The sequence below is a fragment of the Chryseobacterium sp. OSA05B genome (genome assembly GCF_019970065.1).
Classification (GTDB): domain Bacteria; phylum Bacteroidota; class Bacteroidia; order Flavobacteriales; family Weeksellaceae; genus Chryseobacterium.
In genome coordinates, this window is record NZ_JAHXYH010000001.1 from 1382894 (window position 1) to 1440564 (window position 57671).

36 protein-coding genes, 8 tRNA genes and 1 other RNA gene (1 of these 45 cut by a window edge) are annotated in these 57671 nt (G+C 39.4%); 12 read left to right on the forward strand and 33 right to left on the reverse strand.

What is annotated here, in order from left to right:
• Positions 1 to 275: 275 nt before the first annotated feature.
• The 4 genes from nusG to tuf all read right to left on the reverse strand — a co-directional run bounded on the left by nusG (position 276) and on the right by tuf (position 2391).
• Positions 276 to 818 (reverse strand): transcription termination/antitermination protein NusG, encoded by a 543-nt coding sequence (gene nusG / locus LC419_RS06310; RefSeq protein ID WP_034749670.1) that lies wholly within the window; start codon positions 816 to 818, stop codon positions 276 to 278.
• A 17-nt stretch (positions 819 to 835) separates the two neighbouring features.
• Entirely contained in the window at positions 836 to 1042 is a 207-nt protein-coding gene (secE, locus tag LC419_RS06315) for a preprotein translocase subunit SecE (RefSeq protein ID WP_034702507.1), read from the reverse strand.
• A gap of 12 nt (positions 1043 to 1054) precedes the next feature.
• Positions 1055 to 1125, reverse strand: a tRNA-Trp gene (locus LC419_RS06320).
• 54 nt (positions 1126 to 1179) lie between these two features.
• On the reverse strand, positions 1180 to 2391 hold the full coding sequence (gene tuf / locus LC419_RS06325) for an elongation factor Tu (protein WP_034723377.1): 1212 nt from the start codon (positions 2389 to 2391) through the stop codon (positions 1180 to 1182).
• 332 nt (positions 2392 to 2723) lie between these two features.
• Here tuf and LC419_RS06330 point away from each other — a divergent pair, with 332 nt between their 5' ends.
• Positions 2724 to 4226, forward strand: a complete 1503-nt coding sequence (locus tag LC419_RS06330; protein ID WP_223606554.1) for a DUF4394 domain-containing protein — start codon at positions 2724 to 2726, stop codon at positions 4224 to 4226.
• An 83-nt stretch (positions 4227 to 4309) separates the two neighbouring features.
• Here LC419_RS06330 and LC419_RS06335 read toward each other — a convergent pair whose 3' ends face one another.
• The 15 genes from LC419_RS06335 to rpsU all read right to left on the reverse strand — a co-directional run bounded on the left by LC419_RS06335 (position 4310) and on the right by rpsU (position 15040).
• Positions 4310 to 7408: an efflux RND transporter permease subunit gene (locus tag LC419_RS06335; RefSeq protein ID WP_223606555.1), complete on the reverse strand. Its 3099-nt coding sequence runs from the start codon at positions 7406 to 7408 to the stop codon at positions 4310 to 4312.
• 244 nt (positions 7409 to 7652) lie between these two features.
• Positions 7653 to 8738: an efflux RND transporter periplasmic adaptor subunit gene (locus LC419_RS06340; protein ID WP_223606556.1), complete on the reverse strand. Its 1086-nt coding sequence runs from the start codon at positions 8736 to 8738 to the stop codon at positions 7653 to 7655.
• Between the two features lie 3 nt (positions 8739 to 8741).
• Positions 8742 to 9983 carry a TolC family protein gene (locus tag LC419_RS06345; protein ID WP_223606557.1) on the reverse strand — a complete coding sequence of 414 codons (1242 nt, stop codon included), beginning with the start codon at positions 9981 to 9983 and terminating at the stop codon, positions 8742 to 8744.
• A 190-nt stretch (positions 9984 to 10173) separates the two neighbouring features.
• On the reverse strand, positions 10174 to 11544 hold the full coding sequence (locus LC419_RS06350; RefSeq protein ID WP_223606558.1) for an ATP-binding protein: 1371 nt from the start codon (positions 11542 to 11544) through the stop codon (positions 10174 to 10176).
• Positions 11545 to 12225: a response regulator transcription factor gene (locus LC419_RS06355; protein ID WP_223606559.1), complete on the reverse strand. Its 681-nt coding sequence runs from the start codon at positions 12223 to 12225 to the stop codon at positions 11545 to 11547.
• Positions 12226 to 12599: 374 nt separating this feature from the next.
• Positions 12600 to 12671: transfer RNA gene (locus LC419_RS06360), tRNA-Thr, on the reverse strand.
• Between the two features lie 42 nt (positions 12672 to 12713).
• Positions 12714 to 12786: transfer RNA gene (locus LC419_RS06365), tRNA-Gly, on the reverse strand.
• Positions 12787 to 12873: 87 nt separating this feature from the next.
• Positions 12874 to 12954 (reverse strand) — tRNA-Tyr (locus tag LC419_RS06370).
• A gap of 20 nt (positions 12955 to 12974) precedes the next feature.
• Positions 12975 to 13048 (reverse strand) — tRNA-Thr (locus tag LC419_RS06375).
• A gap of 98 nt (positions 13049 to 13146) precedes the next feature.
• Positions 13147 to 13219: transfer RNA gene (locus tag LC419_RS06380), tRNA-Gly, on the reverse strand.
• Between the two features lie 86 nt (positions 13220 to 13305).
• Positions 13306 to 13386, reverse strand: a tRNA-Tyr gene (locus LC419_RS06385).
• An 18-nt stretch (positions 13387 to 13404) separates the two neighbouring features.
• Positions 13405 to 13478: transfer RNA gene (locus LC419_RS06390), tRNA-Thr, on the reverse strand.
• A gap of 108 nt (positions 13479 to 13586) precedes the next feature.
• Complete coding sequence (locus LC419_RS06395; protein ID WP_223606560.1) at positions 13587 to 13877, reverse strand: HPF/RaiA family ribosome-associated protein; 291 nt, start codon at positions 13875 to 13877, stop codon at positions 13587 to 13589.
• A complete protein-coding gene (locus LC419_RS06400) occupies positions 13874 to 14761 on the reverse strand; it encodes a tyrosine-type recombinase/integrase (RefSeq protein ID WP_223606737.1) in 888 nt (295 codons plus the stop codon). Before LC419_RS06400 ends, LC419_RS06395 begins: the two co-directional genes overlap by 4 nt.
• An 81-nt stretch (positions 14762 to 14842) precedes the next feature.
• Positions 14843 to 15040: a 30S ribosomal protein S21 gene (rpsU, locus tag LC419_RS06405; RefSeq protein ID WP_034723363.1), complete on the reverse strand. Its 198-nt coding sequence runs from the start codon at positions 15038 to 15040 to the stop codon at positions 14843 to 14845.
• Positions 15041 to 15437: 397 nt separating this feature from the next.
• On the opposite strand from rpsU, the gene LC419_RS06410 reads away from it, so the two are divergent.
• Both LC419_RS06410 and ssrA read left to right on the forward strand, forming a co-directional pair.
• A complete protein-coding gene (locus tag LC419_RS06410) occupies positions 15438 to 19271 on the forward strand; it encodes a T9SS type B sorting domain-containing protein (protein WP_223606561.1) in 3834 nt (1277 codons plus the stop codon).
• Positions 19272 to 19414: 143 nt separating this feature from the next.
• Positions 19415 to 19813: a transfer-messenger RNA gene (gene ssrA / locus LC419_RS06415) on the forward strand.
• A 475-nt stretch (positions 19814 to 20288) separates the two neighbouring features.
• Here ssrA and LC419_RS06420 read toward each other — a convergent pair.
• The 4 genes from LC419_RS06420 to LC419_RS06435 form a co-directional block, all read right to left on the reverse strand.
• Positions 20289 to 21251, reverse strand: a complete 963-nt coding sequence (locus LC419_RS06420; protein ID WP_223606562.1) for a hypothetical protein — start codon at positions 21249 to 21251, stop codon at positions 20289 to 20291.
• Positions 21252 to 21912: 661 nt separating this feature from the next.
• Entirely contained in the window at positions 21913 to 22872 is a 960-nt protein-coding gene (locus LC419_RS06425) for a hypothetical protein (RefSeq protein ID WP_223606564.1), read from the reverse strand.
• A 126-nt stretch (positions 22873 to 22998) separates the two neighbouring features.
• Entirely contained in the window at positions 22999 to 23793 is a 795-nt protein-coding gene (locus LC419_RS06430; RefSeq protein WP_223606565.1) for an AraC family transcriptional regulator, read from the reverse strand.
• 287 nt (positions 23794 to 24080) lie between these two features.
• Positions 24081 to 25496, reverse strand: a complete 1416-nt coding sequence (locus LC419_RS06435; protein WP_223606566.1) for an aldehyde dehydrogenase family protein — start codon at positions 25494 to 25496, stop codon at positions 24081 to 24083.
• Between the two features lie 445 nt (positions 25497 to 25941).
• Between LC419_RS06435 and LC419_RS06440 the strand changes: the two genes are divergently transcribed.
• From LC419_RS06440 to pyk, 5 genes are read left to right on the forward strand one after another with little or no spacing between them, the layout of a single operon-like run.
• Positions 25942 to 26181: an acyl carrier protein gene (locus LC419_RS06440; RefSeq protein WP_002976354.1), complete on the forward strand. Its 240-nt coding sequence runs from the start codon at positions 25942 to 25944 to the stop codon at positions 26179 to 26181.
• 34 nt (positions 26182 to 26215) lie between these two features.
• A complete protein-coding gene (gene fabF / locus LC419_RS06445; RefSeq protein WP_223606567.1) occupies positions 26216 to 27460 on the forward strand; it encodes a beta-ketoacyl-ACP synthase II in 1245 nt (414 codons plus the stop codon).
• 9 nt (positions 27461 to 27469) lie between these two features.
• Positions 27470 to 28231, forward strand: a complete 762-nt coding sequence (gene rnc / locus LC419_RS06450; RefSeq protein ID WP_223606568.1) for a ribonuclease III — start codon at positions 27470 to 27472, stop codon at positions 28229 to 28231.
• Positions 28209 to 28682 carry an IPExxxVDY family protein gene (locus tag LC419_RS06455; protein ID WP_034723356.1) on the forward strand — a complete coding sequence of 158 codons (474 nt, stop codon included), beginning with the start codon at positions 28209 to 28211 and terminating at the stop codon, positions 28680 to 28682. The genes rnc and LC419_RS06455 overlap by 23 nt, the downstream gene beginning before the upstream one ends.
• Entirely contained in the window at positions 28675 to 30120 is a 1446-nt protein-coding gene (gene pyk / locus LC419_RS06460) for a pyruvate kinase (RefSeq protein WP_223606569.1), read from the forward strand. The genes LC419_RS06455 and pyk overlap by 8 nt, the downstream gene beginning before the upstream one ends.
• Positions 30121 to 30313: 193 nt before the next feature.
• Here the strand turns inward: pyk and LC419_RS06465 are convergent, their stop codons facing one another.
• The 5 genes from LC419_RS06465 to hutI form a co-directional block, all read right to left on the reverse strand.
• Positions 30314 to 31606: an aldehyde dehydrogenase family protein gene (locus tag LC419_RS06465; protein ID WP_223606570.1), complete on the reverse strand. Its 1293-nt coding sequence runs from the start codon at positions 31604 to 31606 to the stop codon at positions 30314 to 30316.
• Positions 31607 to 31745: 139 nt separating this feature from the next.
• Positions 31746 to 32669 (reverse strand): formimidoylglutamase, encoded by a 924-nt coding sequence (hutG, locus tag LC419_RS06470; RefSeq protein WP_223606571.1) that lies wholly within the window; start codon positions 32667 to 32669, stop codon positions 31746 to 31748.
• A gap of 140 nt (positions 32670 to 32809) precedes the next feature.
• Complete coding sequence (locus LC419_RS06475) at positions 32810 to 34822, reverse strand: BCCT family transporter (RefSeq protein ID WP_223606572.1); 2013 nt, start codon at positions 34820 to 34822, stop codon at positions 32810 to 32812.
• 248 nt (positions 34823 to 35070) lie between these two features.
• Positions 35071 to 36165 (reverse strand): DUF695 domain-containing protein, encoded by a 1095-nt coding sequence (locus LC419_RS06480; RefSeq protein WP_223606574.1) that lies wholly within the window; start codon positions 36163 to 36165, stop codon positions 35071 to 35073.
• A gap of 3 nt (positions 36166 to 36168) precedes the next feature.
• A complete protein-coding gene (hutI, locus tag LC419_RS06485) occupies positions 36169 to 37395 on the reverse strand; it encodes an imidazolonepropionase (RefSeq protein WP_223606575.1) in 1227 nt (408 codons plus the stop codon).
• 199 nt (positions 37396 to 37594) lie between these two features.
• Between hutI and ruvB the strand changes: the two genes are divergently transcribed.
• From ruvB to coaE, 4 genes are read left to right on the forward strand one after another with little or no spacing between them, the layout of a single operon-like run.
• On the forward strand, positions 37595 to 38617 hold the full coding sequence (ruvB, locus tag LC419_RS06490) for a Holliday junction branch migration DNA helicase RuvB (protein WP_223606576.1): 1023 nt from the start codon (positions 37595 to 37597) through the stop codon (positions 38615 to 38617).
• A 6-nt stretch (positions 38618 to 38623) separates the two neighbouring features.
• Positions 38624 to 39235 (forward strand): FMN-binding negative transcriptional regulator, encoded by a 612-nt coding sequence (locus LC419_RS06495; protein ID WP_223606577.1) that lies wholly within the window; start codon positions 38624 to 38626, stop codon positions 39233 to 39235.
• Between the two features lie 15 nt (positions 39236 to 39250).
• Entirely contained in the window at positions 39251 to 40117 is an 867-nt protein-coding gene (locus tag LC419_RS06500) for an MBL fold metallo-hydrolase (protein WP_223606578.1), read from the forward strand.
• 9 nt (positions 40118 to 40126) lie between these two features.
• Positions 40127 to 40756, forward strand: a complete 630-nt coding sequence (gene coaE / locus LC419_RS06505) for a dephospho-CoA kinase (RefSeq protein WP_223606579.1) — start codon at positions 40127 to 40129, stop codon at positions 40754 to 40756.
• Positions 40757 to 40916: 160 nt separating this feature from the next.
• Here the strand turns inward: coaE and LC419_RS06510 are convergent, their stop codons facing one another.
• The 5 genes from LC419_RS06510 to LC419_RS06530 all read right to left on the reverse strand — a co-directional run.
• Entirely contained in the window at positions 40917 to 43337 is a 2421-nt protein-coding gene (locus LC419_RS06510; RefSeq protein ID WP_223606580.1) for a fibronectin type III domain-containing protein, read from the reverse strand.
• Between the two features lie 412 nt (positions 43338 to 43749).
• A complete protein-coding gene (locus LC419_RS06515) occupies positions 43750 to 48726 on the reverse strand; it encodes a GEVED domain-containing protein (RefSeq protein ID WP_223606581.1) in 4977 nt (1658 codons plus the stop codon).
• 258 nt (positions 48727 to 48984) lie between these two features.
• Positions 48985 to 53661, reverse strand: a complete 4677-nt coding sequence (locus LC419_RS06520; protein ID WP_223606582.1) for a fibronectin type III domain-containing protein — start codon at positions 53659 to 53661, stop codon at positions 48985 to 48987.
• Between the two features lie 295 nt (positions 53662 to 53956).
• Positions 53957 to 56887: a reprolysin-like metallopeptidase gene (locus LC419_RS06525; protein WP_223606583.1), complete on the reverse strand. Its 2931-nt coding sequence runs from the start codon at positions 56885 to 56887 to the stop codon at positions 53957 to 53959.
• A gap of 234 nt (positions 56888 to 57121) precedes the next feature.
• On the reverse strand, positions 57122 to 57671 hold the 3' portion of the coding sequence (locus LC419_RS06530) for a DUF6048 family protein (protein ID WP_223606584.1). The gene runs 119 nt beyond the window's last position; 550 of the gene's 669 nt are visible here — the last part of the coding sequence; its start codon lies beyond the right edge, outside the window — the gene reads right to left on this strand; it ends in the stop codon at positions 57122 to 57124.

Here is a 57671-nt window from a genome sequence, read left to right on the forward strand (position 1 = left end):
TTTAAAAGGATAAAACTTTATGGATTAACTTGATACTACTTTACAAGAAGCATGCCACATGAAAATAAATCAAAAAATAAATCTTTATCTCGATAAAAATCTATCAATTTATCACAAATCAGTGAAAATTAAATAAAAACAAACCCTCTTTTATACGAAGTTTACAATGAAAATTTATTAAAGTATACCACTTTAATAAATTGAGATCAATTTTAAAGTTAAAGCACAAAAAAAGACCGCTGAAAAGCGGTCTTCCTATATTTTGAAAGTATGAATTATACTTTTTCTACCTGCATATAGCTCAACTCCATTGGAGTTTTTCTACCGAAGATCAATACAGATACTTCGATTTTCTTCTTGTCTTCAAGAATCTTCTCAACAGTTCCGTTGAATCCATTGAAAGGTCCGTCAATTACTTTAACGTTTTCACCTACAATGTATGGGATCTCAACATCGCTTGCAAACTCTGAAAGCTCATCCATTCTTCCCAACATTCTGTTTACTTCAGACTTTCTCATGGGAACAGGATCACCTCCTTTCGTTAAGCTAAGGAAAGATATTACTCCCGGAATATTCTTAATCGCGTGAGGAATTTCACCCATCAGATCAGCTTCGATCATCAGGTATCCAGGATAGTAAGGCTTCTCTTTAGGAACTTTTTTACCGTTTCTAATCTGTATAACCTTTTCCATAGGAATAACCACTTGAGTAACGTACTGCTCAAACCCTAGACGTTTGATTTCTGTCTCAATATAGTTTTTCACTTTATTTTCCTGTCCGCTGATTGCTTTCAGCACATACCATTTCAATTCGCTCATTATGGGAAAATACTTTTTTAGTTGAACACGTTAATTAGCATTCCAATTATGTTGCTGATTGCTTTTGAAAACAATTCATCAACTCCAAAGGTAAACAATGCCAAAATCACCGTAGCTATAGTTACTACAATAGTGGAAGACTGAAGATCAGCCCACTTTGGCCATTCAACTTTATGTCTGAATTCGTTATAAGAACCTTTTAAAAAATCAACAAATGAACTCATAATTAATATTTGCACGGGCACAAGGATTCGAACCCTGATCAACGGTTTTGGAGACCGGTATCCTACCATTGGACGATGCCCGTAGATAAAAAGCTTCCGAGAGTTTCCCTTCGGAAGCTTTATTTATTTTAAGATGATTAGTCTAAGATTTCAGTTACCTGACCTGAACCAACTGTTCTACCTCCTTCTCTGATCGCAAATCTAAGACCTACGTTAAGAGCGATTGGCTGTAACAATTCTACAGTGATCTCTAAGTTATCACCAGGCATTACCATTTCTACACCTTCTGGTAAGAAGATCTCACCTGTAACGTCAGTAGTTCTTACGTAGAACTGAGGACGGTACTTGTTGTGGAATGGAGTGTGACGTCCACCTTCTTCCTTAGAAAGGATATAAACAGAAGCTTTGAATTTTTTGTGTGGCTTAACAGAATCTTTCTTAGCGATTACCATACCTCTCTTGATGTCAGTTTTTTCAATACCTCTCAACAATAGACCTACGTTATCTCCAGCTTCACCTCTGTCAAGGATTTTTCTGAACATCTCAACTCCTGTAATAGTAGAAGTTAATTTTTCTTCACCCATACCGATGATATCAACAGGATCACCTGTATTGATAATACCAGCCTCGATTCTACCAGTTGCAACAGTACCTCTACCTGTAATAGAGAATACGTCTTCGATTGGCATCAAGAAAGGCTTATCAGTATCTCTTGGTGGTTGCTCGATCCAAGTATCAACAGCATCCATTAATTCTTCAACGCTCTTGAACCACTTGTCTTCAGTATCAGGAGTAGCTGCTGTAGCTGCTGTAAGAGCACCTAGTGCAGAACCTTGAATTACTGGAGAGTTATCACCGTCGAATTCGTAAGTAGACAATAAGTCTCTAAGTTCCATTTCAACAAGCTCTAATAACTCAGCATCATCTACCATGTCAACTTTGTTCATGAAAACAACGATTCTAGGTACGTTTACCTGACGACAAAGTAGGATATGTTCTCTAGTCTGAGGCATAGGACCGTCAGTTGCAGCACATACTACGATAGCTCCGTCCATTTGAGCAGCACCAGTTACCATGTTCTTTACATAATCCGCGTGACCTGGACAGTCAACGTGAGCATAGTGTCTTTTTTCAGTTTCGTATTCGATGTGAGCAGTATTGATAGTAATACCTCTTTCTTTTTCTTCTGGAGCAGAGTCAATTGCAGAGAAGTCTTTTTTCTCAGCAAGACCTTTGCTAGCTAATACAGCAGAAATTGCAGCTGTAAGAGTAGTTTTACCATGGTCAACGTGACCAATAGTACCAATGTTCAAGTGTGGTTTGTTACGATTAAACGTTTCCTTTGCCATGATTTAAAATTATTTATTTTATTATTTTTCAATTTTTCGGTGTGCAAATATAATGATTTTTTTAAATACCAAAACCTTTTTCATTAAAAAAGTTTTAATATTCAAATCAAAGAAGCACAAACCTTATATTTCAATGTATTGAGACTGCAAATTTACACAAATTTCCGGATTGAAAAAAATCATCTCTACCCTTTTTACTCCAAATGATAAAGTATCTGATTCGTTCTGAATAGTATAGAACCCAAAAATATTTTTTTATCAACAAAATTTACCCTAAAAAAACCGCTTTTAATGTTTTCTCGTACATACTATAAACCATTAAAAATAATATTATGAGAACAGTATTACACTTCTTTCTGGTCCTGATGACCGTGACGACTTTTTTTTCGTGCGACAACTCCGATGATCCGATGATGATGCCGGACAGCAATGTGACCGGACCAGATCTTATGGCTTACGGACTTACAGGAATGAATGAACTAGTTTCTTTCAATGCCAATAATCCCAAAACATTTGCTGCTAAAACAGCCATTACAGGAATTACAGCAGGAGAAAAATTAATGAGTATAGATTTCAGACCGGCTACCGGAGAATTATATGCTCTTTCTAATGCCAGCAAATTATACATTATTAATACAGCCAGCGCCTCTGCAAGAATCGTAAGCAGTACGGCTTTCACACCTGCAGTTTCCGGAACGATAGCTTCTATCGACTTCAATCCTACGGTAGACAGAATCCGGTTAGTGAGTAATACAGGACAAAATTTAAGACTTCACCCTGAAACCGGAGCTGTGGCAGCAACGGATACCAATATCTCCGGTACCGGAACGCCAAGTATTAACGGAGTAGCCTACACGAACAGCAAAGCAGGTGCTTCATCCACTATCCTCTACGATATTGATCCCGTAGCCGGAAAGTTATTTAAGCAGGATCCTCCGAATAACGGAACTTTGGTAGAAGTAGGAAGTCTTGGGGCTACCTTCTCGGGACAGGCTGCTTTTGATATTAAATTTGATAACAGTACGTCTTTACTTGCCTTAAACGAAAAATTACATGTCCTGGATCTGAATAGTGGTAAAGCTACTTTTATAGGATCATTTCCACAAGCTGTTATAGATCTTGCGATTCCTACTGAAGCAGTAGCTTATGCCATCGACAATTCAAATAATCTGCAGATATTTAACCCTAACAGCCCGATGCCGGTTTCAAAAACAGTGGCCGGACTTCAGACCGGAGAAAATATTTTAGGAATCGATTTCCGCCCTTTGAACGGGCAATTGTATGCTTTAGGAAGTTCAAGCAGAATTTATACGATTAATTTAGGAACCGGGGCTGCTACGGCTGTAGGGAGCTCTCCTTTCGCCACTTTACTGGCAGGAACGGATTTCGGATTTGATTTCAATCCAATGGTTGATAAAATACGCGTAGTAAGCAATACCGGACAAAATCTTCGTTTGGATCCTGTTACCGGAGGGATCACAGCAGTAGACACAGCCATCACTCCAGTTACGGCAATGATCGGAGCTGCCGCTTATACCAATAATTTTGCAGGAGCTACGTCTACTACTCTATTCGTGATCGATCATAATACAGATAAATTATACCAACAAACGCCTCCCAATAACGGAACTCTGGTAGAAACCGGTTCTTTAGGCATCAATATTACGAATGCTAACGGTTTTGATATCGGCAGTGTAAGCCAGAAAGCCTATCTGATGGCTACGGTGGGAACCTCAACAAAATTATATACCGTCAATACGACATCGGGAGCTGCTACAGCCGTTTCTGATTACCCTAATACAGTAAAAGCTTTTGCCGTAGGATTAGGATTTTAAAAGACTCATAATAATTATTTCGATACCAAGAAGCGCGGAAAACTATGTTTTCCGCGCTTCACTTAATATAGATAGAAGAAATATTAAATCTGTTGGGACTTCTTCGTCCTGTTGAAGATCCAGAAGATAATCGGGAAGATCAACAGGGTTAATACGGTTGCTGTAATCAGTCCTCCGATAATGACAATAGCTAAGGGTTTTTGGGATTCCGAACCGATGCCTGTGGATAATGCAGCCGGCATCAATCCTATCGAAGCCATCAGGGCAGTCATGATAACAGGGCGGGTTCTTGATTTTACCCCGTTTAATATGGCATTATCTAAAGTCAGTCCGTTCTTGACATTCTGATGGAACTCTGTGATCAGGATGACTCCATTCTGGATACAGATTCCGAGCAAAGCAATCATTCCTACCCCTGCGGAAATTCCGAAATTCATTCTGGTCAGATGAAGGGCAATAATTCCCCCGATCAGTGCGAAAGGCACATTCGCCAATACAAGTAACGAGTCTTTCATATTTCCAAACAGGATAAACAACAAGAAAAATATTCCCAGAATACTGATTGGAACCACCTGTGCCAGTCTGTGTGAAGCTCTCTGCTGGTTTTCAAACTGACCTGTCCATCCGATGGAATAACCATCCGGAAGATCAATATTTGCTACTTTTTTCTGTGCATCGGCAATCGTACTTCCTAAGTCACGGTCACGGATCGAGAATTTAACTCCGATGTATCGCTTAATATCATCTCTGTAAATAAATGCGGCTCCGTTATCTTTTACAATGGTACTGATCTCTTTCAGCGGAATTTTTGCACCGCCCTGTGTAGGGACCATTAATGAAGCAATATCATTCTCATCTTTTCTGTATTCCTGGGAGTAGCGGAGACGGATTGGGAATTTTCTTTCACCGTCAAACATTTCTGAAGCGGTTTTCCCACCAAAAGCCATTTCCAGTACAGACTGTGCATCATCTGGCATCACGCCGTAAGCCGCCATTTTATCTCTGTCCAGCACCACACTTACTTCCGGTTGTCCAATATTTTTAATGATTCCCGGATCTTTTACTCCGTCTACATCTTTGATCTGTTTCAACACCTGATCTGCCAGTTTATCTAAAGTTTCCAGATTGTCTCCATAGATTTTGATCCCGTTTTCCGCTTTGAAACCGGCTACGGCTTCTGCTACGTTATCTGAGATCGGCTGGGAATAATTAAAGGTAATTCCCTGGTAACTTCTGAGTTTTTTATCAATCTCTTCGATCAGTTCTTCATAGCTGATCTTGCGCTTCCATTCATCTTTAGGCTTAAGGTTAACCGCAAACTGTACAAATCCAAATCCGTTCGGGTCCGTTCCGTCATTACTACGTCCTGTCTGAGCCAAAACATCGGTGACTTCGGAAAAGCTCATAATATCTTTTTTCAGAAGGTCTGCCGTTTTCAAAGATTCCTTTAATGATGAACTCATCGGCATTTCTGCGGTGATCCAGAGTGAACCTTCATTCAGCTGCGGCAGGAATTCAGTTCCTAAGAATTTCCCTGAGAATAATGTAACCACCATGAAGGATATGGCAACAATTAAACTCATTCTTTTATGTTTAAAAGTATAGTTGAATCCTTTCAGAACAATTCTGTCCCAGAAATTCACAAACGGGTTGTTTTTTTCTTTTACATTCTTATTTAATAAAATGTGGGAAAGAACCGGAACCAGCGTAAGCGTGAATATCAGTGCTCCTATCAGCGCAAATCCTAATGTAAATGCAAGCGGCGAGAACATTTTCCCTTCTACTTTCTGGAAGGAGAAAATAGGAATCAGAGAGGTGATGATAATTAATTTAGAAAAGAAGATCGCCTTTCCTAAACCTGTTCCTGTCTGTTTGATCCAGCCTCCCTTTGAGAGTTTATTAAATTTTTCTGTTCCGTATTTGAGAGCTTTGTGGTCGAGCATCACAAAGAGCCCTTCCACCATGACGACGGCTCCGTCAATAATGATCCCAAAGTCTACCGCTCCCAATGAAAGCAGGTTCGCACTCATTCCCGCCAGCTTTAAGCATAAAAATGCAAATAACAGGGACAGTGGGATAATAATGGAAACAATAAAAGTCGTTCTCCAGTCGGCCATAAAGATCAGGACGATCACGGTAACCAGGATGATTCCCTCGATCAGGTTGTGCATCACAGTGTGGGTAGTGAAGTCCATCAGATTGTCACGGTCGTAGAACGTTACCATTTTGACATCTTTCGGAAGGACCTTTTCATTAAGTTCTTTGATTTTCGCTTTTACTCCAACCAGAACTTCTCTCGGGTTCTCTCCTTTTCTCATCACCACGATTCCTTCTACCGTGTCTTCATGTTTATTAAGACCGGCCTGCCCTACTCTCGGCATAGAGCTTTCGTGAACATCTGCCACATATCTTACCAGTACAGGGTTCCCGCTGTCATTCTGGATGGTAATATTTCCAATGTCCGCGACTGATTTTACAAGACCTATTCCTCGTACCACATAGGCCTGCCCGTTTTTCTCGATCACATCACCTCCGACATTTAAATTACTTTTGGTAACGGCATCATACACCTGAAGTGGTGTCAGATTGTATTTATCCAAAGCTCTCGGATCAATACTTAATTCGAAAACTTTATCCTGACCTCCGAAAACATTGATATCTGCAACACCCGGAACTCCTCTCAGTGCACGGTCTATCACCCAGTTTTGCAGAGTAAGCAACTCTCTGGAGTCTTTTGTTTTACTTTCCAGGGTATATCTGAAAATCTCCCCGGTAGGCCCGTAGGGTGGCTGAACTTCCGGATCCACCTCATCAGGAAGGCTTACGGTTCTTAATTGGTTATTCACCTGATTTCTGGCGAAAGTATCATCCACCCCATCGTCGAAAAGAATTTTAACGATAGAGAGACCAAACATTGTGGTACTTCTCACACTCGTTTTCTTCTGAACCGGGCTCATGGCCAATTCGATGGGCGTAGTGACAAAACGTTCCACTTCTTCTGCGCTACGTCCATTCCATTGGGTTATAATGACAATCTGGGTATTGGTAACATCGGGGAAAGCTTCAATGGGCATATTTTTGAAACTTATAAAACCCGCAATGGCCAAAATAGCTACCCAGATAAAGGTAAATGCTTTGTTTTTTAACGAGAAAGCAATTATATTTTTAATGAATTTATTCATGATAGATTAAATTGGTGACCTAAAAAAGCCGTTGAAAAAATTGTTGATTCTTCCTGTTTTTTCAGTATGTTTTCTGAACCGTTAAGGAAATGAAGAGGTGAAGAATAGTTAAGCAATTCGCAAGCGAATTTTGGTAAGCAGAATGCTTAAAAATATCTCCAGATGTTTTTCTTAATTCAGCTTAACTTCTTACTTCAACATTTCAATAATTCTTAATGTTTCAAATTACATTCAAAATAAAAATTTAACTGTTCAGAGAACGGTAGATCAGCAGCTGGTTATTGGTGATCACTTCTTCTCCTTCAGACAGGCCTCCGGCTACATAGGTAATATCTCCCACCTGCTTTAATATTTTTATTTCTTTCACTTTTATATCGGTTCTGGATTTAAAAACGACCACAAAACTTCTGTTGTCATCGAAGATCACGGCTTTTGAAGGAACTGTCAATGCTGTACTGTTCTCTGAACTTGACACTTTAATAGTTGCTTTACTTTCTGGGATCAGCAGGCCGTTGGCGTTATCCAGTACAACTCTTGCCTGCATGGAATTAGTTTCAGGATCAATGATTTTGAATATCTTATCAATTCTTCCGTCAAAAACTTTATCCGGATAGGAAAGTGTGGAAACCTGCGCTTTCATTCCCAGGCTTATTTTTTCAATATCAGCTTCATTGACGTTCATAATGGCCCAAACATTGGTCGTATTGGCAACATCAAAAATATTTTCACTTCTATCGCTTCTCAGCTGCATGTCTTTATTGATGTTCTTCTGAACGATGTATCCGCTGATAGGCGCAAGAACGCTGTAGATATTTCCCTTTTTCACATTGTAAACCGTACTTACGGCGGTAGCTCTCTGCATCTGGTCCTGGGCTTTCTGCACGACACTTCGGGCTTCAAGAACTTCTCTTTCCGTATTCAGCTTTCCTTCATACATTTCTTTGGCGACACGCAGGTTGTTTTGAGCAACTACAAGATCTGTTTTCGCATCACTCACATCTTTCTGAACTTCGGCCAGCTCTGTACTTCTGATGGTAGCCAGTACCTGCCCCTTTCTGACGTAATCTCCAAGCTCTGCATTTACACTCAAGACATTTCCGCCTACTAAAGGATACACATCGATGTAGCTGTTTTTATCGGCAGATATCTTTCCGTAAAAGCTATATTGGTCTTCTATGTTTTTCGCTTCCACTTTGGCCAGAGCGATGGAATTAAGCATGGTATTGCTCAGTTCAAACCCTTTCTTGGCCTGTGGTGCTTTTTCTTCCTCTTTTTTAGTACATGATAATAATGATAGGGCTATCAGTAAAGGGATTATATATTTTTTCATTGCTTAATAGAAGATTTTCGTTTGTATGAGTTGATTAAGTTGTTCTGCCGACTGCATGATTTCATTCTTCATATCATAGATCTGGAGCGCCGTTTGTCTGTAGCTGTCCATGAAATCTGTAAATTCTATAAGGTTGACGTTTCCTTTTCTGAAATTTTTCAGCATTCCGTCATACACCAGTTCCATATTGCTCAGATCTGTGGATTTGATCTCAACAAGCTGATCATATTGGCTTTTCCAGGTTTTATAAGCAGACTGAACTTTGGTTTCCAGATTCAGTTTCTGATAATCTGCATTTTTCTGGTTCTGCTGAATGGCGAAATTGGCCTTTACCACATTTCCCTGATTGGATTTCCATAAGGGTAACGGAATACCGACCATCAGGTTGACCTCGTTTTTAAAGGTTCCACCATTCTGGTCCCATCCGGCTCCCACGTTAAGATCCGGAACATTCAGAGATTTCTGCCATTGTGCGTATAATTTACTGTTGTCTATTAATTTTAAGAAATACTGGTAATCGGAATTATTTTCCAGGGCTTTCTTCTTTAATTCATCTTCATCTCCGAAAGGTTGAGCCGCAAGAATTTCTTTGGCATCCACCTCAGAAAGCTGGGGTTCTATATCATCTGAGATTCCCGTCAGGACTTTTAAACTCTGCTCAAATTCAAGGATGTTTTTATTGATGCCCAGTTTATCATTGTTAAGCTGAATCACGAGACTTTGCAGTCTTACTTCATCTTTAAGGGAAACGTTTCCTTTGGCAGATTGCGCACGGTAAGCACTTAAAAGGTCATTCATGTACCCCAACTGCTTATTGGTATTATCCAGTTTCAGTTTTTCGTAGTACAGATTGAAATATGCTGCATGAAGCTGGGTTCTGAGATCTACCAGCAGCTGCGAAAACTGAAGCTGTGCCAGTTCTTTGTTTGATTTTGCAAAAGCAATTTCGTTTTTCTTTTTTCCGCCCATGTAAATCAGCTGGGTGATCTCTGCTCCTTTGGCATGCCCTATATCAAAGGCTTTCTTACCTTCAGGATTATAGGCATTGATCTGTCCGCTCAGCTGTGGAAGTTCCCATATCTTAGCCTGCAGGATATCTGCATCGGCCATGTTGATGTTGTATTGTTCTGCGAGAAGCTGAAGATTGTTTTTCTGAAAAGCCTCTTCACAGTCCAAAAGTGACATCTGCTGCTGCCCTGCCATGAATGAGGAAATGGCAATAAACAGCCCTGCAATTTTGTTCATTCTATCTTTATTTATGGTACAAAATTGCCGCTATACGATTAAAACGACCTTAAAGGAGCCTTAAAAAAAAATTAAATTTGGATTATGAACATCGATCAATGCTGTATTTGTCGGAAAAATGACAGGTTGGAAGCCGGAAGATAGAATGCAAGGCGCCCATATTTTATAGAAGTACAGCGTGAGAGCTTTATTATATTTGTTTATTAAAGATGATACTGAACGTATTGGTCTGTTCGGCAGGAGAAGAATATATGATCTCTGCGCCGTGGTATTCAAGGATTCTTTTGACAATTCGAAGTCCGAGACCGGAGCCGGAAATGTTTTGGGAATTATTTCCGCGCATAAAAGCTTCAAATAATTTGGACTGCTCTTCTTCAGGAATTGTATTGCCGCGAGAGATCACATCTACCGTAAGCTGATCGTTTGTCTCCGTGATCAGAACATCCACTTCCTCATCATCAGAGTAGACCGCTGCATTTTTAAAGAGGTTGATAAAGACAATCACCAGCAGGGACTGAATACCACTTATGGTCAGAAGACCGTTTTCAGAAGTATCTTCAGAGATCAGGAAGTCCAGTTTCAGCGACGGATAGCTTTTTTCTACGGCTTCGAAAGCTTCAAAAATAACTTCGTCAATTCTTACCTCTTCGTAAATGCTCTGGATATTTTCTTTATCAAATTTGGTAAGGAGTAAAAGAGAATTGGTAAGATCCGACAGCTGATAAACGTCTTTCTGAATTTGTTTTAAGGAAATTAAAGTTTCAGGAGAATGTTCCTCAAACTTAATCAAATTTTCCAGCTGAAATGCCATCCTGGTAATAGGAGTCCTGATTTCATGGGAAGCACTTGCTGTAAAGTCTTTCTGCGACTGAAAAACATCGTCCAGCCTTGCAATCATAGTATTAAATGATTTGGCCAGAACATTGATCTCATCATTCGACTCCTGAACAGGAATCTGCGTGGTGAGTTTATGGGCTGTGACTTCTGAAATTTCAGTATTCAGATCTTCCAAAGGGCGGAGAAACTGTCCCATAAAGTAATAGCTGAAAAACCCGATCAGAAGGGTACTCATTACATACGCTGTGATCAGAAGGTATTTCAGGTATTCCAGTTTTGATTTTCCATTGGTATCAAACGCGCTGGTGAGGATATAATAGTTTTCGCCATTGATATTCCGGAGCGCCGCATAGATTTCGGGAACTGTTTTTTCTGTGTATATGATTTTCTTTTCGTCAAGCTCTTTGAGAAGGGCGTTATCCCAGGTGACATTACGGTCTTTGATCGTACTGTAGATAAGCTCTTTTTCGCTGTTGAAAATCAAGATGGTCTCATTGAGAAGGATATTATCCGAGTTTTCGTTAAAAAAGATCGGAGCTTCTTCTTCGAAATCTTTAGACTTTGAAATGAAGTGGGAGGTAAATTCAAGACGCTGTCTGAATCTTTCTTTAAACTCATCTCTTCTGAAATCATTAAAAGACAGATAGATAACCGCCATTACCATTGCAAAAAGCAGGGAAAAGGCGATACTGATCGTTAATGCTATCTTTCTTTTTAAAGACATCTACAATGGGCTTAGGTAATATCCGAAACCGGAACGGGTGTGTATCAGTTTCAGTTTAAAATCTTTATCGATCTTCTTTCTCAGAAAATTGATGTAGACTTCTACGGTATTGGTATTCGTATTGAAGTTATGCTCCCATACGTGTTCGGTGATCTGCTGTTTGGAGACGGTTCTTCCCTGTGCTTCGGCAAGATAAACCAGCAGCTGAAATTCTTTTAGCGTAAGCGCGATCTCATTGCCGGCTCTGTACACCTTCTGCTCTGTTTTATTAATGATAAGGTCATCCACTCTGATGATATCCTGATCTGCCGTGTCGGATGGCGCTTTTCTCCTCAACAGCGAGTTGATTCTTAACAGCAGTTCTTCAAACTGAAAAGGTTTTACCAGATAATCGTCGGCCAGTCTTGTGAAGGCATCTTTTTTATCGGAAATATCTCCGTAGGCCGAAATAATGATGATGGGTGTATTTTTATCGAAAGAACGGATGGTCTGGCATACATCCAGCCCGTTTATTTTGGGTACATTAATATCCAGCAGATACAGGTCGTAGGTATTGTTTTTGATCTGGCGGAGAAAGGTTTCACCGTCATATATTTTGTCACAGGTAAAGCTGTTTGATTCCAAAAACCTGCAGAGTTCTGCCGAGAGAATAAGGTCATCTTCCAATAAAAGAATATTCATCAAAAATTTATTTGATACGAATTTAACGAAAATTTTATGATTTCTGTCTACGGGTTATGATGATAAAGGAATTGAGACAGCATTTTTAAAACTCCTTTTCATCTAAATTTACAAATACAGTCTACGATTAGTTCAGATAATTCAGAATAAAAAAGTCTCAGCAATTATTTTTAAAGTAGTATTTAATTTTTTTAACACAAAGTTTGATTTTAATACCACATACTATAAGGTTGTAAAGAGAGAATCAATTGCATTGATTCGACTAAGTGGGCGTATGATCTATAGGCCTATCATTCGGCGTCGTTAAATTTTAATTTTAAATTAGGAAAATTTTGGGCAAAAAAAATCCCGAAAGAAATTCGGGAAATCTGGAGAGCCAACTACGGGACTTGAACCCGTGACCTCTTCCTTACCAAGGAAGCACTCTACCGCTGAGCTAAGTCGGCACTAACTAAAAAAAATCACACTAATCAGCGTGATTTTCTTTGAGCGGAAGACGAGGGTCGAACTCGCGACATTCAGCTTGGAAGGCTGACGCTCTACCAACTGAGCTACTTCCGCAATTTTGTTTCCAAAACTATTGGTAAACGCTTTGCAAATCTAGGAAAATCCTTTTAAATCTGCAAGACTTTTTTTAATATAAAATAGTGGGAAGAGCAGGATTCGAACCTGCGAAGCCGAAGCAACTGAGTTACAGTCAGTCCCATTTAGCCACTCTGGAATCTTCCCAAAATATTATATTAAAATTGAGCCTCCAGAGGGATTCGAACCCACGACCCCGAGATTACAAATCACGTGCTCTGGCCAGCTGAGCTATGGAGGCAATTTTAAAATGTAGTCTGAATGCTTTAGAGAAAATCTACTCTATGCTTTTTCAGCTGTTAAAAAAAAATCACCCACATGGAGAGTGATTATATTTTGAGCGGAAGACGAGGGTCGAACTCGCGACATTCAGCTTGGAAGGCTGACGCTCTACCAACTGAGCTACTTCCGCAATTTTGTTTCCAAAATCATTGGTAACGGTCTGCAAATCTAAGAAAACTTCTTGAAACCTGCAAGACTTTTTTTAATATAAAATAGTGGGAAGAGCAGGATTCGAACCTGCGAAGCCGAAGCAACTGAGTTACAGTCAGTCCCATTTAGCCACTCTGGAATCTTCCCAAAAGTTTATATTAAATGAGCCTCCAGAGGGATTCGAACCCACGACCCCGAGATTACAAATCACGTGCTCTGGCCAGCTGAGCTATGGAGGCATAAATAAAAAGAATTCAAAAGAACGCTGTTCCCTTTTTGCGAGTGCAAATATAGAACGGTTTTTTTGAATTCTCAAACTTTTTTATGACTTTTTTTATCTTTTTTTCTTACGCCATCTCTTTTTTCTTGATTAGTAGCTTTTTAGCAGTATCAACACAAAGGTCCAAACTTTCTTCAAAAGTTTCAGATGTCTTTTTTACAACGATATCATCACCCGGAACGGCCAGGATAAGTTCGGTAGTTTTATTGTTTCTGTCCGAAGCGTTTTCAACTTTTAGGAATACCTTACACTCATGAATTTTATCATAGAAGGTTTCCAACTTGCTTACTTTTTTGTCAATGTGTGATTCTAATGGTTCGTGTGGAGTTAAACCAATTGAGTGAACTGTAATCTTCATAATTCTTCTTTTTTAGATGCTCGAGGGTGAGCCTGATTAAACACTTTTTTCAATTGTTCAATATTGGCATTCGTATAGACTTGAGTACTTGCAAGACTGGAATGCCCTAATATTTTTTTTACTTTGGAGATCTCCGCCCCATTATCCAAAACATGCGTAGCAAAGCTATGCCGAAGGATGTGAGGACTTCTTTTTTCTTTCGTTGTTACAAGACTAAGGTACTTATTAACTACCACATAAACAAATTTTTCTGAGAGTTTTTTACCCTTTTTATTGACAAAAAAATATGATTTATACGGGTCTTCCGGTTTCCTTATTTCCAAGTAACTTTCCAACAGATGAGACAGATCTTCGGAGATGGGAATAAAGCGTTCCTTATTTCCCTTTCCTATTACCCTTAGCTCGTTTCCGCCTATATTTACATACTCAAACATCAGGCCACAAAGCTCGGCTTTACGCATTCCGGTCTGATATAGCACCTCAATAATACATTGATCAAGGAGATCATGATGCTCCGGGAGAACACGATCACTCAGGGTCTGCATTTCTTCCTGTGAGATAGGGATCTGTTTTTCAGCATAAAACTTAAGGGAGGAGATGCTTTCTGCGGGAGAAACTTTGATTTCACCGATTTTTAAAAGAAATAAATAAAAACTTCGAAGAGTGGATAATTTTCTGTTGATACTTCTTTTTGAAATATTATTTTCACTTAGTTCAACAATAAAATTCCTGATGACTTTTTTGTCGGCTTTGGAAATATCGTCGGAACCTTCTGTTTTGAGGTAGAAATGGGAAAAATCCTCAAGGTCTTTTTTGTAGCTTGTAACGGTATGAGGTGAATACCTCTTCTCGAACTGTACGTATTCTATATATTTATCCAACATCATGAAAGGTGTAAAAACAAAAATTCACCTCTCAAATATACGAATATTTAAGAAGTGAATTATATGTGGTTAAGAAAAATCTTAAGCCTGTTCTTCCTTACTAAGGCCTCTTTGTTTGTAAGCGGCTTTCAGTCTAGATTGTCTTAAAGTTACAGAAGGCTTAATAAACGCTTGTCTAGATCTCAATTGACGAACTGTACCCGTTTTATCAAATTTTCTTTTATATTTTTTTAATGCTCTGTCGATGGATTCCCCATCTTTTACTGGAATTATTAACATATTTTACATCTCATTTTGGATTGCAAAGTTAACATTTTTTCATTAATTCACAAATTATATTATTTAAAAATAATTTCACCGATATTATTTTAACCTAATCGATTATTTAAACGGTATTATTTAATTGTTTTTAGTGTAAAATGTTTACAATTTTAACTTAATCATCAAATTAATTTAAAATATAACCGAAATCTATTAAAATAAATTTATTTCAATAGATTTGTAATTATTAAAACTCTAAAAACCAGACTGCTATGAAACCTCAGGAAAAGAACAATCCTTTCATTCTTCCTCTTCTTTTACGTATAAGCCCCTATACTTTCTGTACTCAAACCATTCATTCATAAGGAAATAACAATTTGTTAAAAACTTTCTTTCCATAAATACTTCTTTCATTATGACAAGAAAACTACTCCTCTTCTTTTTATTCATTTTTTGTATATCCCTTTCTGCACAGGAAGACTGCAGCTCAGCTATAACAGTATGCGGAAACTCTAATATCAATTATACACCTTCCGGAATTGGAAATATTAACGAAGATGTGGGAGGTTGCTTATCCGGTGAACATCATTCCGTGTGGTACAAATTTACCATTGCAACAAGCGGTACGCTTACTTTTAATCTTGTTCCTACAGGACCTGTGGATTATGATTGGGCCATTTACGGACCCAATGCAACCTGCAACAACCTGGGGTCACCCATCCGTTGTAACGCATCCGGCGCCCTTACCAGCACGGGAATGAATATGACCAACAACAATACGACATCAGCCGGTGGAAACACTGATCCTTACTGCCGGTATATGGATGTTGTGGCAGGGCAGACTTATTACCTCTATCTGGATAACTGGTCTACGACGGTGTATACTTTTAACCTGACATGGGGAGGAACTGCAACATTTGTTTCTCCATTCAACAATTCTACAGCAGCTCCGAATCCGTTTATTCCACCGGGAACACCCGGCCCAAATGCCAACTCACCACGGGAAATCGGAATTTGCGGAACCACTGCTCTTTTCAACTTCACCACCTTATCCGCGGGCATATTAAATGGAAATCCTAATTTTACGGTAACCTATTTTAATAGCGCCAATAATGCAGCCACTGGAACCAACCCTATCACAGCACCGGTTACCGTCAATACGACGACTACCTATTATTATAATATTAATTATCACGACCCGAACAGCACAAACAGCACTATCAATGCCTGTAAACAAACCAACGCTATCGTTTTTAGAAATAAAAGTTTAACAGCAGCTATCACGTCTTCATCTACCGTTTTATGTCCGGGAGGAAATATAACCTTAACCTCAAATAATACAACCGGAAATACATGGTCTACAGGTGCCACCACACCAACGATCACTGTAACAGCTCCCGGAACCTATACTTTAACGAGTACGAACGGGATCTGTACAAGCAACCCAGCCTCCGTTACCATTACCCAGGACACAGATCCCAGCGCAGACATAACCGGAAATCTTGTACTCTGCGAATCCACAGCCACACAGCTTACGGCTTCTTCAAACGGAACCGGAAATACTTATAGCTGGTCTACGGGTGCAACAGGGAATACCATTTCAGTTTCGGCACCGGGAATCTATACGGTGACGGTAAAAACACCGGCCAACTGCCAGTATACAAAATCTGTAACGGTGACTCAAGGGGTCGTTCCGGTTGTTCAAAATTCAAGTTTAAGCCAATGCTCCAATTCAACGACTGCCGTTTTTGATCTTACCTCATCGCAGGCCAACATCAGCACCACTGCCAATGTCAGTTTTGATTATTATGTCAATCAGGCGGATGCTCTTGCCGGAAATACCAATACCATTACCACTCCGGCAGCTTACAGTTCGGGAAATGCAACTCTATATGTACGTGTAAAATCAGGAACCTGTTTTAAAGTCGCTCAATTAGAATTAAACATCACTCAATCTATCACTCCAGCCATTACGCCGTCTTCCACAACGATATGCCATGGCGGAAATGTCACTTTAACGTCAAGTATTACAACGGGAAATACATGGTCAACCGGTGCAACAACACAATCGATCACCATTACTTCTCCCGGAACGTATAGTTTAACCAATACAAGCGGAACCTGTACAAGCAATCCTGCTTCCGTTACAATCACCCAGGAAAGCAATCCAAATGTAGAAGTTACCGGAAATTTATTACTTTGCGAATCTACGAGTACACAACTTACCGCTTCTTCAAACGGAACAGGAAATATATATACATGGTCTACAGGTACAACAGGAAATACCATTTCTGTTACGGCACCGGGAATATATACTGTCACAGTAAAAACACCGGCCAATTGCGAATACACAAAATCTGTAACGGTAACCCAGGGCGTTGTTCCGACTGTTCAGAATTCTAGCTTAAGTCAATGCTCCAATTCAGCAACGGTTATTTTTGATCTTACCTCCGCACAACAGAACATCAGCACCACAGCATCTGTAAGTTTTGCTTATTATATCAATCAGGCGGATGCTCTCGCCGGAAATACAAACACCATTGCAAATCCCACAACTTACGCATCAGGAAACGCTACTATTTATGTCCGTGTACAATCTTCAACATGTTTTAAAGTCGCCCAATTACAGCTTTCCATCACACAATTTCCTGTACCGACCATTACGGCATCATCTACAGCAATCTGCTATGGAGGAAGCGTTACTTTAACATCAAGTAATGCCACAGGAAATACCTGGTCGACAGGAGCAACGACGCCATCCATCACAATTACCAGTCCGGGAACTTATACTTTAACCGGATCGAACGGAATATGCGCCAGTACACCAGCATCTGTGATCATTTCATCGGAAAACAATCCCAACGCAACCATCACGGGAAATCTGACTTTCTGCCAGGGATCTTCAACAGCACTCACTGCATCGGCTCAGGGAACTGGGAATACATTTGTTTGGTCAAATGGCGTAAACGGGGCTACAAATACCATAAATACACCAGGAACTTATACCGTTACGGTCACCACACCCGCCGGCTGCGTTTATCAAAAATCTGCGACCGTCACTATGGATGCTGCTATTATTGTTAATATCGCTTCTCCTACACAGATCACTTGTCCCAATCCACAGGTTACATTAAATGCTACCGCTTCGGTTTACCCACCAGGCTCTACATTTGCATGGACCGTCAGCAACGGAGGTGTTATTGTTTCGGGAGCGAATACTTTAACACCAATAGTCAACAACGGCGGAACCTATACCCTTACGATCACCAGCGCGACACCTTCAGGCTGTACCAATCAGGCTGCTGTAACGGTCATAAAAAACACCACTCAGCCTGCCATAAGTGTTTCTGCACCTAAACTTACAATCTGTCTCGGAGAATCAGTAATGTTAACAGCGACAGGTGCTGCTACCTACACATGGACAGGGCTTTCCGGCAACGGAAATACACAAACTGTATCACCCACTGCTACCACAACTTATACTGTAACGGGAACCGGGGCTAATGGATGTACAACACAAACACCTGCTACCATAACGATTAAAGTGGTCCCTGAAATCGTTTCTACATTACATGATATTGAAATCTGTAAAGGCGATAAATCCATACTGGACGCCGGAGCAGGCCTCAACTACACTTATCTCTGGAGTACCGGTGCGACAACACGCGCCATCAATGCAGAACTTGCAGGAACTTATTCTGTAACCATCAGCAACGGATTCTGTTCTAAAGTATTTACAGCTACCGTAAAATACATTGTTACTCCGGAAATCCTGAGTATTGTCTATAAAGACCCTACTTTAACGATTAACATCAAAAACAGCGGGAGTCTTCCTGCGGAATATTCCATTGACGGAGGAGTGATCTGGCAGTCTTCCAATATATTCACCCATGTTCTGAGGAATACTCAATATTCTATCAAAGTAAGGAACAGAGGTGCATTATGTGAAACGAGCGCCACTTACTACACTTTCTTTATGTCAAATGTAATCACTCCCAACAGCGACGGTAAAAATGATGTGATCAATTTTACTGAAATCAGCAAATATGGAAATTTTGAGGGAAGCATATTTGACAAGTATGGAAAGGCGGTTTTCAAAATCAGCACAAAAACTCCAATCTGGAATGGAAGATACCTCGACAGCCCTCTCCCTTCCGACACGTATTGGTATAGATTATTCTGGGAAGACAAGATCACTAAAAAGCCGGTCGAAATATCGGGTTGGATCCTGTTAAAAAACAGAGATTAATCAATCTTCACCTGCCGGCAGTAATTATTGCCGGCAGGTTTTATGTATAATTTGTTTAAAAACTGAGTTTATTTTTCAAAAGCAATGCGTGACATTAACCGTATGTAAACAAAAATCTCTATCTTTGCATTCACTTTATTCATGGGGTTGACTGGTTTCGACAGCAAGATCAATGGGTAAGTAAGCATGCAGAGAACCGTAGCGCGATCTCTTAAATCCCTTGCTACACAACTTTAACTGGCAACGAAGAGTTCGCTCTTGCAGCTTAATCCGAATAAAGTAAGATTCAAGCGCTTTCCCGAAGATAGTAAGGAAGCAAGATATCTCACAAATGCTCCGTTCTACGGCGTTTGATCCTGGGATATAGGAATGTAGAAATAAGGTTTCTGACGCTTCGGCTGAAACTCGAAAATTTTAGAAGATAAGCTGGAAGTTGGGTGTCTATCCTCTGCCTTCAGTCGAAAACCAATGGTAGAATAAGCATGTAGAAATCTTATGTATTGCTTGTTTGGACGAGGGTTCGAATCCCTCCAACTCCACTTTTTAAACCAAAGAGAATTTGTAAATAATTACATTTTCTCTTTTTTTTATTTTGTATCCGAAATTGTTCCCAATTTCCATCAGCTTTCTAATTTTGTTATCTAAAGAACAGATATTAATATTCTACAAGTATAAACAATTACATATTGTTGACTAAGTTATTTTATAGTGCAAAAATCTATCTTCGAATACAAACCAGAATTTATTTGTTAAGGCTTTGTATATGAATCTTTGAAGTAGAGCTACAGTAGAATAATAAACAACGATTCAATATTAAAAATGGTGGTCCGGATTGCTGAATCATCTAAGAATCGAAATTGACACTTAATCATTTGTACGAATCTACATTTCTTTGAGTGATATGCTTAGATGTTTATTTAAATACCTCGTCGAAAAAAGGCCTCCTGTTTGTGAGACCTTTTACTTATTTATATATGGTGGATGTCTTACCTAGCTAAGACAATATAAGGCGATAAATTATAAAGTATATTTTTGAACAGTCAATTTACCCGATTCCCCTGATTTTCCGTCAATCCCCTTTACACCGTCAGTCCCATCAACCCCCTTTCTTCCTCGTCCTCTTTCAGCACTTAAATGTGTACAATTTCCAGCATTGGAACCACCTTCACCACCATCACCACCTCTTCCCCCAATACCAATTACACCTGATTCACCCGCTAAACCTTTTTCAGATGTTAGATTAAAAAGATTTTCAGTCGAAGGGTTTTTATTAATATAATTTACAAAAAAGAATCCTCCATTCCCTCCATTTCCACTATTCCCTGCATTCCCTCCTGGGGTTCCGTTAGTTCCATCACTCCCTCTTCCAGGGCCTCTTCTGCAAGAACCGAAATCACCGTTCCTCGCATTTCTTCCATTGCTTCCTTTAATACCATTTTTACCAGGCATACCACTTCCTGCATTCCCTCCATTCTGAGCATTTAAATTAATTGTAATTAAACTTTCAATTTTGTCCAAAATAAAAAATTTCACTAAACTACCATTATCTCCATTATTTCCATTTGTACCATTTATATTTTGTTCATTCCCATTTAAACCATTTTTTGCAAAATATTGATTGAATGATTGAATACTTGACCTATTATCAAATTCAATTTTATTTGCGTACACTTCGAGAGAATTTCCATTCGCAATTATTTTAGTGTTTTCCAATTTTAATTTATCAATCGCTAACACGAATAGCGAGTCATTTTCTCCGATATTGCCGAGATTTAGTTCTACATCTCTAAGAATCAGGGTTCCGCTTTGATGTAATCTTTGAGTTAACTCATTTTGTGTATTTAAAATTACAGCATTAGTAATTTTTGACGGTATGTCCGTAAATTTAATTTTACCTGATAAAATTAGAATTTCACTATTTTGACAATGGAAGTTCGCCACAGCGAACACCGTGCATAAAAACGTTATTAAAATTTTCATGGTTTTGTTTTTTTGATTAGAACTGGTATATAATTTTTAAATAATATTTCTGTTAAATCACTGTAAAACAATCATTAATCCTAAATACTATGATTGTCACATTTTAAGTCTTATTAATATCCTAAGTATTTCGAATTATAATTTGAGAAACTTACAGTATTTATTCTCATTGACTTCCCATGGCAGTTCATTTTTGTTTAATGAAATCAATTACTCTCTGTTAGCAAACACTTCAAGTTTTTTGTTTAGCTATGATTGGGTTTAGTTTTATGAATGTAAATTTCTTATTTTATAAAGAATAGAACAATCACCCTTTCGGGTAATTTTTCTAATTACTATCCATTACTTTTAAATTGGGATTAATTATTTGTTTATTAGAACTAAAAATTTTACGGATTCGAATATGATTTGGATCCAAAAGCAAAAAATTCCCGGTCTTTTCAACATATCAAAAATAGAAGAGATTCAATAATTGGATGAACTACTTTAAGAAAGACAGAGGATATATTTGAAATTCGCCAAATTTATCCAATTCCACAAAAAAGCGCTTTGTTTCAATTAGGACAAAACGCTTTTTAATATTTACCACATTTGATCAACTGAAATTAAAGAAATATTTTAATTGATCTGTATGCTAATCATAGAATTCGTAAGGATACTATTAAAAATTACTAAGGGTAACTTTAAACACATTTCCTTTTTCACCATCCTGTCCATCCAAGCCATCACCGAGTGTTTTGGGCTCCGGATAAACGCCATCAGAACCTTCAGGGCCACGTCCGCACCAACCATTCTTAGACCCGCCATTACCGCCATACCCCGGTTTTCCGGCCTTTCCGCCATTACCTCCGATACCTCCATTACCCCCTCTTATGTAAAATTTTGCTGCATTCACAAATACTTCTGTATATATGGCGGTTGAAACAAAATAAATATCGGAACCATTACTTCCATTTCCACCTTGTCCGCCCATTCCACCTCTTCCGGATTCAGCGCCATTTCCTCCCCGGCCAGGACCTTCTTTACAATCAAAGGCGGAGGTTGCTCCTTCTTTACCGTTAGAACCATTCCCGCCATTTCCTCCGTTTCCACCATTTCCGCCGTCTCCTCCGCTGATACCATCAAAATCCAAAACAAATTTTGAGTCTTCAATATTTTGAAGAGTGTCTATACAGATAATTTCTTTGGCAATAATATACAGATTCGGATTTTTTAAGGTTTCTCCATTTTCACCTGCCAAGCCAGCCTGTCCAACCCATCCCGGCTGCCCTTGTCTATTGACCTCTCCTACTCCATTAGCGCCATCATTTCCTTTAAGTCCATTAGCACCATTTTTCCCATTAATGGATTGATCGATCTCTATCCTTACCGGAAAACTGTTATTTTTTAACTTCAACTTATCGCAATAAATCACCCAAAACGGCACATTACTATTGGTAAAAGTCAGTGTCGCATCCGGTTGACAAATAATTTCATTCGCTTTTAAGATCTGTCCGTTAAAAATTTCTCCTTGATTGACAGGAAATACATTTTCAATAACTGCTGTATCATTAATTAAGTTCATTACATCTTCAGGTAATGCCTCATTAAGACTATTAAATACTAATTCTTGAATGTTCATGATAAAAATTTTTAATTATAAATTTGTTATAATCAAAAATACCACGCTCTATTCGCCTGAGAAATAACACCTTTGTGTAATTTTATCAACATTTCACATCATGACACATTATGATACACAGCAGGATTACAATAAAAACCTGCTCGGTGGCAACCCATATTGTTTTTTAAAAGCAAATGAAAAATGGGAAAGATCTTCAAAGCCCAGATCCAGATAGATATCCGTTGCTTTCTTTCCTTTTTCCAAAAGATAACGGGCTTCCTGAAGTCTCTTTTCCAACAGCCATTTTCTCGGTGCGGTGCCGAATATTTTTTCAAAATCCCGTTTGAAGGTCGCCAGACTTCTCCCTGTCAGATAAGCAAAACGGTCCAGTTTTACATTGAAATGGTAATTCTTCTGCATAAAACCTTCTAGATCTATTTTATATGGATCAGAAATATCATACAGGATATTTTTTAATGACGGATCTTGTCCAAATAAGAGGACTAAAGCTTCTTTCTGTTTCAATAAAGCCAGCTCGGGAGATTTATTCTCCAGCAGATTCTGGTACTGAAGCAAGGATTCCATAAAGTATTTCAGATGCTTCACTTCTGAAACATCAGTAAAAGCAAACATTTTTGACCTTTCCGGGAGTACAAATTGTTCTTCTGAGCTCATCTCCTTCAGCATTTCATCGTCAAACCTGATAGATAAAGATTTGAATTCCAATTCTTCACCCGGTTTTTTCAGAAATTTCAGTAATTGATTTTTACGGACAAGATAAATATCTCCGCTCCTGAATATTTTTCGGTGAACACCATCATTAAGTTCCATTTCTCCTGAAATCACCATCGACAGAGCATTGTAGGAAACAAATTGTTCCCCTTCACGAAAAACAGTAAAGTAGCAGGAGTAATTGATGTAATCTATATTTTCAGACATTTCTCTTCGGATTAAAGTCAAGCCGGAAAAACTCAGACTTGACTGTTCAATATAATATTTTTAACCTGAGTTTGGGATAAAAAGTTAAGATTAAAAGAGTGGAAGTTACTATTGAGCAGTAAATACTTAACGATTCCTTTAAATGTATTGAAGTCGTTTTAAAAGATCAATAAAACATCCTGTATTTCTATCTTTGGACTTCATTAGCTTCCCTCTTTAGGCTTCTGAATTCATTATCTGATAATAAAAACTAAAATATCCCGAACTCAGTTTTTTTTAATGATCATTCAAACCAAAATTGATTTCGGTTCCAAATATTCTTCCAGGCCAAACGCTCCGAATTCTCTTCCAATCCCCGACTGCTTGAATCCTCCGAACGGCGCCAGCGGATCATGTTTGAAACCATTCACACAAACCCTTCCGGCTTCAATCTGAGAAGCCACCCTGATGGCACTGCTCTCATCCGAAGATGTCACATAAGCTGCCAATCCATAAGGTGTATCATTTGCAATCGCAATAGCTTCTTCTTCATTTTCATAAGCGATAATCGAAAGTACAGGTCCGAAAATTTCCTCCTGTGCAATGCGCATCTCATTTCGGACATTGGTGAAAATAGTGGCTTTAACGAAGTTTCCATTTTCAAGACCCTCCGGTTTTCCAATACCACCGGCTAATAATTCTGCTCCTTCTTCCAAACCTAAGTGAATGTAACTTTGAACGCGATCAAACTGCTTTTCAGAAACCATAGGACCTACATTCGTGTTCTCATCGGAAGGGTTTCCTACAACCACCTGACGTGCTGTTTCTTTAGCAATGTTATTAACTTCTTCCAGTCTTGACTGAGGAACCAGCAAACGGGTTGGCGCAATGCAGGCCTGTCCACTATTCATATAAGCACCAAAAACAGCCTGGGGAATGGCCTGTGTAAAATCAGCATCATCCAGAATAATATTAGGTGATTTCCCGCCAAGTTCTAAGGTTACTCTTTTCATACTGTCCACCGCGCCTTTAGCAATCATTTTTCCTGTGTGGGTAGAACCGGTAAAAGAGATTTTAGCAATATCTGGATGGTTCACAATTTCATTTCCCACAACATTTCCCAATCCGTTCACGACATTGAAAATCCCTTTTGGCAAGCCGGCTTCGTGAAAACATTCTATAATGATTTGGGTCTGAAGTGCACTCATTTCACTAGGCTTCACAACGACTGTACAGCCTGCGGCAACTGCTGTGGCAAATTTACTGCATATAAAACCATTGCTGGAATTCCATGGGGTAATAATACCAACCACTCCTATCGGGGTCATTTGTACAAGGCTATTTCCTGCTTTTCTTTCAAATTCGAAATCAATGAGGGTTTCTATCATATGTTCAAAAGCGCCCACCATATTCCGGAAGCCTGCCGTGCAGAATTGTCGGGTTCCGCCATATTCCATGATCATAGTTTCAATAAGTTCTTCTTCACGTTTTTCTACAGCCTTCTTTAAGTTCCTAAGAATTTCTACACGTTCTTCAATTTTCGTTTTTGAAAATGTTTTAAAAGCTTCTTTCGCTGCAACAATGGCTTTTTGAGTATCTGCTTCATCTCCTAAAACCACTTCTCCTATTTTTTCATGATTGAAAGGATTAATAAGATCGAATACTTCTGTTCCGTGTAATCTGATAAATTCACCGTTGATGTAAGCTTGTTCTATACGTTTCATATTGTTTATTTTAATTGTACAGGACAAAGTTCTCACAATTACGAAGGAATTATTTTGTTCTATGGCTCAATTCAACTTTGTTATAAAGCTCAGAATACGTATAAAATTACCCGTCTGTTTCTCCGATGAAAATTTAAAATAATCTTTTATACTCAAATTCCACAAACAATAAATCAGTTCTTATTCCTCATGATCTGATCTCGTTTCAGACTGAAATAAATGCGATCAGCCTTCTGCCACAAACCATTTCACACTTTCTTCACCTACTTTCACCATCTATTTTACTTATGATTTACATAGCAAACATAAATACCTGAAAACGAAAACACTAAAACTTCTCACTATAAAATAAGTATAGTCTACCCACAAAAAAGACTAAAAAAATGTTTTATCGTGAAGAATTTTATATATTTGCACCATCTAACAATTAAAAAAATAATTTACTATGTCAGACATTGCATCAAGAGTAAAAGCTATCATCGCTGATAAGCTTGACGTTGAAGAAACAGAAGTAACTCCTGAAGCTAGCTTCACTAACGATTTAGGAGCTGATTCATTGGATACAGTTGAGTTAATCATGGAATTTGAAAAAGAATTCAACATTCAAATCCCTGATGATCAGGCTGAAAAAATTACTACTGTAGGTCACGCTATCGCTTACATCGAAGAAGTAGTAAATAAATAATATTCTTCAACAAAAAAGAAAATTTTAAAAGTTTATGGAATTAAAAAGAGTAGTTGTAACCGGTTTTGGCGCAATAACACCGATTGGAAATAATGCAAAAGAATACTGGGAAAATCTTCTTAAAGGTGAGAGCGGTGCTGCTCCGATTACTCTTTTTGATGCCACAAACTTTAAAACTAAGTTCGCTTGCGAAGTAAAAGGTTTCGATCCGCTGCAGCATTTCGATAAGAAGGAAGCAAAGAAAATGGACCGAAATACTCAGCTTGGGCTAGTAGCTGCAAGAGAAGCGGTAGCACACTCCAGAATTATGGAAGACAATGTTGATAAAAACAGAGTCGGTGTAATTTGGGGTTCCGGTATTGGAGGTTTAGAGACTTTCGAGACTGAGGTTTTAGGATGGGCGAATACGGAAATTCCAAGATTCAACCCTTTCTTTATTCCTAAAATGATCGCGGATATCACTCCCGGACATATTTCAATTGAGTACGGTTTTCACGGGCCGAATTATACTACGGTATCTGCCTGTGCATCTTCAGCCAATGCTTTAATTGATTCCAAGATGATTATCCAACTAGGAAAAGCAGACGTTATTGTATGCGGAGGCTCTGAAGCAGCCGTTACAGCAAGTGGTGTCGGTGGATTTAATGCGATGATGGCACTTTCTACAAGAAATGATGACCCTACCACCGCTTCAAGACCTTTTGATAAAGACAGAGATGGCTTTGTTTTGGGAGAAGGAGCAGGAACGATTATCCTTGAAGAATATGAGCATGCGGTAAAACGTGGTGCTACCATTTATGCAGAATTATTAGGTGGCGGTATGAGTGCAGATGCACACCATATGACTGCCCCGCATCCTGAAGGCTTAGGCGCTTATCTGGTAATGAAAAACTGTTTGGAAGACGCAGGCTTAACTGCTGATGAAGTAGACCATATCAACATGCATGGTACCTCTACTCCATTAGGAGATATTGCAGAATCCAACGCAATTTCGAAATTATTAGGCGAGCACGCTTTTGATATTCAGATCAATTCTACAAAATCAATGACCGGTCACCTTCTGGGTGCAGCTGGAGTTATTGAAGCTATCGCTGCATTAGGAACTATTATTCATGGTATTGTTCCGCCTACCATCAACCATTTTACTGATGATGAAAACATTGACAGCAGACTGAATTTCACATTCACTAATGCTGTGAAGAAAGATGTAAAAGTAGCCATGAGCAATACTTTTGGATTTGGCGGGCACAACGCTTGCGTTCTATTTAAGAAAATCTAAATTCAATGAATGGAGTTACAGAAATACTTTTCTAAATTCCTTCTCAGACAAAGAAAAAGAAAATTAACGGAGAGAGACTATTTCCTCAGTACCGAGCTGAAAAAAATGCTGGGCGCGGAGGTTCAGAATGTAGCTCTTTACCGGGAAGCTTTTTCTTTAAAAAGTTCTTCTAAAAATCAAGACAGTAATTACGAACGACTTGAATTTTTGGGAGATTCTGTTTTGGGTACAATTATTTCCTGTCATCTGTTCCAGACTTATCCTCAGGCCAACGAAGGATATCTCACACAGATGAAATCTAAAATTGTTAATAGGAAGAATCTTAATAAATTAGGTGAAGACCTGAAGCTTATTGATCTTTTGCAAAAGCAGGGATCCGCAGCATTGGGCGAAAATATTTCCGGAAATTTATTTGAGGCACTTATTGGTGCCGTTTATCTGGACTTCCAGTATGACGCCTGCAAAAGGATCATTCTGGAAAGATTACTTACGCCTACTGAAATTAATAAGCTTGAAAATAAAATTGTAAGCTACAAAGGTCTTCTGCTTGAATGGAGCCAGAAGAAAAAAGTAAATATAAAATACGAAACCTGCGAAGAAGTTCAGGCTAATAAAGCAGTCGTCTTCAGGTGCCACGTCTGGCTGGGAGAAGAAAAAATTGCTAATGCGACGGAAACTTCCAAAAAGAAAGCAGAAGAAAAGGCAGCCCAGAGAGCATTTTATATTTTAAACAAAAAAGAAAACATACTTGGAAATCCAAAAACTTTATGATCTAGACGATATAGAATTTGAAGATATTGCCATAGGATTGGTAAGATTAGCAAAAGATGTACCTGCTCATGAGTTTTTCTACAAGATTAATCAAATCAACGGCCTCACCTTTTCCCGAAAAAAAGACGTGATCATTCACGGGGCTTATTACGACTATTATTTTCCAAGATTTGAGGCTTATCATAAGTTTACGAAAACGTGTTTTACGTTCATTTCAAACCGGTCTTCGGAAAGTAAGCAAAAAAAACTGCAGACCGAGCTCTTCACAGAAGAAGAAAACATTAAATTTTTATTAAATAATCAGGTAGATGTGGAATATATTCTGCATACATCGGAACAAATTCCTGATTTTTCCGTAATTTTGCTCCCGGAAAATCTTGTATTTCCGATACAAGACTATACACTGAGTTCTGAAGAGGAACTTTATCAAATTATCCAGTATTATGAATAAGTATTTAAAGAAGACAAAAATTATTGCAACACTAGGGCCTGCTTCATCATCGAAGGAGGTAATGTTAGGACTAATGAAAGCGGGTGTTGATATTTTCAGAATAAATTTTTCACATGCAGACTACGACTTAGTTCGAAATAATATTGAAATTATCAGAGAGCTTAATAAGGAATACGGCTATTCTATAGGAATCTTAGGAGACCTTCAGGGCCCGAAACTGAGAGTGGGCGTTGTAAAAGAAGGTTCTTACCTGAATCCCGGAGATATCCTTACCTTTACAAATGAGAAAATAGAAGGAGATTCTACTAAGGTTTACATGACCTACCAACAGTTTCCTCAGGATGTAAAAGTTGGGGAAAAAATCCTTATTGATGACGGAAAACTGATGTTGGAAGTTATTGAAACCAACGAAATAGATACGGTAAAAGCAAAGACGATCCAAGGGGGACCTTTAAGTTCCAAGAAAGGGGTCAACCTGCCAAACACTAATGTATCTCTTCCAGCTCTTACGGAAAAAGACGTTCAGGATGCCAATTTTATGCTTGACATGGAGGTTGACTGGATCGCCCTTTCTTTCGTACGTCACGCACAGGATATCATTGACCTTAAAAAACTGATCGACAGCCATCCGAACGGAAAATTCAAAACACCGATCATTGCTAAGATTGAAAAGCCCGAAGGCGTTAAAAATATTGACGAAATTCTATTGGAATGTGACGGACTGATGGTTGCTCGTGGTGACCTTGGTGTGGAAGTTCCGATGGAAGAAGTTCCAGCAATCCAGAAAACTTTGGTAGAGAAGGCAAGATTCTATTCGAAGCCGGTGATTATCGCTACGCAGATGATGGAAACCATGATCAACAGCCTTACGCCTACAAGAGCGGAAGTAAATGACGTTGCCAACTCTGTATTGGACGGTGCTGATGCTGTAATGCTTTCAGGAGAAACTTCTGTAGGTAGATATCCGATTCAGGTCGTTGAAAACATGACGAAGATTGTAAAGAATATCGAGACCACTCATTTTTACCAACATAAAAATGAGCCAATGGAAAAAGATTACAACTGCATCGACGAAAGGTTCATCACGAACAGAGTATGTCTTGCAGCCGTAAGAATTGCTAAAACGACTAACGTTTCTGCAATCGTTACATTGACGCACTCAGGATACACAGCATTCCAGCTTGCTGCTCACAGACCGAATTCTCAAATCATTGTATACAGTGGAAACAGAAGGGTGATCACTATGCTTAACCTTCTTTGGGGCGTTCATGCTTACTATTATGATATGAAAAAGTCTACGGATGAGACAATCATTCAGGTGAATATGCTGACTCACAACCATGGGTATATCGAAAGCGGAGATTTTGTTATCAATATCAACGCTACTCCATCTTACGAAGGCGGAAAAACGAATACACTGAGACTGACCACTGTATAAAGCAATAAGCAATAAGCAATAAGCAATAAGCAATAAGCAATAAGCAATAAGCAATAAGCAATAAGCAATAAGCAATAAGCAATAAGCAATAAGCAAAATTACTTTTTGACGAGCATACAAAAAAATCCCGGAAATAGATCTTTCCGGGATTTTTTATATTCATAACCATAGGCTTACATCATACTTTGTACAACTAGTTCCCCACGATCGTTCTTGCTGTTACAAACTCTTTTAAAGCCAATAAAGACAACTCCGTTCCATATCCTGAACCCTTGCTTCCACCAAATGGAAAACGCGGATCAGAACTCGTCATTCTGTTGATATTCACCGTTCCTGATTCCAGGTTTTCGATAAAAAATAACTGACGGTCTGCTTTTTTCGTCCAAACGGAGTTGGAAAGTCCAAAAGGAATATCATTCGCCATTTGTAAAGCTTCTTCATCACTTTTAGCAATCATTACCATTCCAAGAGGTCCAAAAAGTTCTTCTTTTAAAATAGGATTTCCTTCCTGAACGCGAATTAAACCGGGTTTAAATTCATTTTCAGAAATTCTTTCCAAAGGAATAATAATTTCAGCACCGTTTTCCAGTGCCCGGTTGAACTGAGCTTCCAACTCATCAGCCAGGTCCGGTCTTGCCATTCCTGCTAATTTAGTTTCCTTATTTAAAGGATCTCCAATTTCATATGTTTTGTATTCTTCAATGAATTTCGGTAAAAATTTATCTTCAATTTTTTCGTCAATAATAAATCTTTTAGCGGCAGTACAGGTTTGTCCGCAATTCTGAAGTCTGGATTTTGCGCCTGCTTTTGCTGCTGCATCTAAATCTGCATCATCGAAAATAATGAAAGCATCACTTCCACCTAATTCCAGTAAAGATTTTTTGATATTTAAACCAGCGATTGAAGCTACTTCTCCACCGGCTTTTCCGCTACCTGTAAGACTCACTCCTTTTACAGCATCGTGCTCAAGAATTTCTTTTACAGCCTGATGCCCTACTTCCAGATTCTGGAAAACACCTTCCGGAAAACCTGCTTCAAGGAATATTTGTTCAATAGCATTTCCACTTCCGAAACAGATGGAAGCATGTTTCAGAACTACTGTATTTCCAGCTAAAATCGCTGGTGTAGCGAACCTCAGTACCTGCCAGAAAGGAAAATTCCATGGCATTACTCCTAAAATTACACCTTTCGGAACGTAATGAACTTCAGAATAAGAAAATTCAGATTCAACTTTTTCGGGTCTTAAAACATTTTCGGCATCTGCATAATAATTCATCATTAATGCACATTTTTCCACCTCAGCAATCGACTCTGAAATAGGTTTATTCATTTCAGTGGTGATGATCCTGCCGAATTTTTCCGAATTAGTTTTTAAAATTTCTGCCGCTTTTGCAATCAGCTTCTGCTTCTGTTCAAACGGTACTTTTCTCCATTCTGAAAATGTCTTATCTGCTTTAATAAGCTTATTTTCAATTAACTGTTCCATAATCTAATTTCTGTTTTAAATTCAAAAATGAATTTATTAATGCCTTTATTCTAAAAAGCACCGTGAAAGTAACAAATTTTGTTCCTTTAAGGCTAAATAAAGGAATGATTTTCTCTATCGAAATAATATAATTTTATCCTCAGATCATAAACCATTCATTCACAAGACACGCAGCAAGCCTTGCCGTTCTTTCCTGAATATCAAGGGAAGGATTCACTTCTGCAGCATCCAGTGCTATGAGTTTTTTACTTTTTAAAATATGCCTGTACAAATGCATAAAAGGCGTATCTGCAAAGATACCATTATATGCGGAAGCAGAAACTCCCGGGGCGATGGATGCATTGAAAACATCCATACAGATCGTAAGATAGATAAAATCCACACTTTCCGTAAGCTCATCGATGCGTTGATAAATCGAAGGAAGATTTTCGAAAAAGAGTTCGTCTGCAAGAATGTATTTCATTCCATACTGATGGGCTGTATCAAAGAGTTTCAGAGTATTTGAATTTCTCTGAATCCCTATATGCAGTGAGTTGATCTGCCCTTCCTGAGCAATCTGCCAGAAACCGGTACCTGAGCTTGGCCCTACTCCTTCTTCAGGCTGTCTGTTATCAAAATGAGCATCGATATTGATAATGCCGATCTTTTGCTCAGGAAAAGCTGTTTTTACGCCTAAATAATGGGCATACGTTACTTCATGACCTCCGCCTAAAACAAGTGATTTCCCACCTTTCAGCAATACTTTGGATACATTTTTAGCAAGACTGTTCTGGGCACTTTCGAGATCCCCGTCTTCACAGGTTACATTGCCGAAATCCAGAAGGGAAAAATCCGGACGGATCACCGGGAAGTTAGACATGTTTTTTCGGATGACATCCGGAGCATCTTTTGATCCCTGACGGCCTTTATTTCGTCTTACCCCTTCATCTACGGCAAAACCGTGCAGAACAAAATCATCTGCCGCAATTTGGTCGTAATTATGTTCTTCTTTAACTCTCTGAAATATTTTGTGGAAAAGAAGTTCTTCTCCGTCTAATCTGCCTTTCCAAGTGTCCTGAAACATAGAATTTAAATTAAATTTTTAATGACATCGTTTTATATGGTAAATCTAAATAATATTGTTTAGATATTAAAACTCACTTGTATTCAATTTCAGCAGCGTTCCATGACATCCGTCATTCCATGAAAATGTGCTTTTTCAGGTTACTCTTTTCCCTGATTGGCATTACTGCTGATGAACATTTCATTGCGCTCTTCTGAAACAATTTCCAGAAATCTCTCATAATGCTTGAGGACATCGGAAATCAGTTCATTCTTTGTAAAATACTGAACGTCATACCCTTCTCTTCCATCGCCAAAATAGGATCTCGGATAGTGGGTTTTCTTATCATCCAGATCGGGAAGGTTTTCTTCATTGATCATGTATTCAGAAACGGTTTTCACTCTGTTTTCGACTCCATAGATGAAATTATTGACGACTCCCTGATGGATTTCTATTTCTGTTCTGACAGGACTTTCGTAATGGTTTATTTTCGCTTCAATTCCATTCGCTGCAAACTCCTGCTGGAGATCTGTAAAGGCTTCTTTTGTTTTAACCTGAATAAAATGATCTACTGAGGAATTATCTTTAAAGGAAACGATATTTTTTAAACGTTCTTTCCAAAATTCACCTGACCAGGGAACGGTGGAAGCAGAAAAATTAGTATCATAATATTTCTGGTCAATAATCAATCCCTTCATCAGGCTGACTATAAATAAGAGGACGATGATTGAAAAAGGTAATGCCGTAATTAAAGTCATGCTTTGAAGTGCTTTTAATCCTCCAGCATTTAACAGTAAAAGGGAAAGCACGGCAAGTAAAATACCCCAGAATACGATCTGCCATTTCGGAGATTTAGTGGAATTTTTAGTAGCAATGCTGTTCATGACAAATATTCCGGAATCGGCGGAGGTTACAAAGAAAATAATAATGATGGCAATAACAAAAAATCCGGTCAGGGTTGATAAAGGCATATATTCTAAAAACCGGAACATCAGTGCATCAGGATCGGATGCCAGTTGGCTTAATTTTCCGTTGGCTACATTTAAATCGAACCAGATGGCACTGTTTCCAAACACAGACATCCAGATAAAATTGAATAATGTAGGGAGTACCAAAACTGCCAGAATAAATTCCCTGATGGTACGTCCTTTTGAAATTCGTGCGATAAACAATCCTACATAAGGCGACCATGAAATCCACCACGCCCAGTATAAAATAGTCCAGTCATAGAACCATGGCAATGCATTCTTTTCGTAAACATGGGTATTGAAAGTAAGATTGAAAAAATTATTGATATAGTTTCCTAATCCATCTGTAAAACTTCCTATCAGATAGACCGTCGGGCCTAATATCAGTACAAAAAGTAAGAGGACAATGACACTCATTACATTAATGTTACTTAAGATCTTTACGCCTTTATCCACTCCGCTGATCGCTGAAAAAACAGAAAGGGAAGTAAGGCTGATCACAATAATCACCTGATTGGTAAAACTGTTTTCCGCAGTGATGTGGAGTATATTTAATCCTGAACTGATCTGTACGACACCAAATCCTAAAGTAGTGGTCAATCCGAAGAAAGTACAGCACAGTGCAAATACATCAATCGCATTTCCCCATTTGCCGTTAATTTTATCTTTCAGCAACGGATAAAAACAGCTTCGTAAAGAAAGTGGCAATCTGTAACGATATGCAAAATATGATAAGGAAAGTCCTACCACACCATAAATCGCCCAGGCATGAATTCCCCAGTGGAAGAAAGTATATAATTGCGCCTGCTTGGCTCTGCTCACGTAATGATTATCGGAAAAAACTTCGGAAGAATAGTGCTGCATAGGTTCTGCTACACTGAAATAAATCAGCCCGATTCCCATTCCTGCCGCAAACAACATTGAAATCCAGGAAAAAAAGGAATACTCTGGTTTGCTGTCGTTAGCGCCCAGCTTTATGTTCGCATATTTACTGAATAAGAGGTAGACCAAAAAGATCACAAACAAAGTGACCGCCCAGACATACACCCAGTTCAGATTAACAAATATGAATTGTTTAATCTCGTTTAAGATATTTTCCGTCGGTTTAGGATATAAAGCCGAAAGAAAACACGTTCCGATAATAAAAATGAGACTTGGAATAGTAACACCTTTGTTGAAAGTAGACTTTAGATTTTTAAATTTCATCACCTCTATTTTTTCGTATTTTAATATTGACAGACACCCGGCATAGCCCTGGCTGAAGTACTCAAAGAATAATATGACTGCTTTATTTTCCTTATCAAGGAGTGTACTTAAGAACTATAGAAAGTTACTGTTTTCTTCGAAGACTGAACAGTAACGGGGGCACAATATAAGGAAACTTATATAAAAAAATAAAAATCAGGGCTGCTATTCCGGCTCATTCGTGTGCCCTGATGTGCTAAAAATCTGCTTTAATTGACGTTATAGTGTTCAAAACTTTGCCAGTATTTATCCTTATAAATTTCGAGTGAAATGGTATACTGAGGATTTTCTTTGATGATCTGGTCAAAAACTTTTGAGGGCTGTCTGAAGTCTTTGCTGGCAAAATAAATGCTTTTACAGCTGTCTGCCGTTTCTCTCCCGATGTACAGATGGCCATTTTCAGGAGTCAGAACTTCTACTGCATAATCTTCGATGATGTTCATGGTATTGTAATCTTTTTCTTCCGGGAAACCATCATTCCTGTTTCCGTCGTAAGAAATTTTCAGCACTGAGATCCATGGATACGAAGCTTTTGCATTGTATTTCAGTAAAGAGGCATTCACGGTGGCCATAAGCGGCATTCCGTTTTCCAAAGTGGCTTCAAGAAGAGAAAACTGGTCTTCACTTTCCAGCTTCATATCTTTATACTTTTCCGTAAATTCCCTTTCTCTCCAGAGAAGAAATTCTTTTAACTTTTCTATCGGAATTAGTTCCTGTTCGGCTTCATGTTTACCAATTACACTAAAAGTATCAATTTGGGTGGCAAAATTCAGCTCACCTAAGAAATTATCCAGAAAAATACAGATTCCTGTTGTGGCTGCACCTCTGTTTTCCTCGTTCAGGTCACTATAGACGAAGGCTAGATCGATCTCATCTGGATAGCCGTCTATTTCATTGGAGTAAAAGTAGATATTGTCTTTCGTGAACTCGCAGTCATTCATCCGGATTCCTACGTTTTCAATATCAGTTTCAGGCTTAAGGGCGGTTATTTTCCAGCAATCCATCTTCGGAGCTGCGGCGACAAGTTCCTCCGCAAAAACCATTTTTTTAATCTCGCCTTCTACGGTAATGATAAGCTCTGCCGTATGGTCATCAGACATTCCTGAGAGGAAATAATATCCCTCATGTATTTTGGAAAGCTCCGGAGCCATCATATCAAAAAACTGGTTTTCAATATGTTCTCTCTTTTTAACAACTTCAAAAAATGTTTTCTCTTGGGTCAGAAACCAATCCCAAAACTCTTTATACGTTCTGCTTTCTTTTTCCGGCTGCCTTTTACCCAGAATCTTATCAAAAATCCCCATATTCTATTGAATTTGAGTTCCACCGATATACACATGTTCTGCGTTCAGTCTTCCCTGATTGTACAGAACATTCTGGAAATTATCAGTTTTAAAAGTTACAAAATCTGCCTTTTTACCGGTTTCCAGTTTTCCTATATCTTCAAGACCTAATGCATAGGCAGCACGGAAAGTCATTCCGGCCAACACCTCAGCGGTCGTTAATTTTTCAAATGTTGCCAAAATGGAAGCCTGGGTAATTAAATTTCCCATCGGTGCAGATCCGGGATTCCAGTCACTGGCAATGGCGACAATCGCTCCGGCATCAAGTAATTTTCTGGCAGGAGTAAATTTCTCCCCTAATCCTAAGCTTGCTCCCGGAAGTGCTGTAGCCACAGTATCTGACTGTGCCAGAAACTCAATATCTTCATCAATGGTTGCTTCCAGATGGTCTGCAGATTTTGCTCCTACTTCCACAGCAATTCTTGAACTTCCCGGTGTAAACTGGTCCGCATGAACCGTAGTATCGAAACCTAAATCTTTAGTTTTAAGAAGGAAATCTTTACTTTCTTCCGGTTGGAACGCAGACTTCTCGATAAAGATATCTACACGCTGGGCCAGGCCTTCTTCTTTTACTTTGGGTAAAATTTCGGTAAGGATATAATTTAAATATTCTGTATTGCTACCTTCAAAATCTCTTGGCTTCAGGTGCGCGGAAAGACACGTAGGGACTAATTTAGCTTTTGTATGCTCCTGTGCTTTTTTTATTATTCTGAGCATTTTCAGCTCGTTTTCCACGTCTAATCCGTAGCCGCTTTTTATTTCAATCGTCGTAATTCCCAATGATACCAGGAAACCGATTCTTTCCAATAAAGTTCTTAATAATTCTTCTTCGGAAGCATTTCTGGTATGCTGTACGGAACTCCAGATTCCACCGCCGCTTTCTGCAATTTCAAGATAGGTTTTCCCTGCATTACGCATCGCAAAATCATTCGCACGGTTTCCTCCAAAACAGATATGGGTGTGAGCATCTACAAACCCGGGAAGTACAATCTGCTCTCCTTCAATGGTTTCAGTCTCTATATTTTGGTTTTCAGATTTCAGTGCTTCGAAATTTCCGATGTTTTGAATTTTACCATCATTCACTACAATTCCTCCGTCCGTAATAACTTGTAATTGTTCATCAGATAATTTCCCTCTTAATGGAAGGTCTGCTAATGTTACAATCTGCTTAAAGGGTCCTATTAACTTCATTGATCTAAGATTAAGCTACCGCTTGTTTATAATTAATTTACTCTCAAAAATACTTAAAATATATTAATCCTCTAAATCCAAGTTAGCCTTTACCTCAACCTCAGCCTCTATCTCAGCCTTTTTCTATCCCTGAAATTTCACAGTCTAAACCTCAACCTTAGTCTAAATTTGTTATCTTTGAGGTAAATGAAATGAATTAATGCCAGATTTTTTACATCCAGATAAGGAAAACTACTCGCATGAAGAGCTTATGCAGGAGGAGCAGATCCGTCCTCAGAGTTTTAAGGACTTTGCTGGGCAGAGAAAAACTTTGGAAAACCTTGAGGTTTTTGTAAGTGCTGCCAAAAGACGTGGTGGTGCCCTTGATCATGTTCTTCTTCATGGTCCGCCGGGTCTGGGGAAAACCACTTTGGCCAATATTATAGCCAATGAACTTGGCGTAGGCTGTAAGATCACTTCCGGTCCTGTTCTTGACAAACCTGGAAGTTTAGCCGGTTTACTGACGAATCTGGAGGAAAATGACGTTCTTTTTATTGATGAGATCCACCGTCTGTCTCCTATTGTGGAGGAATATCTGTATTCTGCTATGGAGGATTATAAGATAGATATTATGCTGGAAACCGGCCCTAATGCAAGAAGCGTTCAAATTGGACTAAATCCTTTTACTCTGGTGGGAGCTACCACAAGAAGTGGAATGCTGACCAAGCCGATGCTGGCCAGATTCGGGATTCAAAGCAGGCTTGAATATTATTCGGTTGAGCTTTTATCAATGATTATCCAGAGAAGTGCAAGAGTTTTGGGAAGTAAGATTTATGAAGATGCTGCTATAGAAATAGCGAGAAGAAGCCGTGGAACTCCCAGAATTGCGAATGCTCTGCTAAGAAGGGTACGTGATTTCGCTGAGATCAAAGGGAACGGAGAAATAGAGATCAATATTACAAAATATGCCTTGAATTCTCTTAATGTGGATGAATTTGGTTTAGATGAAATGGATAATAAAATCATGCGTGTCATGATTGAAAACTTCAAAGGAAAACCGGTAGGAATTTCCGCGCTGGCGACTTCAATTGCTGAAAATCCTGAAACTCTGGAAGAGGTTTACGAACCGTTTCTGATTCAGGAGGGATTCATTATCAGAACACCAAGAGGAAGAGAAGTGACCGATAAAGCCTATAAGCATTTAAATATAGCCATACCGAGAAATCCGGGAGAATTATTTTAACAATCTATGTTTATTCCAAAGTTATACAGAAGTGAAGATCATAATCTGATGAAAGAAATCATCAGAGACAATGCGTTTGCCTTACTTATTTCTTCGGTTGAAAAAATACGAGCAACTCATTCCATGATGATGCTTAACGAAGATGATCCTGGGAATATGTATGTGGAAACTCATATTTCAAGGGCCAATCCTCAGGCAAAAACGTTAAAGGACGGAGACGAAGTGCTCTGCGATTTTCTGGGAGCTCATGCCTATATTTCGAGCAGCTGGTATGATCATATCAATGTTTCGACATGGAATTATGAAGCGGTACAGATCTGTGGAAAAGTGCAGCTAATGAATGATGATGAGCTGTATAAACATCTTGAAAAATTAACGTCAAAATATGAAAATTTCCAGAAATGTCCGATAATGGTCAAAGATATGGGACGTGAATTTGTGGAAAAGGAAATGAAGGGCGCTTTCGGACTGAAAATATTTCCGAAAGAAATATCCATCAAACAGAAACTTTCTCAAAACAGAAAGGATTATGATTTTCAAAATATCATTTCGGAGCTGGAACATTCGGATGAGAACGGAAGAAAGATCGCTGAAAAGATGAAATTAATAAAAAAATAATAATCAAAAATATATATGAAGCTATATCCAATACAATGTGGAAAATTTAAACTGGATGGCGGTGCCATGTTTGGAGTCGTCCCAAAGAGTTTGTGGGAAAAAACGAATCCTGCAGACGAAAAAAACCTGATTGAACTGGGAACAAGATCCCTACTTATAGAAGACGGCAAGAAACTGATTCTTGTGGACTGCGGTCTTGGCAATAAACAAGATGATAAATTCTTCGGGCATTATTCGCTTTGGGGAGATGACAGTCTTGATAAAAACTTAAAGAAATTCGGCTTCGTAAGAGAAGATATTACAGATGTCTTCTTTACGCACCTTCACTTTGACCACTGTGGTGGCGCTATTGAATGGAATGATGACAGAACCGGATATAGACCGGCTTTTAAAAATGCACAGTTCTGGACGAATGAAAACCACTGGAAATGGGCTACAGAACCTAATCCAAGGGAGAAAGCAAGTTTCCTGAAGGAGAATATTCTTCCGATACAGGAAAGTGGACAGCTTAATTTCCTACCTCTTCCTACAACAGGCAACTACGGATTTGCTCCTGATCTGAAAATGGATGTAATCTTTGTGGACGGACATACAGAAAAACAAATGCTTCCTGTGATCCAGTACCAGGAAAAAACGATTGTTTTCGCAGCAGACCTTATTCCTACTGCAGGACACATCAACCAGGTTTATGTCATGGGGTATGATACAAGACCTCTTCTTACGATGGAAGAGAAAGGAAAATTCCTGAAACAGTGCGTAGATAATGAATATTTATTGTTTTTTGAGCACGATGCCCATAATGAACTGGCGAGTCTTAAAATGACTGAAAAAGGAGTGAGATTGGACGAGATTCACAGTTTTAATGATGTTTTTGGATATTAATTTTTAATTATGGAAGAATTACATTCAGAGACCCAGAAAGCAGAACCGGAACCGTCACCCAAGATCATCGGGCTTACCGGTGGTATAGGTTCAGGAAAGACTACCGTGGCCCATTTCATTGAAGAGTTCGGGTTCCCGGTTTATTATTCCGATGACAGGGCAAAATCCATCGTGAATGAGAATGAAGACTTAAAGATCAGAATCAAAGAACTTCTTGGCGAGGAAGCTTATGATGCCAATGGGCTTTATGACAGAAAATTTGTCGCAGAAAAGGTTTTCAACAATAAGGAACAGCTGCACGAATTAAATGAAATCATACACCCCGCTGTAAGAATCGATTTTGAAGAATGGCTGAAAAAACAGACGAAATATTTAGTCTTTAAAGAAACAGCACTGTTGTTTGAATTAAAGCTGAACAGGCAATGCTACAAATCCCTTCTCGTTACTGCAGAAGATAATATCAGAACAAAAAGAGTGATGGACAGGGACGGAAAAACCTACCGTGAAGTAGAAACTATCATGGAAAAGCAAATGCCCGAAAAGGATAAAATCAAAATGGCAGACTGCATTATTTACAACAATACCAATCTGGAGGATCTCAAGGAACAGACCGAACGGATTATCTTCAGTATTGAATAAAAAAAGCCTCGTCAGACATAATTCTGACGAGGCTTTTAATAATATCTGGGAAGGTGAACCTTACTCACCTATTCCTTAAAAATAAGAGATTTCATGTTTCTGATAATAACAAAAAGACTGTTCGATAAGGACAGTCTTTTTGTTTATTAAAATGTAAGGTTTATCTTTTGATAAATTTCCCCTGAATCGAATTTCCCTGATCCTGAATATCGATTACATATACTCCCCCGACTAACTGGCTCACATCAAGTTTATTATTTAACAAGATCCCGCTTGCGATCAGTTTACCTGCATGATAAAGCTTGTAGTGAGCACTTTTACTGATATTCTTGACATTCAACACGGTGCTTACCGGATTTGGATAAAATAGAAAATCATTCTGATTAACCGGATTAAATACTCCGTTTTTAAAGATCCTCACTTTATAGTCTTCCACTTCCCCTTCCGCAAAGTTCGTACATGTTACAGGAATATCATTTCTTTTCATCGCAACTCTCATGACCACATATTTATCATCAGTCATACTTACAAATGCATTGGCCGGGACACTAAATGTTCCTTTAGTAGGGGTTACATTGTTTAGACCTGAAACCAATATTCTTTCATCAATACCAAATTCGCCGTCCCTGTTGAAATCTATCCATACTGCAATTCCTTCATTATGATTTGTACCTGTCCATTTTTTCTCTATGGTGATCTCATTACCAGAAGAGCCCTGAACCAGCTCTATAGCTGTCTTCGGAATTCCTGTATAATCCGTATAGACTGATGCAGCTGATGAATTTTCCATAAGAGGTCTGCCAACCGGTTTCACGGTAACTTTTGCAATGTGCTCTCCAGCTGAACTTCCTGACACCATACCACAGTACTGTACTGTAGGCGTGGTAAAAAAGTACAGAGGTGTAAAGCTGCCAGGTGTGCCGTTACAGATATTAGCCACCTGAAGTTCATATTTAGTAAGCTCTATCAGGCCTGTTAATGTATAAATATTATTAGGCATCTGAATTTCTGTCCAGCTTGGAATCCCTACTTTCCTATACCTCAAAATATAAGTGGCCCCTGGGAAAGGATCCCATGTGATTTGTGCTGATGCAGGTAGAAGCTGAAGAATCATAAGGCCTGAAGGAGGCAAATCACAGGTTCTTTCCGTCGTAAATACTTTTGGAGTTGAGTACGTTTCGGGAGGACACTGGCTTGTTATCTGAACTTCATAGGTTTTGCCGGCAGCAAGACCTGAAAGATTAAAGGTATTTGCAGGAGGTACCGGTAAATTGACAAAGTTCCATGGGGTGGTTCCCACTTCTCTCCATCTCATCTTATATGTGAGGTTTGCCGCTACCGGTGACCAGGCTATTAAAGCTGAATTGGCTGTAATATTACTTACCGTGACATTCGGAGGTGCGGGATTACATTTTGTAGTAAATTCATTATGAGAATAGGTTCCTGTAATACCATTACACACTACAGCTATTTCTATTTCGTATAAAGTATCCGGTGATAAGTTCGTTAGGTTAATAGTATTTGTGGCTGCCGGAGGTAATGCTGGTGGTTGATTTGTAGCACTCCATGCCGCTGTACCCACAGCTCTGTATCTGATCTGATAAGAATCAGCTCCATTATCGAGGGGCCAGGTTACAGAAGCTGAATTAAACGTAATGCTATTGATTGCTACTACAGGTGTAGTTGTACTGCATATTTTTGTAGTAAAGCCGGGACCCGGGACCCAGGCACTCTTATTTGTTGGGCCGCATAAAGAACGTACCCACCAAAAGTAGGATGTGTTTACCGCCAGTTGTGATACGGTGACAGAAACATTATTTGAAGTTCCTGTAGCAGCTGTTCCGTTATTAGGAGCATTATTTACGTTTGAAAGATAGTATTCATACCCATTGGCCGGTGCCTGAATGGGAGCAGTCCAGCTAAGGTTGGCGGTAGTGGGTGTAACTGCGGCTACAGATAGTCCGGTAGGAGGAATACAGGACGTAATCAGTATATTATCTACGGTAGCTGGTGGCTGGGTCCCACCGCTGGCATTATTCGTCCATTCAAAAACCAAACGTGTATTAGTTCCAGCAAAAGTACTTAAATTCACATTCGTATTAATATAAGTCTGCCAGGTACTCTGTCCATTATAATCATTCCCTACTTTTATTCTTCCTGCTGCCGGGGTAATCTGCACTCCCGCCGCTGGAGTATAGTTCGTAGGAACAAGCCAGATTCTTAGATAGTCCTGAGCATTCTCCCCTGCAGCTCTCCAATCGAAGGATACGCTGCAAACTGCCGTTCCTGCAGGAATACTGATATCCCTGTGGGCATGAACAACACTGGCAGCCGTTACAGAATAATTATTAGCAGTTACACCCGTATTGGATATATAAATAGCTCTGGGTGGATTTCCTGCTGCAGTCCCGTACAACCATTTATTAGTTTGGGTTCCATTTACAAAAGTAAAATTACCATTATTGGTTGTAAAACTCTCGTTATATGGAAAAGGTGAGGTTGTTGGAATACATGCACTTGTTATAAAACCAATAAGGACAAGGAGTAATAACCTTGGTAAAAAAGAGTAATTTCTAGTCATAGCTTTTTCTATATAAGTTGTGAATTATCCAATTCATTTTTTGATCTGTGGATGTGTACAAACGATTTGCTTATCCATTAATCATCAAATATTCTATAAAATATACTAATCCCTAACTATACATATGTATTATTAAACATTAATAGGATTGTAAAACAACAGACTTTTCCAAATTCACAATAGAATTGCAATAATCTTATTATTTTAATATATAATTTAGCAAATATAAATAAAATACAATGAAAAAGTAACTATTAAATAACAAAAATAGATAAATAATGAGAATGTAATCAAAAATAACAATATGTATAAAAAAACTCACCATTTGTAAATTATAGCATAAAAAAAACATCCAAAATGCACCATAAAAAAAGCCCTCATTCTGAGGGCTTCTATGTTTGAAATTTAATTATTATTCTTTGATGAATTTCTTTTGTACGGATTTACCATTGTCTTCAATATCTATCACATAAACTCCGTTGATCAGCTTGCTTACATTGATCTGGTTGTTCAATAGAATACCTTCACCAATGATCTGTGCTGCTGCATTGTAGATCTTATATTTCGCTTTTTTGCTGATATTCTTCACATACAATACTGAGCTTACCGGATTAGGATAAATCATGATATCCGTCTGGTTCACTGGATTCGCTACTGCAGGTTTAGAGATTCTTACAGAGTAATCTTCTACTTCCCCATTCGCAAATCTCATACAGTTCACCGGAACTCCATCTCTCATTAAAGCAATTCTCATCACTACATATTTATAGGTTGTCATGCTTACAAAGGCATCAGCTGGTACGCTGAATGTTCCCGTAACAGGACTTGTCGTATTTGGAGGTGATGTGAATACCCTTTCATCAATATCGAAATATCCGTTTCTGTTGAAATCGATCCAAACCGCGATTCCTTCATCGTGATTCGTTCCGTTCCATTTTTTCTCAATCGTGATCTGGTTTCCTGTAGATCCCTGAACCATTTCTATAAATGTGGCAGGTACTCCAGTGTAATCCGTATAGTTTGAAGGTCCTGAAGCGTTTTCCATTTTAGGTCTTCCATTCGGCGTTACCGTCACTTTTGCGATGTGTTCATTCACTGAATTTTGAGAAGACATCTGACAATAGATCACAGTAGGTGTTGTGAAATAATACGGAGGAGTGTAAGTTCCCGGAGTTCCGTTACAGATATTCACCACCTGCATTTCGTATTTGGTATCTTCCAGCAATCCTGTTATCGTATGAGCGTTAGTCGCTACCGGAATATTGGTCCAGCTCGGAATTCCTACTTTTCTGTATCTCAGGATGTAGGTAGCTCCCGGGAATCCATCCCATATCACTTCAGCCGTTGTAGGCGTAAGCTGGTTAATTGTTAATCCCGGAGGAGGCAATTCACATGTTCTCAGTGTAGTAAATACTACAGGATTTGAATATGGATTCGGTGTGCTTTCTCCCGTACACTGATTGGCTACCTGTACTTCATATTTCGTATACGGATCTAAATTATTTAATGAATATGTATTGTTAGGAGGGGCTGGCAGATTAACAAGAGTCCATGCTGTCGCACCGACTTTTCTCCATCTCATCACATAGGTGGAACCTGTCACCAATGGCGTCCATGTAACCAACGCAGAGTTAGTCGTGATATTGGTCACTGAAACACCAGGAGGCGTAGGATCACATTTTGTAGTAAATGCTCTGATCGGTGTAAAATTACCTGTTGAAGTTCCACAGTTTGCAGCGATCTGTACTTCATAGGTTGTAAATGGAACCAGATTGGTCAACGTATAAGGAACAGTAGTAACATATACTGATGTCCATGCTGTAGTTCCTAATATTCTGTACTGAAGCAGATAACTAAGGTTATTCGTTGCAGCTGTCCAGTTAATCACCGCTGAATTATGAGTTACTGCTGTAAACGTAGGGTTGGTTGGTGTATCTGTACTACATGGTTTTAGCTTTACTACGTAGTCTTCCACTTCTCCGTTGACTGCATTCTGACACATTACCGGAGCACTTGAACGTTTCAATACGACTCTCATTGTTGTGGTCAGCGGTCCGTTATAAGCTCCGGTAGGAACTCCGAAATTAGCTGTCACAGGAGTTGTCGTACTTGATGCTGAGTTCAGGATCTGCTCTGATGTTTCAAAAACACCGTTTCTGTTAAAGTCGATCCAGGCACTCACTGCATCACTGGCGGTCGCCCCTGTCCATCCTTTTGCTACAGAGATTTTATTACCAGCAGAACCTATTTCTAAGGTGATCAGGGTAGCCGGTGTAGTATAGTTCGTGTAATTATTTTGTACAGAAGTATTATTCATTACTGCAAGTGCAGGGTTGATGGAGGTAACAGTTACATTTGAAATGTGGTCGTTCGTTCCGGTGCCTGTCATAGGGCAATACGTAATAGGCGGCGTTGTGAATTGTGTAGAAGGTGAGAAAGCACCTTGTGTACCATTACATTTTGTCGCCACCTGTACTTCATATTGAGTCTGTTCTGTTAAGTTCGGGATTGTATAAGTATTTCCCGGAGCCGGTACAGGATCTACGGTAGTCCAAACAGTAGTTCCCACTTTTCTGTATCGCAATACATACGTTGCACCGGTTGCTGCCAGCCATGAAACATCAGCTGTAGTAGGAGTAAGATTGGTTATGGTAATATTGGATGGCGAAGCTGTAGTACAACCAGGCTGATCTATTAGTTTTACGGCATAATCCTCTACTTCACCATTGGTAAAGTTACCACATGCTGCAGGGTTAGTGGAATCTCTGAGAACAACGCGCATACGGGTCGTAAGGGGTCCTAAATAAGCTGCTGCAGGTACTGTAAATGTTGCAGTGACCGGAGTCGTTGTATTATTCGCGGCGTTTAAAACTCTTTCAATGGTTTCAAAAGTACCGTTCTTATTAAAATCTATCCATACACTTACCGCTTTGCTTGATAACGCAGCCGGCCATGATTTGGAAATTGAAACACTGTTATTGGCTGATCCGCGAACCAGTGTTATCAGTTTTGTAATATCGGATGAATAATCTGTATAGTTAGCTGCTGCTGAATTATTACTCATCGTATATGAATTCGTAGCACCAACTGTGACATTGGAAATATATCCATTATCCGTATTGGTAGAGGCCGCAGCACAGTACAGGGTTACAAAAATTGAAACCGGTGAAAAAGCTCCCTGTGTTCCTGCGCAGACATTAGCGATCTGGAATTCATAATGGGTTCCTGCTGTAAGGGCGGAAAGAGTTACTGTATTAATGGTAGGCGCAGGAGTAACTGTTGTCCAGGCTGTAGTTCCTGCAACACGGTACTGGAAAACATAGGTTGCATTAAATGATGCATTCCAGGTCACTGTTGCCTGAGTCTGTGTAATCGCTGAAACTACAATTCCTCCCGGTGGCGCGGTTGTACAGATAGGAAGCGTTTCAATAGTCGCAGTTCCGATCGCATAGAATACATTATTGATGGCGCTCACCCTGATTTTAGCAGTACCTCCCACTGTTAAAGGAAAAGTAGTAAAATCCAATGCCTGAGTTCCGTCATTCGGTGTTGATGCGGCTACAACATTCCATGTAACTCCGTTATCTGTTGTAAAGTCTATTTTTACATTGGGAGCATTGTAAGGTGCTGTATTGGTATTCACAACATCCCAGGTAACAGTCGTAGGTCCGTTGTTATATATTACTGTTGGGTTTACTTTAAACGGACCGTTGTTACCTACAATAATAGTCTGTGTTGCTGATTGGGTCTGCTGCTGATTGGCAGCGGGATTGTTATCTCTTACAGTAACGGTAAACTTGGTAGTTCTTGCTACTGTAGATACAGCTTCCCAAAGGTTATTAGCATTGTTTAAAACGCCTGCAAGCACTGAAGAAAATCTCGGAAAATAACGGGTAGGGCTTGCTGTTGGAGCTACAGATCTGAAAGACGGACCATTCGGCGTATCTCCTAAGTTGGCATTATTAATCACTACATTCGCAATATCTACCTCCTCCCAGTTAAAAGTCATCGGATCATTCTCCGCATCTGTAGCAGAGGCTGTCAGGACAAATGCTGTTCCTTTTGGAATATTATAGGTAGGAAGCGCTGCGATTACCGGGGGTGTATTGGTAATCACTGTTTCTATATCACATGTTTTACTGATCAGATTCGCCTGAATAGCTGTAATATTCGTCACATTAAAGTATGGATCTGAATGTGGCTGCACATCGGTAGTGGGTCCGGTAATTCCTGCATAGCCCATAATACTTGAGCCTGAACCAGGTTCTACACTGGTAGCAGATCCCAACTGGGGAGGATCATAAGAGAAACTATGTACACCACCAAGCTGATGTCCTATTTCGTGAGCGACATAGTCAATGTCAAAATTATCTCCTACCGGAGGTCCACCTCCTGGAGATGTCCATCCTGAACCTTTATCATTAGCTGTAGGGATCAAGTTATCCCGGCATATACATCCGACACATCCTGCGTTTCCACCAGCTCCTGGAGGAGAAAAAAGATGTCCTATATCATAGTTTGCATTCCCTACTGCAGCTGTAATAACGTTCTGCACCTGAGAGTTCCAGCCCACAATACCGTTGGCTGTTCCTCCTTCAGTTGCTGAATAAGGATCTGTGGCAGCGTTGGTATAAATTAAACTAGGATAATTCTGTAAATTCAGATGGAGTGCAAAATCTTTTTCATAAACTCCATTGATTCTTGTAAGAGTGGCATTCATCGCGGCCAGTGCTCCGGCTACGGTACCTCCATGGTATTGTGTATATTCTCCACATACCGAAAGGGCAAGCCTTAAAGTTCTGTACTTCTTATCTGAATTTTTTGCAAAGTCGGCAGGCTGATTAAAAAAAGCTTTTCCCTGCTGGCGAAGCTCATCGATATCATGTCTCGCTCCTGCACTTTCTTCAGAGGAACATACAAAACCTTTTTTGTCTTTTCCTGTTTTGTGATGAACTCTGTAGATTGTCTTTGCCGAATTGGCAGGTTCTATAAATTCATAATTTCCATCCTGAATGATCATAGATTGAAAATCATTAGGTGCCAAACTGAACCTCAAATATCTGGAGGGATCATCTATCCCTACTCCAACATAAGAGCCCAGCTGATACTGATCTGCGAGTTCTTTTACTACAACCGGAAAGCTGTAGACTGCAAATTTTTCAATCTTCCCATTCATGGTCGGGAGAGATATGATTACTGGCTTTGCATTTTTACCAGTTTCCTCTGCTTTGGCAAGCTGCAATTTCAGCTGTGAGATATCCAAAGAGAAATAGCTGTCTGATTTTGAGCTATCATTAGCTCCTTTTCCATGATATACTGCAGGTGCCCATTGTGCATGGATCATTGCAAACAAACAAAGGAAAAAGAAAAAAATAGAAATTTTCTTCATAACTTTTTCAATATTTTGTAATAATCTCACAAATCTAGTGTATTTTTTAATAAAAAAAAACACATTTCATCAATTCATTGACAAATGAATAATAAAATATAAAAAGGTTTAAAAAAATAACTATAAAAATCTAATTATAAGTAAAAATTTCAACTATTATTGAATTATTAATTAAAAAATTTTAATCCGATTCGATGAAACCATATAAAAATAAAAAGCCCTCATTTCTGAGGGCTTCCTATAGTTGAAATTTAAATATTATTCTTTGATAAATTTCTTTTGAACGGTAACACCGTTGTCTTCGATATCGATAACATAAATTCCGTTAATCAGTTTGCTTACATTGATTTGGTTATTTAGTAAGATACCGTCACCGATAATCTGTCCTGCAGAATTGTAGATCTTATATTTCGCTTTTTTGCTGATATTCTTCACATACAATACTGAACTTACCGGGTTAGGGTAAATCAGGATTTCAGTCTGGTTCACAGAGTTTGGTATTCCCGGTTTAGCGATTCTTACTGAGTAATCCTCTACTTCACCGTTGGCAAAATTCGCACAGTTCACCGGAACTCCGTCTCTCATCATCGCCACTCTCATTACAACATACTTATAGTTGGTCATACTGATATAGGCATCTACCGGTACACTGAATGTTCCTGTAACCGGACTTGTTGTGTTCGGAGGTGATGTGAATACTCTTTCATCAAGATCGAAATATCCGTTTCTGTTGAAATCAATCCAAACAGCGATTCCTTCATCATGATTCGTTCCGTTCCATTTTTTCTCAATCGTGATCTGATTTCCTGTAGATCCCTGAACCAATTCTATGAACGTTGCAGGTACTCCTGTGTAGTTCGTATAGTTTGAAGGTCCGGAAGCATTTTCCATTTTAGGTCTTCCGTTCGGTACTACTGTAACCTTAGCGATATGCTCGTTCACAGAATTTTGTGCACCCATCTGGCAATAAATTACTGTAGGTGTAGTGAAATAGTATGGAGGTGTAGGTGTACCCGGCGTACCGTTACAAATATTCATCACCTGCATTTCATATTTTGTTTCTTCCAATAATCCTGTAATGGTATAAGTATTCGTGATAAGAGAAACATTCGTCCAGCTAGGAATACCTACTTTTCTATATCTCAGTACATATGTTGCACCAGGGAAACCTTCCCATGTTACTTCAGCTGATGTAGGAGTAAGCTGTAAAATTGTTAATCCCGGAGGAGGAAGCTCACATGTTCTTTCCGTAGTAAATACTTTCGGATTTGAGTACGGGTTAAGAGTTGTTTCTCCAACGCACTTGTTAGCCACTCTTACTTCATATTTTGTATACGGGTCTAAACCTGTTAACAAATGAGTATTGGTAGGAGGAGCAATGTTTGGCACCTGAGTCCATGTAGGTGCTCCTACTTTTCTCCACTCCAGAGTATACGTAGAGCTCGCTGCAAGCGGTGCCCATGTAATCAATGCAGAGTTGGTGGTAATATTACTTACCGTAACATTCGGAGGCGTAGGATCGCATCTTGTCACAAATGGTTTGATGGCAGTAAATGTACCTATAACATCTCCACAAACTGCAGCAACCTGAACTTCATAATTGGTAGCAGGCGTTAAACCTGTTATCACCAATGGAATGTTGTTTAGCAATGCTGAAGCATATATTTCCGTCCAGGCTCCCGGAGGAGGTCCCTGAAGTCTGTATCTTACCAGATAAGTAGTCGTGTTCGCAACTCCTGAAAGGGTAAGCGTTGCAGAGTTATGTGTTGCCGTGATTCCCGGTTGGTTCGGTGTACCGTTAGCACATGGTCTGATTCTTACTGCGTAATCTTCAACTTCTCCATTCACAGGATCCACACATAATACCGGAGCACTTGTACGTTTAAGCACAACTCTCATAGTCGTCGTAAGTGGACCTGTATAAGCTGTTGCAGGAACTGCGAAGCTAAGATTCGTTACAGGAGTTGCAGTATTCGCTGCCGAGTTCAGAATCTGTTCTGATGTTTCAAAAACTCCGTTTCTGTTGTAGTCAATCCAGGCTGAAACTGCTACATTGCTCGTTGCCCCTGTCCATCCTTTTGATACTGAGATCTTGTTGTTTGCAGAACCTGCATCAAGAGTGATCAGTGTCTGAGGGGTTATGTAGCTTGTATAGTTAGTCTGTACCGTTGTATTATTCATCACTGGTACGCCAGGGTTAGAAGAAGTAACCGTTACATTTGAAATGTGGTCGTTAGTTCCTGTACCAGTCATAGGGCAGTATGAAAGTGGTGGTGTCGTAAATTGTACCGCAGTAGAGTATGCTCCTGTAGAACCTCCACATGTCGTAGAAATCTGAACATCATACTTAGTCTGCTCTGTCAGGTTCGGAATGGTATAAGTATTCACGCCAGGTGCCAAAACAACCGGTGGAATGGTATAGGTACCAGCTGTAGCCAATTTCCATCTGATGGTATATGTAGCATTGGCAGCACCGAACCAATATACTGTAGCTGTAGTTGCTGTAAGGTTGGTTACCGTAATGTTTGTAGGTGGCGCAGTAGTACAAGGCGGCTGATCAATAAGTTTTACCGCATAATCTTCTACTTCACCCCATGTGAAATTTCCACAGGCAGCAGCAGCAGCACTTTCTCTCAATGCTACACGCATACGGGTCGTAAGGTTTCCAGTGTAAACACCGCCAGCAGTACCAGGAACAGCAAAAGTAGCTGTAACCGGACTTGTTGTGTTGCTCGGTGAACTCAATACCTGCTCACTCGCTTCAAAAACTCCGTTTCTGTTAAAGTCAATCCAAACACCTGTTCCGAAAGACCATTGAGTTCCAGGCCATGTTTTATTAACAGTCACTGTATTATTTCCAAGACCTCTTACCAAAGTAACCAGTCTTGCCGGATCTGTACTGTAATCTGTATAGTTACTGAAACCAGAATCACTGTTCATTGGTATTGCAGAATTCGGAGTTACGGCAACTTTGCTGATAAAGCCGTCAATGGTAGTACTTGTAGAAGCAGAAGTACAATATGTAATAGCCGGAGTGGTGAAAGGAGTCGCTGTAGAGAATGGTCCCTGGGTTCCTCCACAAACCGTAGCGATCTGGAATTCATATTGAGTCTGTTCTGTAAGGTTTGTTATAGTGTAAGTACTTGAAAGTGGCGTCGTAATATTTACCGTTGTCCATGCTCCTCCAGGCAGCGATCTGTACTGAAGCACATAAGTGGCTCCCGTTGAAGGCAACCAGTTTACCTGAGCCGTAGTCGGAGTAAGGTTTGAAACGGTAATATTTCCCGGAGGCGCTGTAGTACAAGGCTGTAAAGCGATAACATTTAATGTAAAGTCTACATAATTACCGGAAGTCGCCTGTCCGCACGGAGTAAGTGTTCCGGACCAAGATGTTGCCGTTCTTACTCTATAATTACCAGGGGCTTGTGCCGCAGGAATATTGATAAGTGCGGTTCCATTTGTAGCATACGTAGTCGTAGCCAAAACAGTTTCACCCGGATCATTAAAGTTCATATTATTATTCCAGTCAATCCATACATAATAATAATATGTACTTGTTCCTGTATTCAGATTCATCGTTACCGTGTTGCTCGGCAACGCTGAAATTACTGAAGCTGTATTATTAACATACGCTGCATAAGCAGTCGCAGTATAATTTAAATTCGTAATAGCTCCTGTGGTATTAACCGTTTTCAGGAAATATGTAGTTGAAGTACCACCTGTAGGTGTACAATATCCTGTAAGAACAGTCATAGGTCCTGTCCATGTACTTTGATCTGTTGCAGTACATCTCGATCTCACCCATACATAATACGTAGTATTGGCTACCAGTGGAGAAAGTGTTGCAGTGGTTCCTGTCACTGTTTGTGAAGGTACTGTTGCAGTCGTTGGAGCTGTAGGGGATGTACTGTAGTACACTTCATATCCTCCCGCAGGCGGAATTGAAGGAGCTGTCCAGCTGATATTGGCACTTGTAGGTACAACCGCTCCAACCGTTAATGCCGTAGGGGCCATACATGAAGGAGGCGTAGTTACAGTTAGCTGTCCTACCCATGTACTCTGGTCAGTCGCACTACATCTTGACCTTATCCAAATATAGTATGTTGTATTAGGTACCAATGGGGAAAGGGTCACTCCTGTTCCTGTAGTAACCGTTTGTGAAGGTACGGTGGCAGCCGTCGGGGCTGTAGCCGTTGTACTGTAATATACATCATATCCTCCTGCTGGTACAGAAGAAGGTGCAGTCCAGCTGATTGCTGCTGTCGTAGCCGTCGTTGCTCCTGAAGTTAATCCTATAGGAGGTAAACAAGAAGGTGCCGGGCCAAAAGTCAATCGAATATTTGGTCTGTTGCCATCAATTGTCCCGTTAGTTGTAGGTGGCGTGTTGTCACCTTCAATATATTGGTGCTTTGATGCATTACTGGAATACGTAAAGGCATTTCCGTTTAATGTTCCGGTTCCGGTTCCTCCGTAGTTGGTTTCCACCAATACAACAAGGTTTTCCACCCCATTATAATAATAAGGGTTTGTAAGCGTCACTGTATTCCATCCTGTAGGTATACTGGCGATATTTCCGTCGTATACCAGAGTAGCTCCCGCAGTGGAAGTAGCCCAGTTTTGTGAAGGAAGAGTAGTCGTAGCAGCAGGAACGGTTTTCAAATAAATCTTAACCGGAGTAGTGATAGTCGTTGCTACTGTAGCGTTCCATCCCACCGACAGAACACTTCCGCCTGCAGGAAGGTTTATTTCAGCTGCAGTATAAAGTGAAGCATCTCTCTGGTGCCCGTAATAGGGAGCCAAAGGATATCTCTGAGTACTGGTTCCTGTACCAATAGTGATTGTTTGTGCCTGTGACAACAGTCCGAAGACCATACACAGTAATGTGATGAGCACCCTAAAGGGCCTGCTCACTTTACAGAGTAAAAATCCACTCATATTTGTTTAGTTTAGTAGTGATAACAATAGTAAGTAAGTATAGTGTTTCCTATTTTTTGGTGTTCAAATGTTTTCTTTGAAACATCCATTTTTTTACAGATCATCTGTATTAAAAAGAATAATTTTTTAATTCATACGCTAACAATTTTATAATTACACAAATCTAATAATTTTTTCACTATTAATACATTCATTCAAATATTTTTTTGTTAAAATTCTATAATAATTCCACATTTTATACATTAAAATATAAAATCCCCAGAAGAGTCTGAGGATTTTATATATTCTAATTATTTTACTTTTTGATAAACTTAGATCGGAACTGATCTTTCCCTTTTTCATCGATCGTAATGACGTACCCGCCTTTCACCAGAGATAAAACATTGATTTTTCCGCCGTTGATACTTCCATCACTCACAAGCTGACCAGCCGCACTATAAATTTTATACGCTGCTTTATCTGAAACTTTGGTTACATTCAGAATATCGGTTGCCGGATTTGGATAGATCTGGATTCCAGTGTTATTGGCACCATTCACTTCGTTTGTTCCTAATGACACTTGGATCTGAACCGGATAATCTTCAATTTCACCATAAGCAAAAGGGTTACATCCGTTGTCAGGCTGATTTTCGTAAGCCATAGCAACTCTCATGATCACCTTGCTGTCCGTATATGCATTGGCAGGAACAGAGAATGTACCGGAAACCGGGGTCACCATATTGGAGGCGCTGGTAAAGATCTTTTCAGAATCTGAAAAATTACCGTCTCTGTTGAAATCTATCCAGGCAGTTACCCCTTCGTTGTATGATTGCGCCGTCCATGCTTTTGTCACACTGATTGCGTTGCCTGAACTTCCCTGTCTAAGTGTAATTACTTTTGAAGGGTCCGCTGTATAATCGGTATAAGAAGAACCTACACTTGTGTTTGAAACAACACTCATTCCTACAGGAGTTACAGAAACATTTGAGATATATTCATCTGCAAAACTTCCGGCACTGTTGGTACAGAACGCATAAGCCAATGTGCTGAAATTGGTACTTGCAGAATAATCACCGGTAGTACTTCCGCAAATATTGGCTACCTGTACTTCATACTGAGTAGTATCCTGAAGACCAGCAATATAATAAGAGTTTGTAGGAACATTTACAGTAACCCAGGTTGTAGATCCTGTTTTTCTGTATCTCAGAGAATAGGTTGCTCCCTGAACCGGCGCCCAGCTGATATTTCCGGAAGAAATTGTCAGTCCTGAAGCAGCAACTCCCGTTGTAGCTGTAGAAGAACATGTCGCCATTGAAGCTGCTACCGTAGCATTTCCAATAGCATAGAAAACATTTCCAACAGCACTTACTCTGATTTTTATAGCTGCCCCTGTTGCAAGAGAAGAAAATGTAAATGCTTCTGCTCCGTCATTCGGAGTGGATGGTGTAAGCACAACCCATGTAACTCCGTTATCTGCGGTATAATCTATTTTAACATTCGGCGTATTGTAAATACCGGAATTTGTATTGACTACATTCCAGGTTACAGCACCGGATGCGTTATTATATACTGTAGAAGAAGTCACTTGAAAAGGTCCTTCATTTCCTACATTGATTTTCTGAAGTGCAGAATTGGTCTGCTGCTCTGTCACAATCGGGCTGTTATCTCTGGCCGTAAATACAAAATTGGTAGATCTTGCTCTGTTCGATACCGTTTCCCAATCTGCCGCAGAAGAAAGATTCCCTCCCAATACGGTATTCAGTTTAGGGAAATATCTTGTAAGTGAAGTAGACGGAAGAATAGATCTGAATAGCGGCCCTACTCCTGTATTTCCGTTAACAGAAGTTACCGTTGAGGCAGCATTATCAAACTGCTCCCATGTATAGGTCATAGGATTTCCTTCAGGATCAATTGCATTTCCCGTAAGTGCAAATGCCGTCCCTTTTGGAATCGCGTAGTCATTCAACGCAGAAATCACCGGTGGATTGTTCGTCACTGATGTTTCCACGTCACAGGTTTTAGCCACCAAATTATTCTGCATCTGAATAATACTTACTACATGGAAGTAAGGATCAGAGTTCATCTGAACATTGGCACCTGTAATTCCAGCATACCCCATGATGGTAGATCCTGAACCCGGTTCCATATTTACCCCTGCCGATTCCAGAGCATGAGAGAATGTATGATTAGCTCCCAGCTGATGTCCCATTTCGTGAGCTACATAGTCAATATCAAATGTATCTCCCTGTGGAATGGCATTCGCCGGTGAAGTAAACCCTGAACCTTTTGCTTTGGTAGTGGGAGTGGCTGGATTTACACAGATACATCCGATACATCCGGCATTTCCACCGCCTCCGCTTCTTCCGAACAAGTGTCCGATATCATAGTTTTCGTTTCCTACCACACTGGTAAGAGTCTGCTGAAGCTGAACATTCCAATTGTTCATCTGAGAAGCAGGAGAATAAGGATCAGTAGCTGCATCCATATAAATCAATGCAGGATAATTTACCATATTCATATGTAATCCCATATCTTTTTCAAAAACGCCATTCACTCTTGAAAGTGTAGCATTCATAGCCACGAGCGCTCCAGCCTGTGTACCTCCAAAGTAAGCTGTATATTCTGCAGTTACCGAAAGTGCCAATCTTAGCGTTCTGTATTTTTTATCTGAAGATTTAGAAAAATCTGATGCATTATTGGCAAATGATTTATTGGTGTTGTACAGTTTTGCGACCTCACTTTTAGAAAGAATATCTTCATCCATAGAACACAGGAAGCCCTGTGATCCTACACCTGTAGTTTTGGCATGTACACCGTAAACCGTTTTAGAAGCATTCTGTGGTTCAATGAACTGATACACTCCGTCTTTAATGATCATAGACTGAAAGTCATTCGGAGCCAGTGAAAACCTTAAATATTTGGAAGGGTCATCTATTCCTACTCCCACGTATGACCCCAGCTGATATTGATCTGCAAGGGCTTTATCCATAACGGGAAAGCTGTACACATTAAATCTTTCAATTTTACCATCTAAAGTTGGAAGTGCTACTGCAATAGGCTTAGCATTTTTACCCATTTCTTGAGCTCCCGAAAGCTGTGTTCTTAATAAAGAAATATCTAAATTATAGTATCCTTTGATATCAGACCGCTGTATTACCTCTCCGGACCGTCCAGTTGACGGCGTCCACTGGGCCGTAGCAGCAGCGAACATGCAAAGAGAAAATACTGAAGTAAAAATTTTCTTCATAATTTCTTGAAATATTAGATTAATGCCACAAATATAATATTTCTATTAAAATAAAATCATTAAATTTTAAATTTTAATGAATAATAATCATTATACTTACGTTATGACTAACCCATACTCATAAAAAAATCCCCGGATGGGGACCCGAGGATTCATTATTCATGATACATTGCTTTATGCTTATGATAAAGATTGCTCTTATTTTTTAACAGTAGAAATCTGTTGATTTTCTTTTTAAAATTTGTACGCGATATTCCAGGCGAAGCCCATATTGAATTTGGCTGAACTTTTGCCGAATCCGGGTACAATCATCGGTGTGATATCATCCTGTTTGGAGGTATAAACTAAATACTTCGGCTGAAGATTGACATCAATATAAAAGTTGGATTCAAAAAGCTGCACTCTTCCTCCTAAGGTTCCCTCCAGCCATGCAGAAGTTTGTGATGATGACGGAAATGCTACCGAAGAAGCACTCCCTCCAAATCCGCGGACCGGAACTGCCATATACTCCTGATTGTAGAAGGCACCACCTATCTTCCCTCCGGCATAGAAACCGTTGAATTCATTTTCAAGGTCTTTGGCCAGCATATAGAATGCGCCCAGCTTTACGAAAGGACCGCTTGCTTTTGCATCATACCCGTTCTTCTGATACACATTTTTTTCAAAACCAGCTTCCGCAATAGCATGAACATTTCCTTTCACCTTAGATGAAATAAATCCCTGATAAAGCACTCTATCTGAGAAAAAGGAAACTCCGGCATTAAGAACATCAAATCCCACCATA

Bases quoted from the DNA above. Each gene is read 5' to 3' on its own strand.
- rnc (WP_223606568.1), top strand. From the start codon at position 27,470: ATGGAGTTACAGAAATACTTTTCTAAATTCCTTCTCAGACAAAGAAAA.
- rpsU (WP_034723363.1), bottom strand. From the start codon at position 15,040: ATGTTAATAATTCCAGTAAAAGATGGGGAATCCATCGACAGAGCATTA.
- LC419_RS06410 (WP_223606561.1), top strand. From the start codon at position 15,438: ATGACAAGAAAACTACTCCTCTTCTTTTTATTCATTTTTTGTATATCC.
- LC419_RS06510 (WP_223606580.1), bottom strand. From the start codon at position 43,337: ATGACTAGAAATTACTCTTTTTTACCAAGGTTATTACTCCTTGTCCTT.
- LC419_RS06430 (WP_223606565.1), bottom strand. From the start codon at position 23,793: ATGTCTGAAAATATAGATTACATCAATTACTCCTGCTACTTTACTGTT.
- LC419_RS06480 (WP_223606574.1), bottom strand. From the start codon at position 36,165: ATGGGGATTTTTGATAAGATTCTGGGTAAAAGGCAGCCGGAAAAAGAA.
- LC419_RS06515 (WP_223606581.1), bottom strand. From the start codon at position 48,726: ATGAAGAAAATTTCTATTTTTTTCTTTTTCCTTTGTTTGTTTGCAATG.
- LC419_RS06340 (WP_223606556.1), bottom strand. From the start codon at position 8,738: ATGAAAAAATATATAATCCCTTTACTGATAGCCCTATCATTATTATCA.
- pyk (WP_223606569.1), top strand. From the start codon at position 28,675: ATGAATAAGTATTTAAAGAAGACAAAAATTATTGCAACACTAGGGCCT.
- nusG (WP_034749670.1), bottom strand. From the start codon at position 818: ATGAGCGAATTGAAATGGTATGTGCTGAAAGCAATCAGCGGACAGGAA.
- LC419_RS06525 (WP_223606583.1), bottom strand. From the start codon at position 56,887: ATGAAGAAAATTTTTACTTCAGTATTTTCTCTTTGCATGTTCGCTGCT.
- hutI (WP_223606575.1), bottom strand. From the start codon at position 37,395: ATGAAGTTAATAGGACCCTTTAAGCAGATTGTAACATTAGCAGACCTT.
- LC419_RS06400 (WP_223606737.1), bottom strand. From the start codon at position 14,761: ATGTTGGATAAATATATAGAATACGTACAGTTCGAGAAGAGGTATTCA.
- tuf (WP_034723377.1), bottom strand. From the start codon at position 2,391: ATGGCAAAGGAAACGTTTAATCGTAACAAACCACACTTGAACATTGGT.
- LC419_RS06350 (WP_223606558.1), bottom strand. From the start codon at position 11,544: ATGTCTTTAAAAAGAAAGATAGCATTAACGATCAGTATCGCCTTTTCC.
- LC419_RS06330 (WP_223606554.1), top strand. From the start codon at position 2,724: ATGAGAACAGTATTACACTTCTTTCTGGTCCTGATGACCGTGACGACT.
- LC419_RS06395 (WP_223606560.1), bottom strand. From the start codon at position 13,877: ATGAAGATTACAGTTCACTCAATTGGTTTAACTCCACACGAACCATTA.
- LC419_RS06440 (WP_002976354.1), top strand. From the start codon at position 25,942: ATGTCAGACATTGCATCAAGAGTAAAAGCTATCATCGCTGATAAGCTT.
- LC419_RS06465 (WP_223606570.1), bottom strand. From the start codon at position 31,606: ATGGAACAGTTAATTGAAAATAAGCTTATTAAAGCAGATAAGACATTT.
- coaE (WP_223606579.1), top strand. From the start codon at position 40,127: ATGGAAGAATTACATTCAGAGACCCAGAAAGCAGAACCGGAACCGTCA.
- LC419_RS06435 (WP_223606566.1), bottom strand. From the start codon at position 25,496: ATGAAACGTATAGAACAAGCTTACATCAACGGTGAATTTATCAGATTA.
- LC419_RS06520 (WP_223606582.1), bottom strand. From the start codon at position 53,661: ATGAGTGGATTTTTACTCTGTAAAGTGAGCAGGCCCTTTAGGGTGCTC.
- LC419_RS06500 (WP_223606578.1), top strand. From the start codon at position 39,251: ATGAAGCTATATCCAATACAATGTGGAAAATTTAAACTGGATGGCGGT.
- ruvB (WP_223606576.1), top strand. From the start codon at position 37,595: ATGCCAGATTTTTTACATCCAGATAAGGAAAACTACTCGCATGAAGAG.
- LC419_RS06425 (WP_223606564.1), bottom strand. From the start codon at position 22,872: ATGAACATTCAAGAATTAGTATTTAATAGTCTTAATGAGGCATTACCT.
- fabF (WP_223606567.1), top strand. From the start codon at position 26,216: ATGGAATTAAAAAGAGTAGTTGTAACCGGTTTTGGCGCAATAACACCG.
- LC419_RS06420 (WP_223606562.1), bottom strand. From the start codon at position 21,251: ATGAAAATTTTAATAACGTTTTTATGCACGGTGTTCGCTGTGGCGAAC.
- LC419_RS06345 (WP_223606557.1), bottom strand. From the start codon at position 9,983: ATGAACAAAATTGCAGGGCTGTTTATTGCCATTTCCTCATTCATGGCA.
- secE (WP_034702507.1), bottom strand. From the start codon at position 1,042: ATGAGTTCATTTGTTGATTTTTTAAAAGGTTCTTATAACGAATTCAGA.
- LC419_RS06495 (WP_223606577.1), top strand. From the start codon at position 38,624: ATGTTTATTCCAAAGTTATACAGAAGTGAAGATCATAATCTGATGAAA.
- hutG (WP_223606571.1), bottom strand. From the start codon at position 32,669: ATGTTTCAGGACACTTGGAAAGGCAGATTAGACGGAGAAGAACTTCTT.
- LC419_RS06355 (WP_223606559.1), bottom strand. From the start codon at position 12,225: ATGAATATTCTTTTATTGGAAGATGACCTTATTCTCTCGGCAGAACTC.
- LC419_RS06475 (WP_223606572.1), bottom strand. From the start codon at position 34,822: ATGAAATTTAAAAATCTAAAGTCTACTTTCAACAAAGGTGTTACTATT.
- LC419_RS06335 (WP_223606555.1), bottom strand. From the start codon at position 7,408: ATGAATAAATTCATTAAAAATATAATTGCTTTCTCGTTAAAAAACAAA.